The 57,671-nt window shown below is 35.4% G+C and carries 63 protein-coding genes, 1 tRNA gene and 1 pseudogene (2 of these 65 only partly in view); 11 read left to right on the forward strand and 54 right to left on the reverse strand.

What is annotated here, in order from left to right; all coding sequences use genetic code 11:
* The 13 genes from IGJ49_RS07400 to IGJ49_RS07460 all read right to left on the reverse strand — a co-directional run.
* Positions 1-829, reverse strand: partial view of an MBL fold metallo-hydrolase gene (locus tag IGJ49_RS07400; protein WP_349519494.1) — the 5' portion only. 452 nt of this gene lie to the left of the window's left edge; the window shows 829 of its 1,281 coding nt (coding positions 1-829); it begins with the start codon at positions 827-829; its stop codon lies beyond the left edge, outside the window.
* Positions 813-1,631 carry a carbohydrate ABC transporter permease gene (locus tag IGJ49_RS07405; protein ID WP_438722961.1) on the reverse strand — a complete coding sequence of 273 codons (819 nt, stop codon included), beginning with the start codon at positions 1,629-1,631 and terminating at the stop codon, positions 813-815. Before IGJ49_RS07405 ends, IGJ49_RS07400 begins: the two co-directional genes overlap by 17 nt.
* Positions 1,628-2,515, reverse strand: a complete 888-nt coding sequence (locus IGJ49_RS07410; protein WP_041684204.1) for a carbohydrate ABC transporter permease — start codon at positions 2,513-2,515, stop codon at positions 1,628-1,630. Before IGJ49_RS07410 ends, IGJ49_RS07405 begins: the two co-directional genes overlap by 4 nt.
* A complete protein-coding gene (locus IGJ49_RS07415; RefSeq protein ID WP_438722964.1) occupies positions 2,515-3,585 on the reverse strand; it encodes an ABC transporter ATP-binding protein in 1,071 nt (356 codons plus the stop codon). The genes IGJ49_RS07410 and IGJ49_RS07415 overlap by 1 nt, the downstream gene beginning before the upstream one ends.
* A gap of 553 nt (positions 3,586-4,138) precedes the next feature.
* Positions 4,139-4,381 (reverse strand): GlsB/YeaQ/YmgE family stress response membrane protein, encoded by a 243-nt coding sequence (locus tag IGJ49_RS07420; protein ID WP_010735387.1) that lies wholly within the window; start codon positions 4,379-4,381, stop codon positions 4,139-4,141.
* 33 nt (positions 4,382-4,414) lie between these two features.
* Positions 4,415-4,969: an Asp23/Gls24 family envelope stress response protein gene (locus IGJ49_RS07425; RefSeq protein ID WP_010735386.1), complete on the reverse strand. Its 555-nt coding sequence runs from the start codon at positions 4,967-4,969 to the stop codon at positions 4,415-4,417.
* A 12-nt stretch (positions 4,970-4,981) separates the two neighbouring features.
* Positions 4,982-5,170, reverse strand: coding sequence for a DUF2273 domain-containing protein (locus tag IGJ49_RS07430; RefSeq protein ID WP_010735385.1), 189 nt, complete (start codon positions 5,168-5,170; stop codon positions 4,982-4,984).
* Between the two features lie 12 nt (positions 5,171-5,182).
* Positions 5,183-5,749, reverse strand: coding sequence for an alkaline shock response membrane anchor protein AmaP (gene amaP, locus IGJ49_RS07435; protein WP_023519722.1), 567 nt, complete (start codon positions 5,747-5,749; stop codon positions 5,183-5,185).
* 686 nt (positions 5,750-6,435) lie between these two features.
* Positions 6,436-7,863: an IS1182 family transposase gene (locus IGJ49_RS07440; protein ID WP_438722968.1), complete on the reverse strand. Its 1,428-nt coding sequence runs from the start codon at positions 7,861-7,863 to the stop codon at positions 6,436-6,438.
* A 126-nt stretch (positions 7,864-7,989) separates the two neighbouring features.
* Positions 7,990-8,154, reverse strand: coding sequence for a cyclic lactone autoinducer peptide (locus IGJ49_RS07445; RefSeq protein ID WP_010735382.1), 165 nt, complete (start codon positions 8,152-8,154; stop codon positions 7,990-7,992).
* 2 nt (positions 8,155-8,156) lie between these two features.
* On the reverse strand, positions 8,157-8,723 hold the full coding sequence (locus IGJ49_RS07450; protein ID WP_137072478.1) for an accessory gene regulator B family protein: 567 nt from the start codon (positions 8,721-8,723) through the stop codon (positions 8,157-8,159).
* A gap of 102 nt (positions 8,724-8,825) precedes the next feature.
* Entirely contained in the window at positions 8,826-9,578 is a 753-nt protein-coding gene (locus IGJ49_RS07455; RefSeq protein ID WP_438722970.1) for a LytR/AlgR family response regulator transcription factor, read from the reverse strand.
* A 2-nt stretch (positions 9,579-9,580) separates the two neighbouring features.
* Positions 9,581-10,864 carry a GHKL domain-containing protein gene (locus IGJ49_RS07460; RefSeq protein ID WP_023519726.1) on the reverse strand — a complete coding sequence of 428 codons (1,284 nt, stop codon included), beginning with the start codon at positions 10,862-10,864 and terminating at the stop codon, positions 9,581-9,583.
* 586 nt (positions 10,865-11,450) lie between these two features.
* Here IGJ49_RS07460 and IGJ49_RS07465 point away from each other — a divergent pair.
* Together IGJ49_RS07465 and IGJ49_RS07470 are read left to right on the forward strand one after the other, a co-directional pair.
* Positions 11,451-11,924, forward strand: a complete 474-nt coding sequence (locus IGJ49_RS07465; RefSeq protein WP_349519500.1) for a DUF2975 domain-containing protein — start codon at positions 11,451-11,453, stop codon at positions 11,922-11,924.
* Positions 11,925-11,932: 8 nt separating this feature from the next.
* Positions 11,933-12,148 carry a helix-turn-helix domain-containing protein gene (locus IGJ49_RS07470; protein WP_010735376.1) on the forward strand — a complete coding sequence of 72 codons (216 nt, stop codon included), beginning with the start codon at positions 11,933-11,935 and terminating at the stop codon, positions 12,146-12,148.
* 73 nt (positions 12,149-12,221) lie between these two features.
* On the opposite strand, the gene IGJ49_RS07475 is transcribed toward IGJ49_RS07470, so the two are convergent.
* The 13 genes from IGJ49_RS07475 to IGJ49_RS07535 all read right to left on the reverse strand — a co-directional run bounded on the left by IGJ49_RS07475 (position 12,222) and on the right by IGJ49_RS07535 (position 21,881).
* Positions 12,222-13,658 carry a helix-turn-helix domain-containing protein gene (locus tag IGJ49_RS07475; RefSeq protein ID WP_349519502.1) on the reverse strand — a complete coding sequence of 479 codons (1,437 nt, stop codon included), beginning with the start codon at positions 13,656-13,658 and terminating at the stop codon, positions 12,222-12,224.
* Positions 13,659-13,810: 152 nt separating this feature from the next.
* Positions 13,811-14,173 carry an LPXTG cell wall anchor domain-containing protein gene (locus IGJ49_RS07480; RefSeq protein WP_010735374.1) on the reverse strand — a complete coding sequence of 121 codons (363 nt, stop codon included), beginning with the start codon at positions 14,171-14,173 and terminating at the stop codon, positions 13,811-13,813.
* A 198-nt stretch (positions 14,174-14,371) separates the two neighbouring features.
* On the reverse strand, positions 14,372-14,803 hold the full coding sequence (locus IGJ49_RS07485; protein WP_438722974.1) for a hypothetical protein: 432 nt from the start codon (positions 14,801-14,803) through the stop codon (positions 14,372-14,374).
* Between the two features lie 423 nt (positions 14,804-15,226).
* Positions 15,227-15,424 (reverse strand): hypothetical protein, encoded by a 198-nt coding sequence (locus tag IGJ49_RS07490; protein WP_224434747.1) that lies wholly within the window; start codon positions 15,422-15,424, stop codon positions 15,227-15,229.
* A 476-nt stretch (positions 15,425-15,900) separates the two neighbouring features.
* Positions 15,901-16,143 (reverse strand): GlsB/YeaQ/YmgE family stress response membrane protein, encoded by a 243-nt coding sequence (locus tag IGJ49_RS07495; RefSeq protein WP_010735371.1) that lies wholly within the window; start codon positions 16,141-16,143, stop codon positions 15,901-15,903.
* An 87-nt stretch (positions 16,144-16,230) separates the two neighbouring features.
* Positions 16,231-17,001, reverse strand: coding sequence for an Asp23/Gls24 family envelope stress response protein (locus IGJ49_RS07500; protein ID WP_409173368.1), 771 nt, complete (start codon positions 16,999-17,001; stop codon positions 16,231-16,233).
* A gap of 11 nt (positions 17,002-17,012) precedes the next feature.
* Entirely contained in the window at positions 17,013-17,201 is a 189-nt protein-coding gene (locus IGJ49_RS07505) for a DUF2273 domain-containing protein (protein ID WP_010735369.1), read from the reverse strand.
* Between the two features lie 12 nt (positions 17,202-17,213).
* A complete protein-coding gene (gene amaP / locus IGJ49_RS07510) occupies positions 17,214-17,777 on the reverse strand; it encodes an alkaline shock response membrane anchor protein AmaP (RefSeq protein ID WP_010735368.1) in 564 nt (187 codons plus the stop codon).
* 30 nt (positions 17,778-17,807) lie between these two features.
* Positions 17,808-18,701, reverse strand: a complete 894-nt coding sequence (locus tag IGJ49_RS07515; protein ID WP_438722978.1) for an SDR family oxidoreductase — start codon at positions 18,699-18,701, stop codon at positions 17,808-17,810.
* Positions 18,702-18,765: 64 nt separating this feature from the next.
* Entirely contained in the window at positions 18,766-19,707 is a 942-nt protein-coding gene (locus tag IGJ49_RS07520) for a magnesium transporter CorA family protein (RefSeq protein ID WP_438722980.1), read from the reverse strand.
* A gap of 26 nt (positions 19,708-19,733) precedes the next feature.
* The gene (locus IGJ49_RS07525) at positions 19,734-20,084 is read right to left on the reverse strand and encodes an iron-sulfur cluster biosynthesis family protein (RefSeq protein ID WP_023519736.1); all 351 of its coding nucleotides are present in this window, start codon (positions 20,082-20,084) and stop codon (positions 19,734-19,736) included.
* 44 nt (positions 20,085-20,128) lie between these two features.
* On the reverse strand, positions 20,129-21,031 hold the full coding sequence (locus IGJ49_RS07530; protein WP_010735364.1) for a glycosyltransferase family 8 protein: 903 nt from the start codon (positions 21,029-21,031) through the stop codon (positions 20,129-20,131).
* The gene (locus IGJ49_RS07535) at positions 21,024-21,881 is read right to left on the reverse strand and encodes a glycosyltransferase family 8 protein (protein ID WP_010735363.1); all 858 of its coding nucleotides are present in this window, start codon (positions 21,879-21,881) and stop codon (positions 21,024-21,026) included. Before IGJ49_RS07535 ends, IGJ49_RS07530 begins: the two co-directional genes overlap by 8 nt.
* 325 nt (positions 21,882-22,206) lie before the next feature.
* Between IGJ49_RS07535 and IGJ49_RS07540 the strand changes: the two genes are divergently transcribed.
* A complete protein-coding gene (locus tag IGJ49_RS07540; RefSeq protein WP_023519738.1) occupies positions 22,207-23,019 on the forward strand; it encodes a Cof-type HAD-IIB family hydrolase in 813 nt (270 codons plus the stop codon).
* A 13-nt stretch (positions 23,020-23,032) separates the two neighbouring features.
* On the forward strand, positions 23,033-23,524 hold the full coding sequence (locus IGJ49_RS07545; protein ID WP_010735361.1) for an isochorismatase family cysteine hydrolase: 492 nt from the start codon (positions 23,033-23,035) through the stop codon (positions 23,522-23,524).
* 52 nt (positions 23,525-23,576) lie between these two features.
* On the opposite strand, the gene IGJ49_RS07550 is transcribed toward IGJ49_RS07545, so the two are convergent.
* Entirely contained in the window at positions 23,577-25,004 is a 1,428-nt protein-coding gene (locus IGJ49_RS07550) for an IS1182 family transposase (protein ID WP_438722968.1), read from the reverse strand.
* 595 nt (positions 25,005-25,599) lie between these two features.
* On the opposite strand from IGJ49_RS07550, the gene IGJ49_RS07555 reads away from it, so the two are divergent.
* Positions 25,600-25,833 (forward strand): helix-turn-helix domain-containing protein, encoded by a 234-nt coding sequence (locus IGJ49_RS07555; RefSeq protein ID WP_010735359.1) that lies wholly within the window; start codon positions 25,600-25,602, stop codon positions 25,831-25,833.
* A 38-nt stretch (positions 25,834-25,871) separates the two neighbouring features.
* On the forward strand, positions 25,872-26,234 hold the full coding sequence (locus IGJ49_RS07560; protein ID WP_023519740.1) for a TIGR02328 family protein: 363 nt from the start codon (positions 25,872-25,874) through the stop codon (positions 26,232-26,234).
* Positions 26,235-26,357: 123 nt separating this feature from the next.
* Here the strand turns inward: IGJ49_RS07560 and IGJ49_RS07565 are convergent, their stop codons facing one another.
* Together IGJ49_RS07565 and IGJ49_RS07570 are read right to left on the reverse strand one after the other, a co-directional pair.
* Positions 26,358-26,558, reverse strand: a complete 201-nt coding sequence (locus IGJ49_RS07565; protein ID WP_010735357.1) for a cold-shock protein — start codon at positions 26,556-26,558, stop codon at positions 26,358-26,360.
* A gap of 184 nt (positions 26,559-26,742) precedes the next feature.
* Positions 26,743-27,219 carry a flavodoxin family protein gene (locus IGJ49_RS07570; RefSeq protein WP_023519741.1) on the reverse strand — a complete coding sequence of 159 codons (477 nt, stop codon included), beginning with the start codon at positions 27,217-27,219 and terminating at the stop codon, positions 26,743-26,745.
* A gap of 419 nt (positions 27,220-27,638) precedes the next feature.
* Between IGJ49_RS07570 and IGJ49_RS07575 the strand changes: the two genes are divergently transcribed.
* Positions 27,639-28,361 (forward strand): hypothetical protein, encoded by a 723-nt coding sequence (locus IGJ49_RS07575; protein ID WP_438722985.1) that lies wholly within the window; start codon positions 27,639-27,641, stop codon positions 28,359-28,361.
* Positions 28,362-28,632: 271 nt separating this feature from the next.
* On the forward strand, positions 28,633-28,782 hold the full coding sequence (locus IGJ49_RS07580) for a hypothetical protein (protein ID WP_010735353.1): 150 nt from the start codon (positions 28,633-28,635) through the stop codon (positions 28,780-28,782).
* 749 nt (positions 28,783-29,531) lie between these two features.
* Here IGJ49_RS07580 and IGJ49_RS07585 read toward each other — a convergent pair.
* The 10 genes and pseudogenes from IGJ49_RS07585 to IGJ49_RS07630 all read right to left on the reverse strand — a co-directional run bounded on the left by IGJ49_RS07585 (position 29,532) and on the right by IGJ49_RS07630 (position 39,881).
* Positions 29,532-32,375, reverse strand: coding sequence for an endo-beta-N-acetylglucosaminidase (locus IGJ49_RS07585; protein WP_349519516.1), 2,844 nt, complete (start codon positions 32,373-32,375; stop codon positions 29,532-29,534).
* 414 nt (positions 32,376-32,789) lie between these two features.
* Positions 32,790-33,485, reverse strand: coding sequence for a MerR family transcriptional regulator (locus IGJ49_RS07590; RefSeq protein WP_438722988.1), 696 nt, complete (start codon positions 33,483-33,485; stop codon positions 32,790-32,792).
* A 352-nt stretch (positions 33,486-33,837) separates the two neighbouring features.
* Positions 33,838-34,245 (reverse strand): NusG domain II-containing protein, encoded by a 408-nt coding sequence (locus IGJ49_RS07595; RefSeq protein ID WP_224434755.1) that lies wholly within the window; start codon positions 34,243-34,245, stop codon positions 33,838-33,840.
* A 36-nt stretch (positions 34,246-34,281) separates the two neighbouring features.
* The gene (locus IGJ49_RS07600) at positions 34,282-34,659 is read right to left on the reverse strand and encodes a hypothetical protein (protein ID WP_224434756.1); all 378 of its coding nucleotides are present in this window, start codon (positions 34,657-34,659) and stop codon (positions 34,282-34,284) included.
* A 30-nt stretch (positions 34,660-34,689) separates the two neighbouring features.
* Complete coding sequence (gene rpmF, locus IGJ49_RS07605) at positions 34,690-34,857, reverse strand: 50S ribosomal protein L32 (protein ID WP_010735347.1); 168 nt, start codon at positions 34,855-34,857, stop codon at positions 34,690-34,692.
* 17 nt (positions 34,858-34,874) lie between these two features.
* Positions 34,875-35,144, reverse strand: coding sequence for a 30S ribosomal protein S14 (rpsN, locus tag IGJ49_RS07610; protein WP_010735346.1), 270 nt, complete (start codon positions 35,142-35,144; stop codon positions 34,875-34,877).
* A gap of 429 nt (positions 35,145-35,573) precedes the next feature.
* Positions 35,574-35,756: a hypothetical protein gene (locus IGJ49_RS07615; RefSeq protein ID WP_023519747.1), complete on the reverse strand. Its 183-nt coding sequence runs from the start codon at positions 35,754-35,756 to the stop codon at positions 35,574-35,576.
* Positions 35,757-35,998: 242 nt separating this feature from the next.
* Positions 35,999-37,378 (reverse strand): C39 family peptidase, encoded by a 1,380-nt coding sequence (locus IGJ49_RS07620; RefSeq protein WP_438722992.1) that lies wholly within the window; start codon positions 37,376-37,378, stop codon positions 35,999-36,001.
* A 225-nt stretch (positions 37,379-37,603) separates the two neighbouring features.
* Positions 37,604-38,311 (reverse strand): annotated as a pseudogene (locus tag IGJ49_RS07625) (ABC transporter ATP-binding protein).
* A gap of 472 nt (positions 38,312-38,783) precedes the next feature.
* A complete protein-coding gene (locus tag IGJ49_RS07630; RefSeq protein WP_349519523.1) occupies positions 38,784-39,881 on the reverse strand; it encodes a hypothetical protein in 1,098 nt (365 codons plus the stop codon).
* 873 nt (positions 39,882-40,754) lie between these two features.
* On the opposite strand from IGJ49_RS07630, the gene IGJ49_RS07635 reads away from it, so the two are divergent.
* Positions 40,755-41,057, forward strand: a complete 303-nt coding sequence (locus IGJ49_RS07635; protein WP_024635286.1) for a DUF5960 family protein — start codon at positions 40,755-40,757, stop codon at positions 41,055-41,057.
* Between the two features lie 557 nt (positions 41,058-41,614).
* Here IGJ49_RS07635 and bsh read toward each other — a convergent pair.
* The gene (bsh, locus tag IGJ49_RS07640) at positions 41,615-42,589 is read right to left on the reverse strand and encodes a choloylglycine hydrolase (protein WP_002295271.1); all 975 of its coding nucleotides are present in this window, start codon (positions 42,587-42,589) and stop codon (positions 41,615-41,617) included.
* Between the two features lie 162 nt (positions 42,590-42,751).
* On the opposite strand from bsh, the gene IGJ49_RS07645 reads away from it, so the two are divergent.
* Positions 42,752-43,009 (forward strand): hypothetical protein, encoded by a 258-nt coding sequence (locus tag IGJ49_RS07645; RefSeq protein WP_002339958.1) that lies wholly within the window; start codon positions 42,752-42,754, stop codon positions 43,007-43,009.
* A gap of 370 nt (positions 43,010-43,379) precedes the next feature.
* Here IGJ49_RS07645 and IGJ49_RS07650 read toward each other — a convergent pair.
* The 3 genes from IGJ49_RS07650 to IGJ49_RS07660 form a co-directional block, all read right to left on the reverse strand.
* Positions 43,380-43,452 (reverse strand) — tRNA-Ile (locus IGJ49_RS07650).
* 421 nt (positions 43,453-43,873) lie between these two features.
* A complete protein-coding gene (locus IGJ49_RS07655) occupies positions 43,874-44,071 on the reverse strand; it encodes a cold-shock protein (protein ID WP_002293041.1) in 198 nt (65 codons plus the stop codon).
* Between the two features lie 420 nt (positions 44,072-44,491).
* Complete coding sequence (locus IGJ49_RS07660) at positions 44,492-45,184, reverse strand: DUF3800 domain-containing protein (RefSeq protein ID WP_002325016.1); 693 nt, start codon at positions 45,182-45,184, stop codon at positions 44,492-44,494.
* A gap of 167 nt (positions 45,185-45,351) precedes the next feature.
* Between IGJ49_RS07660 and IGJ49_RS07665 the strand changes: the two genes are divergently transcribed.
* Positions 45,352-46,691, forward strand: a protein-coding gene (locus IGJ49_RS07665) for an IS3-like element ISEnfa3 family transposase (protein ID WP_438722996.1) whose coding sequence is annotated in 2 segments (ribosomal slippage) — positions 45,352-45,793 and positions 45,793-46,691 — 1,341 coding nt in all. Because the reading frame shifts where the segments join, the coding sequence is not laid out codon by codon here.
* 40 nt (positions 46,692-46,731) lie between these two features.
* Here the strand turns inward: IGJ49_RS07665 and IGJ49_RS07670 are convergent.
* The 11 genes in view from IGJ49_RS07670 to IGJ49_RS07720 are tightly spaced (at most 36 nt apart) and all read right to left on the reverse strand, a layout consistent with a single transcriptional unit that may run on beyond the window.
* Positions 46,732-47,751, reverse strand: a complete 1,020-nt coding sequence (locus IGJ49_RS07670) for a peptidoglycan recognition protein family protein (RefSeq protein ID WP_192211727.1) — start codon at positions 47,749-47,751, stop codon at positions 46,732-46,734.
* A 10-nt stretch (positions 47,752-47,761) separates the two neighbouring features.
* The gene (locus tag IGJ49_RS07675; RefSeq protein ID WP_024635096.1) at positions 47,762-47,959 is read right to left on the reverse strand and encodes a phage holin; all 198 of its coding nucleotides are present in this window, start codon (positions 47,957-47,959) and stop codon (positions 47,762-47,764) included.
* A gap of 22 nt (positions 47,960-47,981) precedes the next feature.
* Positions 47,982-48,275, reverse strand: coding sequence for a hypothetical protein (locus IGJ49_RS07680; protein WP_086328168.1), 294 nt, complete (start codon positions 48,273-48,275; stop codon positions 47,982-47,984).
* Between the two features lie 36 nt (positions 48,276-48,311).
* Positions 48,312-48,449, reverse strand: a complete 138-nt coding sequence (locus tag IGJ49_RS07685) for an XkdX family protein (RefSeq protein WP_002327992.1) — start codon at positions 48,447-48,449, stop codon at positions 48,312-48,314.
* A gap of 1 nt (position 48,450) precedes the next feature.
* Positions 48,451-48,897 carry a hypothetical protein gene (locus IGJ49_RS07690; RefSeq protein WP_086328167.1) on the reverse strand — a complete coding sequence of 149 codons (447 nt, stop codon included), beginning with the start codon at positions 48,895-48,897 and terminating at the stop codon, positions 48,451-48,453.
* A gap of 18 nt (positions 48,898-48,915) precedes the next feature.
* A complete protein-coding gene (locus IGJ49_RS07695; RefSeq protein WP_192211728.1) occupies positions 48,916-51,210 on the reverse strand; it encodes a BppU family phage baseplate upper protein in 2,295 nt (764 codons plus the stop codon).
* Complete coding sequence (locus IGJ49_RS07700; protein WP_086328165.1) at positions 51,210-52,259, reverse strand: hypothetical protein; 1,050 nt, start codon at positions 52,257-52,259, stop codon at positions 51,210-51,212. Before IGJ49_RS07700 ends, IGJ49_RS07695 begins: the two co-directional genes overlap by 1 nt.
* Positions 52,259-53,302 (reverse strand): phage tail protein, encoded by a 1,044-nt coding sequence (locus IGJ49_RS07705; protein WP_086328164.1) that lies wholly within the window; start codon positions 53,300-53,302, stop codon positions 52,259-52,261. The genes IGJ49_RS07700 and IGJ49_RS07705 overlap by 1 nt, the downstream gene beginning before the upstream one ends.
* A gap of 8 nt (positions 53,303-53,310) precedes the next feature.
* Positions 53,311-54,144: a phage tail family protein gene (locus IGJ49_RS07710; protein WP_086328163.1), complete on the reverse strand. Its 834-nt coding sequence runs from the start codon at positions 54,142-54,144 to the stop codon at positions 53,311-53,313.
* Between the two features lie 4 nt (positions 54,145-54,148).
* Positions 54,149-57,631 (reverse strand): tape measure protein, encoded by a 3,483-nt coding sequence (locus IGJ49_RS07715; RefSeq protein ID WP_438723002.1) that lies wholly within the window; start codon positions 57,629-57,631, stop codon positions 54,149-54,151.
* Positions 57,624-57,671: the end of a Gp15 family bacteriophage protein gene (locus IGJ49_RS07720; protein WP_010706365.1), read on the reverse strand. It continues 534 nt past the right edge of the window; 48 of the gene's 582 nt are visible here — the last part of the coding sequence; the start codon falls outside the window, past its right edge — the gene reads right to left on this strand; it ends in the stop codon at positions 57,624-57,626. The genes IGJ49_RS07715 and IGJ49_RS07720 overlap by 8 nt, the downstream gene beginning before the upstream one ends.

The raw sequence follows: 57,671 nt of genomic DNA on the forward strand, positions 1-57,671 counted from the left end.
CAACTACTTGTCGTGGGGAGGCATCGATCAAAGCTTCCCAGCGTTTGATGTTCGCTGGATAAAAATTGAAGGTCAATTGACGATTCTCGTTTTCTTGGATCAACTTCACCAGTTGCTCCGTCAGTCCTCTTTCGCTATCTGGTGATGTCACATGTTTCTTTTCTTTCTCTGGGAAACTAATGCTCACTCCTTCCAGCATCAATACATCGACCTTCTGTGCCGCTTCACAAAACTCTTCTGTCAAATGTCGGTCAAATCCATGAAGACGAAGGTCACCTGAATAAGCAATCAAAGCAGTTGGTGTTTCGATAAGAAAGGCTGCTGCCCCATATGCATCATGATCCACAGGAAACAAACGTATCGTTATTTCGCCAATGTGAATATCTTGATCAGGCGCAATCGTTTTGATCATTCGTGTATTTCCTTCTATATAAGGTGAAGGCAACAAGAATGTCCCGTTACGATTTAAGCTTTCCAATAAATCTTTGGTCGGCTCTAATGTATATAAGGGGATTTTTGGATCAAGATAATTGATCATTTTTGTATGATCCAAGTGAACATGCGATAAAAATACTGCAGTATTTTTAAACTTAGTCTCTTGCTTTTGTGTGGTCAATCGAGGATCATAAATATCAATTGCTGGAATAAATCCTACATCTAGTAAAGTTGGTAGCTCTTCATTTGGTAAGTTGATCTCAGGGTGATATTCTGTCCCAAAGTCAAAAAAGATTCTATCGTCCCCGTAAGCAACTTCAATGACTGTTCCACCGATCGTCATGAGCCCACTATGAAAGGTAATACTTGTTTTTTGATTAGCCTTTGATCCCATTTTTTGCCACTCCTCGGATGATTTCTTTTCTAAAAATAAAGTAAATAAGCACAATTGGTAATACCGTTAAGGTGGCTGCTGCTAATTGTAAGTGGACATCACTGCCACTTTCGCTCGTAAATGCAGATAAGCCATTGTTCAATAATCGAAACCTTTTGTCATTTGTGACCAATAACGGCCATAAAAAGGAGTTCCAACTCGAAATGAAAGTCAAAATTCCTACTGTGACCAGCGCTGGCTTAGACATAGGAACAAGGATCTTTTTTATATATTCCATATCAGATGCGCCATCGATCTTAGCTGCTTGATAAAAGGAACGTGAAATACTTTTCAAGTAATTAGTCAAATAATAAATATAAAAAATACTCGTCAAAAACGGTAAAATCAAGGCAGTATAAGAGTTCAACAAGCCTAAACGTGCGATTGTATTATAATTCATAAATATGATCGACTCGTATGGAATCATCAACAGAGAAATCAATCCTACCATCACTACTTTCTTGTAGCGAAATTCCAAAGTTGCTAAAGCAAATGCTGCCAACAGTGAAGTGATAATGGTTGCCAATGTAGTTACTAACGATACAAATGACGTGTTGATGAAGTATTGAATAAATGGCGCTTTTTCAAATACCGCGAAATAATTCACCCATTGAAAGGAATCAGGTATAACAGTTGGTGGAATACTTGTCGCTTCCCGATACGTCATCAATCCACCGAGTATCATATAGATAAATGGAAAAACAGTAATGATTCCTAGGAGTGTCAAAAATAAGTGTGAGAGCAATGTAACGATTTTTTTCATCTTTGTCTCCCTACTTTCTTCAAAATCAACTGTTGGAAAAAAGTAATACTTAGAATAAGCAAGAATAAAACAAGTGTTGCTGCCATAGCTAGACCTGGTCTACCTGCAACGTGGAACTTATCATAAATGTAAAATACTGCGGTCATCGCACTTTTTGCAATTCCAGCTTGACCACCAAACAGTGCATAAACTTGCGTGTAGATTTTAAATGCGCCAATCAAATTGACTGTTAAGAGAAACGTCAATGTAGGAAGCAGTTGGGGCAAAGTGATTTGTAAAAAAATCTCCCATTCATTTGCGCCAAACATTTTCGCGATCTTGTAATGCTCTTTGTCAATGTTACGGAATCCGGCTAATAATATGATGATATTGAAAGCTAGACTTGTCCAAATACCAAAGAGGATCAAAGTCGGCATACTCATTGACACACTATCTAACCAATTCACGCGGGGAAGCCCAACAAACTCGAGTAAATAATTGATGAGTCCGTAAGATCCGTTGAAAAAATAGCGAAAAACAATACCGATCGCTATTGTACTCGTGACATAGGGCATAAAAAAAATCGCTTCAAAAAATGACTTATACTTTACTTTTTCAAAAATCACCCACGCAATTGCTAATGAAAGAATCAAAGCAATTGGTACGACTGTAAAACTGTAGAATGCAGTATTTTTCAATGCGCGAAAAAATACCGGATCACTAAACAACCGTTGATAATTCTCAACTCCTGCAAAGCGAGGATTGATCAATGTCCCTTTTTGAAAGCTCATAAAAAAAGCTCGAAAAAGCGGATAAATATTGAATACGAAAATTGCAAGTAATGCTGGAAGCAAAAAATACCAAGCCTTTAGCTGATTTTCAGAGTTATAATTCTTCTTTCCCATCAATAGATCCTCTCTCCATCAAGACTGAATAAGAACACTTTAGGATAAGCCAAATTAAACGTAACCTCAGTTCCTTCAGTAATCTCATTTTCCACTCGTACAATCGACTTTACTCGCTCTCCTGCAAGTTCAAAGTGTAAAATCCGTTCACGACCGATCAACTCAACACTTTGAATCTTCCCTTTCAAAGGTCCATTATCGCTTGGAAAGATATCTTCAGGACGCATGCCTAAGTAATATTTACCATTTGTGATTGATTTTTTGAAACGCTTTTCCATAAAATGAGTAAGTGGTAAATCAAATGACGCATGTTTGACCCGATCATCGATGACTTCAATCGGTAAAAAATTAATAATTGGATTACCAATGAATTTCGCCACGAATAAATTTTCTGGCTCTAAATAGAGATTTTGAGGGTCATCTTCTTGTTGTATCTTGCCATCTTCCAACAAGATGATTTTGTCACTGATCGATAGAGCTTCTTCTTGATCGTGGGTGACAAAAATCGTCGTGATCCCCACTTCTTTCACTAACCTGCGAATTTCTTCACGGATCTTCAAGCGTAGTCGAGCATCGAGATTACTTAAAGGTTCATCCAATAATAAGACTTCTGGTTCTTGTACTAAGGCTCTCGTGATGGCTACTCGTTGTTGTTGCCCACCAGATAAAGTCCCAGGTTTCTTGTTCTGCAACTCTTTGATATTGGTTAAATCCATATATTTTTCAGCAATCACTTTTGCTTCGCCTTTTTTCTTTTTATTATCCCCAACTAATAAAGGAAACATGATGTTTTCTAAGACAGTCATGTGTGGATACAACGCGTAATTTTGAAAAACAAAGCCAATATTACGATCTTTAGGTTCTGTTTTTATGACCGATTGCCCGTTAAAACGAATATCGCCATCTGTCGGTTGTAATAGTCCTGCGATGAGGTTCAACATCGTTGATTTACCACAGCCACTAGGGCCTAAAAGACAAACAAGTTCTCCTCTTTCAATCGCAAAATCTACTTGCTTAAATGCTTCAAAGCCATTATCAAAAGTTTTCTGTAATCCGATCACCTCAATCATAAGTGACCCTCCGCTCTTCCTTATATTTTTTATGACAGTTGTTTTCTTTCACATCTTCATCTTAACGTTCGAATATTTAGATTACATATATTATTTGTAAATATCTTGAAAATATTCTTAACTCCTAGTTTTTATGTTTGTTTTATTGTAAAAAATTGAAATCAATGTTATAAAATGATGCTTATAAAAACTCTTCATATAATATTTCAATAAAAGGATAACAAAGAAAAAATGCTCTATCTATAGCAATATTTAACGTCAATACGAGAAATAACAGTTATCTAGCAGTTAAACCTCGAAGATTGCTATGGAATAAGCATTTTGTTATTTTTTTAATATCAAAAAAATCGTAGTTTACATATTATTTTTATGATAAATACGGAATTCAAGTGACTTAACCGATTGATAAAAGACAAACAACGAATATTCGAAAATATGTACAAACAAACAGACCACAAAGAGTTAGAATAAAAACTACTCTTTGTGGTCTGTTAGAATATTTAGTCGATCTCTTTCTTGATCAGATCATTATATCTGAGTAAGCGATCTTTGCTTAAAGCTTACGTGCAAAGAATGAAACGATCAATACTAAAATGATTGCTCCGATAAGTGATGGTACGATTGCCATTCCACCGATCACTGGACCCCAAGTACCTAAAAGTGCTTGACCAATAGCTGATCCAACTAGACCTGCGATCACATTCGCAATGATTCCCATTGAAGAACCTTTATTTGTGATTGCTCCAGCAATTGCTCCGATAATACCACCAACGATTAATGACCAAATAAATCCCATGATTATTTCCTCCTAAAATTCTATAAAATAAGTTTATTGTACGCGTGGTTCATTGTTTTCTTTTACTTTTTGCGCACCTTTGCCAACAGCTGATTTTGCTTTGTCAGTTTGTTTTGAAGCAAATTGACCAGTTGATTTTGCTGCATCAGTTACTTTATCTTGTACTGTTTCTTGATCTTTTTCGTATTCTGCTTGTGTTTTGATGTCAACAACATTTACGTTAACTTCGATCACATCAAGATGAGTCATTTCATTTACTTCTGTGCTGATCAATTCTTTGATTTGATCGTAAATGTTTTCGATATCTTTTCCATATTCAACAACTACATCTAAATCAACAGCAACTTGTTTTTTACCAACTTCTGCGTTAATTCCAGCAGTCACGTTATCTGTATTGACTAATTTTTCAGCAATATTTGAGAAAAATCCGCCATCAAGAGTCAACAAACCATCAACGTCTTTCAATGCGTAACCAATGATTTTTTGAATGACTTTGTCTTCATAAGTCAATTCACCTTTTGCTGTAGTATCAGCAACTGGATTTGTACCTGTAGTAGTGTTCACGTTTTTGAAATCTTTGTTTTCCATATTAAATTCCTCCTATGATTTGAAATATTCATCTAACAATTTGGTTTCTTTTAAATAAAAACCAATACCCACACCAATAGCGGTCATGATCAATATTAAAAGAGTTTTGAAAAATCCAACTGTTAACCATAAAACGGCTAATAGTAAGCCAAGACCCCCAAAGATAATAGGGAGCTTATATAGTGAAAAAAATTCTTTCATTTGTGTGCCCTCCTATTCTACTCGTGAGTGCTGGTTGTCTTCATGATCTTTTTCTTCTTGATAACTACTATAATTGACAGCTACTTTGATCTCTTGTTCTGAACCAAGGACATTGGCAACTTGATCTCTCACTTCTTGCATCAACATTTCTGTTTTACCAATCAGAGAAGAAGTACGTTTTAAATCGCCTTTTACATGAATATTGATTTTCTGTTTTGTTGATCGTACTTTGACTTTTGGTGATTGGATGAACTCTTCTTCGTGTAGATACGAACGAGTCAGTCCTTCAATTGCTTTTTTATCCAACGTCAATTTTCCATCTTTGTGCTTTAATACGAAGGTTCCTTTCGATTTTGGATAGAAAAGAACAAATAATAAGATGAGAACGACAACAATTGCAAAAACGACTGCAACCCAGAAAATAAATTGTTGCATATAATAATTTGTTATCGTAAAAAAGCGAAAACGTTCCAATTGTTCAGGTAAGATATATGGTGCATTAACTAGAGCGATGATCAAAAGTACTGAAAGTAAAATTATGCTTACAATTACACCGATGATCTTTACCCCCTTATTCATTTTCCACCTCCTAAGTATCTTATTTTTTATTTTTCAACACATGACCAACAAGTATATCGCTTGAGGAACCCATAGAAATACCTACCTAAAGTAAGCGCTACCAAAAAGTGCAGGCTCAAAATAACTTTGGTAATCCCTCCTGAATAGAAATCTTAAATAACAGTAACAATTATTATATAACTTCTATTGTTTCTTGCTGGCTATACTACAAGGATAGTATTCAAGATTAAAAATTGCAAAGATAATGCTCATTTATATTACAAAATAAAAAATAAAAATGACAAAATGCAGCAAGAAACGATCATTCCCCACTTTCAAACCAAATGTTTTAATGTTTTATTATAAAGGATGATACCCTTTTCAAAAACCATTAAAATATTTTATAATAAGTAAAAGAAAAATGTTAGAATAATAGTTATTCAATTTAGTAAAACTATTACTCTTAGAAAGAGGTGTCATATGCTAAAAAAATCCATATATGCATTTATAATAACGATTATTTACTTGATTGTTTCCAATGCTGGTAATCTATTTTTTGGGGTGTCTAAAGAATTTAGTTGGACCACTACTCTGTGGGAATCATTGTTTTTCTTTTTATTCGTTCTCTTACTACAAAATTATCGAAAGAAATGAATGGGTATGAATATCAAAAAAATAAAAAGCGATTTAGATTTTTTCTAAATCGCTCAGACTGTAGACAAAAAGGAGTGGCTTAATTGCCAACTCCTTTTTATTAGTCTTTGTAGAAATTTGAAATAAAAAGCCATAGGCTTTTTTGCTTTCCATAGCCATGAGGCTAGTTTTTTTAAATTCATGGCAGCAAACGTAAGCATCGTGTGCGTGGCGACTTTTTCGAGACCTCGATATTTTGTCCAACGCATACCATGCTTTTCTTTTGCATCTGCAAATATTCGTTCAATAGTTTGTTTTCTCTTTTTATAAATTTCTCTATTCAACGCCGTATGGCGTTGGTGTTCAAGTTCATCCATAAGATCCGCCCAAACATGTCGAGTTACTATTTTTTGATGTTTTGTACTCAAAGTACAGTTTTTAAGTAATGGACAACTCCTACAGAATTTTGGATTTGATTTATAGGTTCGATAACCATCACGAGTGATAGTTGAAAATAACAACGGTTGATTATTGGGACATAAATAGCAGTCAAAATAGGCATCATAAACAAAGTCTTTTTTACGAAACATTCCTTTTACTCCATGAGGTACAGTATATGGAAGAATCGGGTAGAGTTTCAAGTGTGACAGAAAATGAACAAATTTAGGCGTCTTATATCCTGCATCAGCGACAACACGCTTTATATTTGGAAAAGCTCTTTTCGACTGTTTGACCAGATCGATTGCGACTTGGCTGTCATGTACATTTCCTGGTGTGATTAATGTAGATAAGATAAAACCATTATCTTCACAGGAAGTATGCGCGGAATAAGCAAATTGTTTTTCTCGTTCACCTTTAACATAGTAACCACTTTCTGGATCTGAATGACTTATTTTTTGAAGACTCAACTCACTTTCTGTGTCCCATGTAAAAGGACGTTTTCCTACAGCAATACGTTCTTTATTTATTTCATCTTCTAATTCATCTTGATAAGCTTTAGCTTGACCGTAGGTCATTTCTTTTGTGAACTTATGTTTATTGGCATTTGCCTTAATATGAGGAGAATCAATATAAAGGTTGTCTTCCGTAACGAAGCCAGCTTTTACAGCTTGTTCTAGAATATGAGAGAAAATGTCTTCAAATAAAGTTGTTTCTCTAAATCTTCGAACATAGTTTTTACCAAAAGTAGAGAAATGCGGGATAGGATCCTCGAATGAATAACCTAAAAACCAACGATAAGCAACATTTGTTTCAACGTCTTTAATGGTCTGTCTCATCGAACGGATACCAAATAAATATTGGATAAATACTAATTTAATTAAGACCACTGGATCAATACTGGGACGACCATGGGTCGAATACGTAGATTCTACAATGGGATAAATGAAATCAAACTGAATCGCAGCATCAATCTTTCGAACTAAGTGATCTTTAGGTACAAGATCATCAATTGTTAACATAGCAAATTGATTTCTACCTTCAATCGATTGTTTTCTCATCATTAGAATCACTCCCAGAATAGTTTATACAATGAGTATAAAACAAAAAAACTGCAAACAACACTCCAAATTTAGGAGTTTGTCTACAGTCTGAGCGATTTAGATTTTTTCTAAATCGCTTTTTTATTTTTATTTATTCATTTCATTTTTTAATGCTTCAGGCATTTTGGGTTCGTAGATAACGAATGTGCAATCTGCACCGATCGTTCCCATTGCGTAAGTTGCGATAGCAATCGCCATTGTTGAGATAACCTGCATCATTTGTAATTTCTTTGTTTTTAGACTTGTTAACATATTTACTCTACCCCTTTATTTTTAATAAACATCAACAATATAGCAATTGCTAGACCTAACAAAAGATATGTACGAATACTGTCACTAGGTAAAAGCAAGCCGATCGTTGTGATGAACAAAATAATAAGAACCGCTTTTCTTAATCGGAAAGGTCCTTTTGCTTGATTGATCGTCCGCTCTTTTACGAATATTCCTAAACCCACAAATAGAATTCCGAGAACAAACACAGGACGAGTCGATTCAAAACCAAGCGAAGCGGTGATCCATGGCAAAACAACCAAGAAAAGCACACTAAGTATTGTACAAACTGCACTGTTACTTGCATGAAATCCTTTCGTGGTAAAACGAACTGAGATGAATACAAGGTGTGTGATGAATACTGCTCCCACAATATGTAAGAGAAACGCAATACCATACATCACGATCATCTTGAACAGATCAACAAATAGGATCGATAACCCATATTCCACCTTTGCTTGTTCAATCGGTGAAAGTCCTAATTGTGAAGCGAAATGTCCACTTATTTTCTTTGATAATTTTTCCTCTATTGAAATGTACTCTTCAGTCATCTTTCACGCTCCTTCGCAGTTTATTATACCTATTTTATAAATCTATGGATTATTTTATCAAAAGTGTTTCTTTTTTTGTCAAAAGTGCAAAAAACGATGCGTCTATGCTTTGGGCGAAAACTCATTTTCAAAACGAGTAGCTAATTTTTTTAAGTATCTGGTAGATACTAAACATTCTTCCCCGTTCGTCATAATCACTTTTCGCTCTTTTTTATTGATTTCTGCTATATTTGCCAAATTGACGACAAACGATTGGTGACAGCGACACAAAGAATCACTTAATTTTTCGATTTCTTTAATTTTCCCCGCATACTCAATCATGCGATTGTCCAAGTGTACGATCAATTTATGTGGTGTTGAACTTGAACTAAAAAAGAGAATTTCATCCACATATAATTTTACATCGACGGCACCGCTTTTTAACCAGATCTGTTCCCTGGTAGACAACGCAGTATTCATATAGCATTCGATCGCAATATCAATACAACTGTTGATTTTTTGTTGCAATTGTTCTTCATTATCTTTGATTATATAATCCAACGCCTCTACCTTATAAAGAAAAGTAAGATAGACAAAATCGGTATAAGTCGTAACAAAAATGATTTTGGCTGTTGGATCATACTGTCGGATCTGCTTTCCTAGTTCCACACCATTGATATCTGAATTTAAATCGATATCTAAAAAATAGATACCCTCTGTTTTGTTAGTTGACACGTAGGATAAAATATCATACGGGTTATCTGCAGCTAGTTGGAACTCCACATCATAGTCCATCATCATCACGTAATTTTTAATAATATTGGTGATGCGGTTACGATGGATCTCTTCATCATCACAAATAAAAATTTTTAACATAGTTACCCCTCTACCTCACATATAGTTATGATTTGTATAAACTTTTCATCTTGGATCTTTGTATCTAAAAATACATTTGCATTCAACTGGACTAGCTCATCCAGATTTGTCAAACCTATCCCAGAATTACCGGGTTTTGTCGTAAAACTTGCTTTCTTTAAATCATGTAATTTAGGCAAATCATGTGGACAGTTATTGATCAACATAAATGTACAGTCTTTATGGTCTGCCACGATTGCTAGTTCAATTTCTGGATGTTCAATTTCTTCTGAGGCTTCAATTGCATTGTCCAAGATGATCCCCAGCATTCTTACGAGTACCATCGTAGACACTTCCACATGATTGACCACTTCAGGCACAGAAATGCTCACATGGATTCCTTTCTGGTGTGCCATATATAACTTACTCATGATCACACTTTTGATTTCTCGAATTTTTATATTTGAAATCGAAGACATCCTAAAAATTTCTTGGTCAAAAATCGATCCTGTCGCTTTGATACTATTTCTAAAATAATCCTTTAGACCTGTTAAATCTTCAGTTTCGATATACTCTTCCAATGAAATTAGAATATTTTTGTAATCGTGTTTAAATTTTAGAATCTCTAAATAATTTTTTTCAGCTTGTTCACTATATTCGATCAAGTAACTCATTTGACGTTTTTGCTCTCTATTTTCATATTCCGTTCTTTTTATGAAAATAAAAGAAAAACAAATGATCGCTGACAACAGCCCATACAATATCATGAATAGCTCATGTGCATCGATCAAATAAATTCGCAAATTTGGAAATCTTTCAATGACCACCAGACAAAAATAGACACAAATCGTCGCTGTTGCGATGATTCCGCTGATTTTCATCGTCAAGAGATCTTTGTAGCACTTTTCTAATAACCATGTTTTGAAAATATATGCAAAGAAGAAAAAAAGAAGGGTTCCTAGAATCACAGTTAATCTTATGTTTAGAACCAAATGAAGAATCGTATAACTAAAATTGATGATATAATCGGAAAAAATATATAAACAGAATGTGACAGAAGGGATAAATAGCGCAATATAAATATTTCTCCGGAAGTAATAGGTTACGGCACATAAACTAGCCCATAAAACTGCAGTTGCAAAAAAATTCATCAAAAAATAAAGTGCCATATAGCAAATGATTCCAATGATTGACAAAATGACGTAATACCGATTTTTTAAATGCGTTTCCAAATAGCTAGTCACCCAAAAGATGCAAGCCGTTTGAACGATGACAATCAACAAGCTTTCCAGCGTGTCTAAATTCACAAAATATCCCCCTAATTTAAGTAAGTCCTCACGTGCACAACAAACCAAAAACAACAAAGAATTGCTTCATTACCCATTTCTCTTAGACAAAGACTAATTTCTTCATTTTATGTACCTTTCGATAACAAAAACGTTTTAATCCTTTTCACCAAAAAAGATTGTAGCACATTTCACTAGTCTTTTGGATTACATGTTGATTAATAAACTGCGTAGAACTTTTCATTTTTTCGGTGCAGCCAAGGATTTTTTCTGGAAGTAATAGTCTATTTACATCAATTGTATGTTGTGCTATAATAGATATATTGCGAATCATATGTTATACGACATCTTAATTTGTTTTTATGAAATTTAATCCCACTGGCGTAACTAAAGGGTTACAAGGATGTATTAGTGGTTAGGGAATACATTGTTTAAATGAGAAAGAGTTAATATAGAGTAATCGCCTCTTTAGAGGTTTTAAGTAACACCAATGCTTCGTTAGATTGCCTTTTCTTCGGAAAAGGCAATCGTTCAACTATTTTTTTATCGAAAAACGATATATTATAGTTGAATATCAATATATACATTCTATTAGGAGGTTAAATAAATGAAAAATCATTCACGCTTTTTAAAAACAACGACTATCGGAATATGTGTTGTTTTCGGACTCTTTGGTCTGTTGTTGGGTACTCAGTTACTGACCAAAGAATCAAATGCCCCCTTAGATTGGCAAACCACCCTATTGAGTTTAGTCATTTTCACCACTCTACTATCAGGTATCATTATTGGCGGTATCATTTTTAAATTCTTAACAATCATCTCTAAAGACCAAACATTTTCTGATCATTCACATCGTTTAGTTAGCTATATCCGAAAAGTAATGATTTTCTTATCACTCAGTACTTTTGGTATTTTACCAAAATTCTATCAAATGGCAGATGCGGATGACGCGCCTGGATTGATGCTATTAGGTTTTGCACTGGTTTTCTTACCTTTTGCGGGGTTAGTATTAATGAATGTCTTGATCAAAATATTGGAAGAAGCAATTCGTTTGAAGAAAAATGACGAATTGACCGTGTGAGGTGTGAGATGGCGATCATTGTTAATTTAGACGTAATGTTAGCAAAGCGGAAAATGTCAGTAACAGAACTAAGTGAAAAAGTGGGTATTACCATGGCTAATCTTTCAATTTTAAAGACTGGAAAAGCGAAAGCGATTCGCTTCACCACATTAGATAAAATCTGTGAAGTTTTGAATTGTCAGCCAGGAGACCTTCTTGTCTTTGAAAAAGATCAAGAAATCTAAATAGTTTTGGTGTTATAAAAATGCAAGCTCCATAATCTCAAGATTTGGAGGACTTGCATTTTTTTATTCGTAATCAAGCCAGTAATTCTTGATAAAAGTTGATCAGATTATGGATCTCTCTCGCTTTTGGAAAGACGGATATACCGAATATAGGGATATTATAGGTTTTATCAATCGTAATATTTGAAATAATACAATCAAAATTTTCATAATTGATTAAATCTTGGGACAAGGTTTGATTATTTCTAGCAACAAATTCAAAATGATTACCCAATTGTTGGTCTAATTCACTGAGTAAATAGGCGTCATATTTTAGTGTAGAGTTGGTGATGACTAACGCGCGAACTTGCTTATTATCTTCGAATTTTTTTATTAAATCTGGCCAATACAATAATATTTCTGTAAACATAGTTGTCGCAAATTCTTCGAAATCATTTAGTAGGATATGATGTGTATGTACATAATGTTTTAACTTATTCCATAATCGAAGCTGGATTTTATTCATTTCTGAGTGACTATTTTTAAAACAAAGAGAATTTTTTTGATAACTTATAGAGAAAGGCACCGTGCTTTGTTGTAATAAAATAGTTGCTTTACGAAAGATCTTTTTTTTATCTTCGCACACAATTCCATATTTTTCTTCCACTTCTTTGATAAAACTATCAATTGCAAATAGAATTGGATTTTTTTGATTCAAAGAACCTCTGTCGAATAATTGAAAAATAAATGCTTGATCGAATATAAAACTTGCCAAGTGTTCATTAATCAATTCGTTGCTCTTTGGTAGACGCAAACGTTTATTTGATAGTATTTCGTACTTGAATTTTTTTTGTTTTTTACTAACCGAAACTACCCCATTATCATTTTGTAGCAATAATATCCGAGCAGCAATCCAAAAATGAAATATTTTTTCTTCTTGCGGTTCCAAACTAATCAGTGCTTGTTGCAAGTTGTTTTCTTCAACAAAATCCTGCGCAAGTTGAGTCACCATCAACCGAAAGGATGCAGGAAATGCATCTTCAAAATAATGATATTTTTCCATTAAGAACTGAACGGTCATTTCAGTAATGACTTGATCGTTTCCAACAAGTTTGATCAGTGCTTGTACTTTCAGATCATAACTCTGTAACATTGGATTGATTTTATCGACGATTCGCCGCAAGGTACTTTCAGAAATAAATAAATAGTCTGCTAATTCAAGATAATTCTTGAATTTATGTAATAAAATAGCTTCCAAGTAGCGATATTCAATCGACTCTTGCTTGATCACTTGATAGATATAATCTTCCGTGACATGAGGTAGAATTGTTGCTTTCACTCCCTCTTCTCGAGTCATTTGGATTTTGATATCGTTGGCATAAGAATGAATATCAAGCAAGTCATTTCTTAACGTTTTGGCTGAACAACCAAGTAAATTTTCTAAGTCGTTAAAGCGATAGGTATCACCTTCAAATAAGTATTCCAGTAACTTCAATTGTCTTTTTAATTTTTTTGACAAAATCTTCAACATTTCTATTCACCTCACAAACAAATAAAAAACACTCAAATTTGGGTTTCCCTTCCTTTGAGTGTTTCCCATATTTAATTTTAGAGGTCTTTTTTCTTCTCTAAAAACTATTTTTTCTACTATGAATAAAAAAGTGGATAAAAAATGTCTTAATTTTATTTATCGGACTCTTTTTCCAACTTTTCAGTCGATCGTTTTTTCCAGAAGAAAATACCGCCAACCAAGGCAAGTAACATAGTTCCTATTACTGAAAGAAGTGTGTTTCGAGTGGCATTTGTTTGTGGTAAGTTGCCTGTTGCTTCAAGATCACTTCTGTCATCTTGTCCACTTTCTCCATTTTCACAGCTTTCACTTCCAGCACCCTCTTCGCTAGCACCTGGTTTATCTTCTGCACCTTGTTCGTCCACTGAGTATCTTCCTTGAACACTCGCAGGACTCAATTCTAACTGCAATCCTTCATCTGGAACAATCGTCACATCCATACTTTCTATTGCTTCTCTGCCATCTTGGATACGCACTCTCGCATGCCAAATGAATTGCCTAAATTAGTGGTACTGATAGTATTTATCCACGTAAGTTGATAACTGCCATCATCCGCGATCGTAAATAGCTCTTGCGACATAGGATTCGAATCATTTTGACACATCGTAACTTGAGGATTGGTCGTGGAAATCAATGGTTTTATTTCGATTTCAATAGGAAGCGTGACAGCAGGTCTACGGTTTGATCACTAACTCTAATTTCAATGCTTTACTTACCTCTAATTGACTTGTATCAGATTGCGTTACCCATTCATACTCTACCGTTCCCCTCGTATTGTGGGCATCCACAAAATTTTCTGGATCAGGAATACCCTGTTGATGTTCCAGAATCAATGACTCAGATTTTGGAGTAAGGCGAATACTGCCAATGTCAGTTCCAGAGAAATCGACAATGAAACTAGTTGAGCTACTCTCCAATCTCCAACATCCATTATTTATTCCCTGGGAATGTCCCCAGTAAGAAAATGGGAATCTGCGGATTTCGAATTCTTCTTCTTGAGGTAGTGCTATTTTTAAACGGGTAAAGACCACATTCATTTCCCCGTCTGTTCGAGTATTATGTAAGGCGCTTAATGAAGGTGTGACTTGCATTGGCCAAGTTCCCACTCTTTGGATCAGAAATCACCGTATAAACTGCTCGTTGAGTATGATCATTTCGGAGCAAAGGGCTTAGATCTTCGACGATATATCGAATAAAATCATTATAACCAAAACCCGGTGTTCGGTAGTACATAGGTGTGACATTTCTTAAAATAACTTTATCACCTATGTTAAAATTATCTTGTGTTAGATCTAGGTTGCTTCTGATCCCAGCTCTTAAATGCCCCGTCAACATGTCCCCTAATTGCCTATCCCGTAGGTTACTTACATACGGAATCCATGAAGGTAAATCTAGTGCGTGGATGGGATTTAATAGTTGATCTAACGAATCACTCCGTTCTATTATCTCTTCTTTACTTAAATTCTTTAACTCCTCTTTGCTTAGTTCATTTATTTCCTTCGAGTCATTTTGCTCTTTCTCTGGTTGTTTCACTTTTTCATTTGTTTCTTTTTTACTTTTTCCACATTCTTTTTTTCCCTCTCATTAGTAGTCGTTCTTGCCTGTCTACTTTGAATCGGACCTAGTTCATGGAATGCGGTCACTGCTTGAACGACTATGTCATTGAGATTACCTAAAGTCAAACCTAGGATCAAAGCACTGTTCAACAGTTTTCTTCTTGTTCTCAAATTATCCCCCCTTTATCAAACAATCAGAGAAAAACTTTTTCGTCTGGTTCATTCTCTGTTGATAGTCGTTTCTTTTTTTATTAAAGGATGTTCGTAGTAATTCAAATGACTCTTTTATAAAAACGTTATGTATTTTGCGTTTCTTAATCGTATTTTTACTATTCACTCCTTTTTCAAATCATTTAGAAAAGCATTGAAAAGCTTTACTTCTTCAATTTTATCGGTCATCATCGTCTTGCGTAACGTCATTTTTCCCTTTTGATCAGGAGTAATTGAAAGAAGATTTTTTGTGAGAAAATAATTTACTAATCATCTACTTGCAAAAACGCCGAAAGGACAACAAAAAAGAAGGATCTTCACTTCGTTGAACAAGTCAACTTGTAAAGATCCTTCAATCAAATTCAAGATAATTGAATGTTACCGATTATTTCAAAGTAAAAGAATTTTTGCATCCATTGCAAATTTCTTCTTTATTCTTATAATTTACGCGCAAAGAATGACACGATCAAAACTAAAATGATCGCACCAATCAATGAAGGCACGATTGCCATACCACCAATGACTGGTCCCCATGATCCTAATATTGCTTGTCCGATTGCTGAACCAACAAGTCCTGCAATGACGTTCGCAATGATACCCATTGAAGAACCCTTATTTGTGATTGCTCCTGCAATTGCTCCGATAACTCCACCTACGATTAATGACCAAATAAAACCCATCTGTATTTCCTCCTATAGTGTCTAGCCGATTTTTTCAATGCGACATCTCATTTATTTTAATTAAAAGTTTTGACTCACCAAGATATTTTATTGTACTCTTGGCTCGTTATTTTCTTTTACTTTTTCCGTTCCTTTGCTTGCTGCATGTTTTACTTTGTCTGTTTGTTCTGACGCAAATTCTCCAGTTGCTTTTGCAGCATCCGTCACTTTATCTTGGACAGTGACTTGATCTTGTTCAAATTCTTCTTTTGATTTGATATCTGTTACATTGACATTCACTTCGATGACATCTAAGTGTGTCATATTCGCTACTTCTTCACTGATGATCTCTTTCATTTGTTTAAAGATATCTTCAATGTCTTTGCCGTATTCAACGACGATCGACATATCAACAGCAACTTGTTTCTTACCTACTTCTGTTTCGATCCCAGCTGTTTCATTGTCAGTATTGACTAATTTTCCAGCTACATTAGAGAAAAATCCTCCGTCTACTGTCAATAGTCCGTCGATACGTTCTAATGCGATCGCAATAATTTTTTGAATGACTTTGTCATCATAAGTTACTTCACCGTTCATCGATTCTTCACTGCCCTTCACTTCATTTGTCTGTTTGTTTGCCTCATGAGTTGGAGTATGCACACCAGGAGTTTTCGCTTCATGATGTGGATGATCGTGGTGTTCTTTTTGATCATGCGCTACTTTTTCTTCTACATGCGGCACCACTGGATCTGGATGTGCAGACACTGGCGCAGTTTTATTTTTTTCATCTTTGATCCCTTGTGCTTGATTCGGTGTTGTTGGATCTGGATGTGCTGATTTCGGTGTATTTCCGTTTTGATTTGAATGATTGTTTTCCATGGTAAAGCCTCCTAAGATTTAAAGTAATGTTCTAAAATTCCGGTTCTTTTTAAATACATGCCGATGGCTACACCAAGCGCAACCATAATCACGATCAGCAATGTTTTAAAAAATCCGACAGCTACTAGTAAAATAGCTAATATCAATCCAAGCGCACCACAAATAATTGGGAGCTTGTATGTCGAAAAGATCTCGTTCATTTTCTCTCCCCCTTACTGTACTCGTGAGTGTTCGACTCTTTTTGATTGTGGTGAGTCAAAACCGGTATAATTGATCAGGACATTCACTGGTTCATCTGTACCGATGATTTGTTTTACATCACGCTCAATGTCTGTCATCAGTGCTCCTGTTTTACCGATTAATGATGACGTACGTTTCAACTCGCCTTTTACTTTTACGTCAATTTTATTTTTTGTTGCTTTGATCGTTACTTTTGGGGAAGAAACAAACTCTTCTTTCGTCAATCGTGAACGAACCATTCCTTCGATTGCTTTTTTGTCTAATGTTAACTCGCCATCACCTTTTTTTAGTAAGAATGAACGGTAAGTTTTTGGGTAGAATAATAAGACTAGAATCAATATAAGTGTCAACACAGCAAAAGCTGCGGTTACCCAAAAGACATATTGTTGTACGTAAAAGTTAGTTAATGATAAAAAGCGAAATTCTTCTAACTTAAACGGCAATGGATAAACTGAGCTTAGCAACATTGCAAATATTAAAACAGACAGCAGAAGGATCAGTAAGATCGCTCCTATCGTTTTGGCTCCTTTGTTCATTGTCTCGCCCTCCTAGCTTCTTGTCACTGATTATAGATTAATGGCTTCTCCACCAGTGATACCGTAAATCTGTGCTGTGACATAGCTTGCTTTGTTGGATGCAAGAAAGACATAAACAGGCGCTAATTCAGCTGGTTGTCCTGCACGTTCCAACAATGCTTGTTGACCAAACTCAGGTAGATCTTCTTTTGGTTGACCTGCATCTAGTTGTAATGGTGTCCAAATTGGTCCTGGTGCTACGCCGTTGACACGAATTCCTTTTGGTGCTAATTGTTTTGCTAAACCAATGGTGAAGTTTGCAATCGAAGCTTTAGTCGCTGCATAATCTAACAAGTGTTCACTTGGATTGAATGCTTGGACTGAAGTCGTTGTAAGGATTGCTCCTCCTGCTGGAATATGTGGAATTGCTTCCTTCACAAGTGCAAACATTGCGATGATATTTACAGCAAAAGTATCTTTTACTTGTTCCAATGGGATTTCTGCAATTGAAGGGGACGAAATTTGTTGCGCCGCATTAAGAACAAGTGTGTCTAATCCACCAAAATCATCCACTGTTTTTTGGATGATTTCTTTTGGTGCAGCTTCATCTCGCAAATCATAAGGTAATAGTAATGCTTTACGTCCAGCTTCTTCGATATAATGGGCCACTTGTTGCGCGTCTTCTTCTTCACCTGGGAAAAATTGAATGGCTACATCTGCACCTTCTCGTGCAAAGGCAATAGCCGCGGCACGTCCAATACCAGAGTCTGCACCTGTGATCAAGACACGGCGATTTGCTAATTGCTCTGTGCCTTTATAGCTTTCTTCTCCACAATCAGGTACAGGTTTCATATCCTTTTGCAAAGCCGGAGTTTCTTGATCCTGTTTTGGAAATTCTTCTGTGTGATATAGTTTTCTTGGGTCGATTAAATTTGGTTCTGTCATGTTGATCCTCCTAGTTTTTAGTCATAACTGACGTTATAAATTTGGGCGTTTAAGCCCATATTGGTTATTTCGTGTAATCTTTTCTAAATAAGTGATACCCTAAAGCAGCAGCAGCAACGATTGAGCCCCCTAATACTAAGAGGAAACCAGTTGCTGAATCTTCTCCTGGTAAACCGCCTGTGTTCATTCCCCAAATACCTGCGATCATCGCAGGCACAGAGATGATCAATGCGGTAGAATCCAGATATTTCATCAGATGATTCAAATTGTTGTCCATCATGCCATTGAACAGATCACCGATACTTTCTAACAGATCGCGATAAATCAAAATCATCTTCTCTGTTTGACGTTGTCTCAAACGAACGTCATAAAGCAACTGTTCATCATTGACACGTTCTTTGAATTCAGGAGTCTCCCAGAGGAGGTCCATTGTCTCTTTTTGATCCCGCAACGTATGATCGATGTAAACAATATCTCTTTCTAAATCAGCCTGCTTATACAATTCTTCATTTTCTGTCGTTTTTCGTGCTTCTTGATCTAGCGAATCAATACGCGTTTTCATTTCACGAAGTTCTTTGACAAAATGGGTATAAATATCTAATGCCGCATAAACAATCACTTTTTCGAAAGAATCGATTTTATTACCATGATGTTCAATCAGCTGATCGATAAAATTGGTTTTTTCGTCTCGACAAGTAATCAATAAGTCATTTGATATGACGAAAGATAATGGTGTCAGACGACGTTCGATTTTTTCTTTTTCACTTGAAAGGTTGAGCAGTACTAAGGAAATCGGGTTGTTCAAACTTGTTCCTGATAGATGTTCTAAGCGGGAGACCTCTTCTGGATAAGTCATACCGACAAATATATCTTCAGGGAGTTGATAGGTTCGAGTTACCTGTTCGATTTCCTTAGTATCGCTCGTATCAATAACAAGCCAATTAAAATGTTCTTCATCTGCGGCTATTACTTTCTTGTTTTCATCAATCAAGTAATATTCCAGCATGGTGAATCGTCCTTTCTAGTGTGCACTCAGCTAAAGAAACAATTAGTTAGTTTGATGTTATGATCTAGTACAGCAATCTCGTTTTCCAATGAGAAACTATTTAATACATGATCATAATCCATCGTCAAATGTTTGCCTAAATAGCATTGTTCACTTTGTGATGTATAGATTTCTAGCGAAGGATGATTGATTTTTGTGACGTATAGTCCAAACTCAGTAACAAAAGGGATAATTTGAAAAAAGCTACCTTTCGCACACGCTCCTTTGTCTCTAAGGAAAGGATCTTTACTATTGATCAATGCAAGCGCTAATTTTGATTGTTCGCCTGCTTTTTCCTTTAAGATGTCCATCGCATTTCTTGTCAGCGTAATTTCCATATCGATCATCTCCTCTATTAATAGTAAGTTTTTTCTATTATCGATCAATGACTCAATTCAGTATTTCGTTGAACACGAGCGTACAATGGATATTTAGGGAATGATTTAACACAACGAAAAGCGGTCATATTTGCATACTTTTCATAGTATTTTTTACTAGCACCTTTAAACTCTTCACTCCATGGTTTGATATGCCCAGAGTAATGGATGATATAAGGCTTACGACGTGCTTCTTCGTACTCTTTTTCTCCTTGAGCCGTTGGATGTTGTTTTGCTTTCGCCATGATGTAACCTTGTGCATTCCATTTTGGATGCAAAGCAATCCAACGATCGTGTAAGATAGCATTCAAAGCATCTTGGTCATGGAATCGAAGTTTTTCTGGGTTTTCTTCGATGAATTTTAGAACGTTTTTCGTGATGTTTTGTTCTAACCATTTTTCAACATTGATCAGCATCAAGCCGGAGTTAAAGTAACGCATTGAATCTGCTTCAATCTCCATTTTTTCAAGACGTTGGTGGAAACCAGCATCTTCAACTGCTGCCATCACTGCGCCATTAAACTCTAGATCCCATAGTTTACTGATATCATTCAACGCGATCATGTCACAGTCCATATAAAGGATACGTTCGACATTTTTTCCTCTAAATAACTCAGGGATCGCAATACGATAGTATGCTGTTTCAGGGATACGATCACTTGTCACTAAGTTTTTGAAGAATTTTTTGTTGATTTTCAAAAATTCAACATCTGTATTCATTCGTGAATTTTTCACTGAGTAACGTAAAAGATTTTTACTTTCTAATTCAATATCATCATCAATCACGTAGAAACGTACAAACACTTTCGGGTCACTATTTTCTAAAATCGACACAAACAGTGCTGCTAGATGAGGCACAAATTTTGTATTACAACTAGAGACAACTGCTACTTCTTTTCTTCTATTCATTTACCTCGCCTACTTTCATTAATACGCTATGCGCTAGATTTTTTAGATAGATTTGTGTATAAGGATGATCCTCTAATGTATTCCAAGGTTTATCATGCCCTGTGAAATGGACGATTGAAGGTGCTTCATTCCCGCTCTTATATAATTCTTCATATTTCTTATCTGGAGCTGGATGGCGTTCAAAAATCAATGAACATTGCATGTTCCATTTTGGATGAAGTTGTTCCCAATCTCCATATAAGACACCATTCAATGCGTCTTGGTCATGATAGATAATCTGTTCACCATTTTCTTTTAGGAATTGGATCGTTTTATCTGTAATGTCTTTTTCATTCCATTGATCAATATCGATCACCATGACACCTGAGTTAAAATAGTATTCTTCTGAATCGATCCCTAGGCGCTTCAACGCTTTCGTTTGTCCTGGATCAATTACTGCCCCAATTGTTTTACCGTTCAATGATTCGTCATATAATGCAACGATATCATCTAACACTAAAACGTCTGCATCTAGATACAACACTTTTTTATAATTGTATTTTGCTAAGATCTTAGGTAGAGAAATTCTTAAATACGCCGTTGTTGTAATGTGGTCACTGACTAAGAAATCTTCATATACATCTTTCTCCACTGTCAAGAATTGGATGCTTGCATGTTCTGAGTGTTGTGCAACTGTCTGACGCAATCCTTCTTTACTATATTCTGATAGGCCATCATCAATCACATAAAAATATATATGTCTCATCTTATTCGCATTTTCCAGTGCCGTTGCAATCATTACGCTTAGATAAGGAGCATAATTTTCATCTGAAGCAGTCACAACCGGTACAGTCCCATACTTAATCTCCATCAAAATCACTCCTTTTTTTAATCTTTTTCTAACCTTTTCTACATCTACAATATGCCTACTTTTTCCTGAAAGCAAAAGATATGCTTTGTTTTTTATGAATATTACCCAAAATTTGCCCTTTTTTATGAAAATGAAAACGAAAACATTAAGATTGTTATGCTTTTTTATACAGCGGTCTTAACCATTTTCTTACTAATATTCTTTTCTCCATTTATGAAAAATCTTTTTTGAAAAAGTTCAAAGAGTTAAAGCATTTTATTTTTATTTTAGAAGTTTCTCATTTAAGCTATTGGTGAAAGAAAAAAGACTAAGGGAGCGTAAAAAGATGAAATTAGCAGCTATTGATCTAGACGGGACCTTGCTTGATTCCCAAGGAGTTGTCCCACAAGAAAATATACGCGCATTAAAAGCTTTCTCCTCTAATGGAGGAATCGTAACGATTGCAACAGGAAGAAATAGTATTTCTGCCAAGGATGTCTTTGCACAATTAGGCGTCAGCGGCTATTTGATTTCTTCTAACGGTGCATTGATTTCCGAAATGAAAGATGGCAAGATCGATTATGTATTAAGACGCTCAAAAATCGAAGTACCTATACTTAAAAAGGCCTTTTATTTAGCAAAAGAAGCAAAAATATCGATCATCGCAAGTCGAGAAACACAAGATGATCAAATCACTTTTGATGAAACTGCCTTAGTAAAAGACGATCCTTATTATCAACACTTCAACTTGCAAAATCATTCCTTTGATGAGATCACAAAACAGTTGGACGATCCTTCCTTAAGCTATTTGAAATTAGCTCTGACGGATAAAAATGAGGAAAAACTACAAAAAATCCAAGCAGAGTTGAAGAAAGAAGGAATTGATTCTGTTTTTTCAGACCCACATTTCCTAGAAATCACTCCTAAAAATATTACAAAGGCCCACTCACTCTTATTTCTAACTGAGTACTTAGGGTTATCTTCAGAAGACGTCATGGCGTTTGGTGATCAAGAAAATGATTTGGCAATGCTTGAATTCAGCGGATTAAGCGTGGCTATGGGCAATGCGCAAGAACATGTGAAGGATTTAGCAGATGAGGTGACAGAAACCAATGATGAAGCCGGTGTCGCAAACTTTTTGAATGATCACTTTTTATAAGGAGAGATGATAGATGTTAGTTGTTATCGATATGCAAAATCATATTTTAGATCCAACTAGTGAATTTTATATCGAAGATGCTGAAGCATTAGTTGAGCGAGTAAACACACGTTTAAACCAAGCACGTGCAGCGAATGAATACGTACTATTCACTCGTGATATCCCTATTGAACGGAAAGATGAGGCAGAAAGTGAAGATCTTAAAATCATTCCCACGCTCTCTCCTCTACCAAATGAGCGGGAAATCAAAAAATACTACTTTACTCTGCCGCCAGAAACATTAACAGAGATCAAGCATTCCCTTTTTGAACGTAAAGAAGAACAAAAAACGATTGAAGTGGTTGGGATCGAAACTAATTTGTGTGTCTTATCCAACACAATCGCTTTACAAAGCGCCTTTCCAGAAGCGGACTTTATCATTGATTCGTCACTAGTCAGCAGCCGTGTTCACGAGCCACAAGCACTTAAACTTCTAAAAGACTTTAATGTCTATGTCAAAGATTAAATGGTCGAAACGAATCTAAAAACATAAAAAAAGGTGGAATGAAAGTTCCACCTCAGACTGTAGACAAAAAGGAGTGGCTTAATTGCCAACTCCTTTTTATTAGTCTTTGTAGAAATTTGAAATAAAAAGCCATAGGCTTTTTTGCTTTCCATAGCCATGAGGCTAGTTTTTTTAAATTCATGGCAGCAAACGTAAGCATCGTGTGCGTGGCGACTTTTTCGAGACCTCGATATTTTGTCCAACGCATACCATGCTTTTCTTTTGCATCTGCAAATATTCGTTCAATAGTTTGTTTTCTCTTTTTATAAATTTCTCTATTCAACGCCGTATGGCGTTGGTGTTCAAGTTCATCCATAAGATCCGCCCAAACATGTCGAGTTACTATTTTTTGATGTTTTGTACTCAAAGTACAGTTTTTAAGTAATGGACAACTCCTACAGAATTTTGGATTTGATTTATAGGTTCGATAACCATCACGAGTGATAGTTGAAAATAACAACGGTTGATTATTGGGACATAAATAGCAGTCAAAATAGGCATCATAAACAAAGTCTTTTTTACGAAACATTCCTTTTACTCCATGAGGTACAGTATATGGAAGAATCGGGTAGAGTTTCAAGTGTGACAGAAAATGAACAAATTTAGGCGTCTTATATCCTGCATCAGCGACAACACGCTTTATATTTGGAAAAGCTCTTTTCGACTGTTTGACCAGATCGATTGCGACTTGGCTGTCATGTACATTTCCTGGTGTGATTAATGTAGATAAGATAAAACCATTATCTTCACAGGAAGTATGCGCGGAATAAGCAAATTGTTTTTCTCGTTCACCTTTAACATAGTAACCACTTTCTGGATCTGAATGACTTATTTTTTGAAGACTCAACTCACTTTCTGTGTCCCATGTAAAAGGACGTTTTCCTACAGCAATACGTTCTTTATTTATTTCATCTTCTAATTCATCTTGATAAGCTTTAGCTTGACCGTAGGTCATTTCTTTTGTGAACTTATGTTTATTGGCATTTGCCTTAATATGAGGAGAATCAATATAAAGGTTGTCTTCCGTAACGAAGCCAGCTTTTACAGCTTGTTCTAGAATATGAGAGAAAATGTCTTCAAATAAAGTTGTTTCTCTAAATCTTCGAACATAGTTTTTACCAAAAGTAGAGAAATGCGGGATAGGATCCTCGAATGAATAACCTAAAAACCAACGATAAGCAACATTTGTTTCAACGTCTTTAATGGTCTGTCTCATCGAACGGATACCAAATAAATATTGGATAAATACTAATTTAATTAAGACCACTGGATCAATACTGGGACGACCATGGGTCGAATACGTAGATTCTACAATGGGATAAATGAAATCAAACTGAATCGCAGCATCAATCTTTCGAACTAAGTGATCTTTAGGTACAAGATCATCAATTGTTAACATAGCAAATTGATTTCTACCTTCAATCGATTGTTTTCTCATCATTAGAATCACTCCCAGAATAGTTTATACAATGAGTATAAAACAAAAAAACTGCAAACAACACTCCAAATTTAGGAGTTTGTCTACAGTCTGAGGTGGAATGAAAGTTCCACCTTTTTTTATGTTTTTTTCAAATTATACGTCTACAGAAGAATCATGTTTTTTATCGAAATATTTGTTCAGAATCGCATAACATGCTATCTTTTATCTAGTGAATATAAATCTAGTATATTCTCAAATAGAATAACTCAAAATACAATTTATGCACGAATAAAATATAGCTATGGGAGTTTATTTATTATGCTGGAATTGAGCCGACTTGCTTTTATTTTTCCTGTTTTTATATTTGTACCGATTGTCTTTTCGTTTATCAAATGGACGAAAGAACGAAAAAAAATCGCTTTAAGTAGTTTGCCTGCGATCTATTTTATGTATAAAATATTAAACTATCAGTTTTTCGAACCCTTCCAGATCTTCACATTTAATTTAGTTGGGTTCATTTTCTCCATACTCTTTGTCATTGGGTATTTATTTTATCTAAACAGAAAAAATAAACGTTAACTCTCATAGATGATTATTTAGAGAAAGGTGAGGTAAAATGACGATTGAAGAAGCGATTTTACTGGATACACTGCATTGCCGTTTAAACTTCCTCAAAGATAAAAAGCATTTAACTACACCACAGGTTGCTGAAAAAGTGAACTTACCGATTGAGACATATAAAAACTATGAAGATGGAAAAAATATACCTAGTATCATCGAATTGATCTTTATCGCAGATTTTTACGACACGACCATCGATTATTTGATTGGTCGAACGGAAGCATCCTAAACACTTAATTCACTGTTTTAGAAAGAAGGAAATATTATATGCGCTTATGGCATCAAAGCCTCTTGCAATCACTTCCGCGCCAACAATTATTAGGACAACATCGCGAATGTTGTGCTCTGAGAGGCAATGGTTGGGGACGAAAACATGCGACTGTCGATTACGTTTTTACACATTCGCCTTACAAATTATTTCAGTATCATTTGTTAGTAATGGAAGAAATGAAGAAACAAAATTATAAACCTGGTGAGGAATGGTTTGATCCCTTGTATCGTGGAAAAATTTGTGAACCTTATTCTACCCTTTCCCCTATTGAATGGACCTCACCACTTTATCCAGAACATGATCAAATCTACTTAGCCGAATGTGTGGCAAACTTAGAACAGAAAGGGATCATCTTGTAAACAAGCAATAATACATTGCTCTATCAAACCTCTCGATTGCTGAATCGAGAGGCTTTTATTGAAATTAGACATAAAAAAAACTGCTCTTTCATAAGAAAGAGCAGTAAGATATCAATCGTTTGATTATGCTTTAACGATGTTGATTGCTTGAGGGCCACGTTGTCCATCTTCAACATCAAAAGTCACAGCTTGACCTTCGTCTAATGTTTTGAAACCGTCACCTTGGATAGCTGAAAAATGAGCGAATACGTCATTTCCATCTTCACCAGTGATAAATCCAAAACCTTTGTCTGCGTTAAACCATTTTACTGTACCGTTATTCATGTATATTTCCTCCTGATACGTATCAACGTACGTTTATAGTGCAATAAATATTTGATAGGCAAAAGGAGTCTTATAATGTTTAACTTATAGCTCAAATTACGTTTCAAAATAGATTACTTTTACACTATAGCATGCCCTTTTAGAAAACACAACTATAAACCCTCGGTACTTTCAATTTCTCTATTCATCTCATTTGTTTGATTTGTTCATTAGATGAAGCAATGTCTTTCTTCTGATAAATCATTCCTAACTTCTGCATCAAAAACCGGTCACTCACATTAGACAGCATTCGTCTAATTCCGCTGATAGCTTCCTCTGGCGCAGATCCTTGAACAAACCAGAAAACCGATTTTTGATACAAAGGAGCATCTGGTGTGTCTAACCCATACTCAAATAGATCCGTCCAGCGATCAATAAATGTTTTTAACAAACCGGTCACATCCCACCAGTAGATGGGCGTACCAATCACCAAGACGTCAGCTTGTTTGATTACTCCCATGACTTTGTCAAATTCATCCTTTTCGGTCATCTGTCCTAACTGATTGATCGAATAATCAACTAAATGCAGGACCGTATAGTCGATATCCTTTAAGATTTTTTCTCCCCATTTAACGGTCATCCCTTCTTTGTTCGGGCTTGCATTAATAAACAAAATGCGCATATTAACTCCTCCTCTACCCAGTTTTTCATCCTGACTCTCTTTTTCATGTAAACTCTTGGTTTATTTTTATATTCGAACGATTATGATATCAAAACGATACTTTTCTTCATCAAATATAACATTTTTTTCATTAAAAAAACAAATATTAAAAAAATCATCATCCATTAAAACTCTCTGTTATTATGTTCATCTTAATGATAAAATAAAGTTTGTTTGTTATTATTTCTTTATATAATTATAACGTTGTGCTTTCTTCTACTACTTTTCTTTTTTGATTTATCTACACTCTCTAACTGGCTTTCGTCGGTTCGATTCCGACATAGAGAATACGGTCAATCACCGTAAATAAAACCAATCGCTTTTATTAGGGGGAGCTTTGCATGAAAGCGATCTATTTTTCGTAGAAACAGGAGGAAAAAATGAATTTATTGTTGTTATTGTTAGGATTAATCAGTTTGATGCTTGGTGTAGATCTATTTAGTCGATCAAGTAAAAGAAATGGAAAAGCTTGGCAGCGCCATCTCATTTTATTTAGTGCTTTATTCGGTTTACTACTGATCAGTAGCGCTTGCGGATCTGGTACCAATCAAGCGTCAAAAGCAGATACCGCTACTTCGGAAACAACTTCAACATCTAGTGAAGAAAAAGCCCAACGAGAAGCGGCGGAAAAGAAAGAATTAGAAGAGAAAAAGAAAGAAGAAAAATTAGCAGCTGAGAAAAAAGCACAAGAAGAACAAGCGAAACGTGAAGCAGATAAGAAAGCGCAAGAAGAACAAGCAAAACGTAAAGCAGATAAGAAAGCGCAAGAAGAACAAGCAAGACTTGAAGCGGAAAAGAAAGCTCAGGAAGAACAAGCTCGTCTCGAAGCAGAACAGGCAGCACAGGCAGCACAGGCAGCGGAACAAGCGCGTATCGCTGAAGAAGCTCGTGTAGCTGCTGAACAAGCAGAAGCCCAGCGCGTGGCACAAGAACAAGCAGCCGCAGCTCAAGCGCAACAGGCACAAGCAAATGAAGCACAAGTCTTAGTTACCAGAACTGGAGCAAAGTACCATACGCATAAGTGTGGTAACGGTGACTACTATCCTGCGACAATGAGTGAAGCATTGGCACGCGGATTGACCCCTTGCGAAAAATGTTACTAAAATAATTTATGCAGTATACGAAATGATCACTCTGATCTCGTATACTGCTTTTTTCTTATCAATTTCATAATCTAGTCTACATCTTCTTATCCCTCCTTTTCACTTATGTAATCCAATTTTTTTGTGTCAATGATCCACTTCAAATAATAATAATTATTATTTAATAAAAATACAGTTGATTCAATTCACCTATCTGTGCTATAATAGTTATGGAATTTCGTTATCAACGTATCGTTGCCTTTCAACAGAACAATAAGAAAGGAGAATGACTATGACATTCTATAACAAAGAATTACAATATCGTGTCACTCTTAATACCGATTTAAATCTTTTCGTTGTATTCGACAAAGAAGATAGCAATCGTGTAGCGACTGGTGTAACGATCGAACAAGCAGTGCAAGAACTAAAAAAATCCGCATAGGAGTGAAAACCTCGAATGGACGATTGCAACTCTAGTTCACAATAAGACACCTACTTGAAAGGTCAAAGTAGGTGTCTTAAATTTTATATGCGTGATGTAACTCCACTCTTATCTTACATATGACGATCGAATGATTCTAGCTTGTTCTTAGGAATATTCTCTTTTTCAATTATTTGATCCTATTTTTTAGCAATTTGAATAAGTACCTGATTTGCACTAATCTTCAACTAATCCTTACAATCTTTTTTACTTTGTGCTAAAATTTCTTTTTCATGATGAAAATATTTTTGTCTTTATAAGCCGTTGACAAGGAGGTTTGGAAGTGAAATCAGCGATAGCTCATTCTTTATGTGACACCAGAAATTGACGCTTCGATGTTTTCAATATGCTATGGAAAAGAATCTAACCGTATGGACTTTACTATTATGTTTGATCATTGGACTAGCTTTATTACTTTTTAATGTGATCAGTTGGACAACATACTTTGTTGTAGTATTAATTATTGCTGGATTGACGTTCTTTGAAAAAAAGCGACGCTCAAACCTTAATAAGTAAAACTCTTTTGATTATATAAAGGCAACGAAATCTGCATTAGAAATGCATTGCTAAATAAGCGCCACTACTCGAAAATCATTTTCATGGTTTCGAAAAGGGTGACGCTTATTTATAATGATGTGAATTTTAAACATTTCAATTATATTAAATGATAGAACTGATGAGATGACAAATACACTTTTTATCCCACTAAGTTAGTGTAATAATTCTGGCAGTCCAAATACTTCAAATCCATAGATTCTTGCTGCAGTGTCTGATCCTTGTGTTGGTTTGTCAATACGTAATCGGACATATCGTGCAGATTGTACTGCAAAAGTCTCGCCGGAGCTACTCGCCGTATTATTGGTAGTTTTGGCAACTTCTTTATATATCGCTCCATCTTCACTTATTTCGATCGCATATGCTTTTGTATTCATGTCAGGACTTTCTCCACCTGCTTGCGCATGGTCTATGCGAACTTCACTAATGGTTTGAACATTCCCTAAATCAAGTGTCAATTCGTGTGGTGGCATACCCGTTGCACACCATTTAGTCGTCAAGTCGCCATCGATTGCAAAATGAGGGGCTTCCGCTTCGTTGGTATAAGAGGAAGCGGTCGCTTTCGCGTTTCGTGATAACAGCGGTAACTCCATTGGTACTTTATTAGAAATTGTAATCAAACCATTTTTTTCAGCAGGTGTCTCCCCTGCTTGATTGCTTGCCGTTAATTTGACTTTATAAACACCTTCTTTGTGGTAAGTGACAACTGGCGAATGTTCATGACTTGTCATAATATCCCCACCTTCAAATTCCCAAGTAACCGTTTCAGTGTTTAAGGATGACGTGTTTGTAAAAGTAATCGCTGATCCTGGAGCAGCTAACGTTCTTGAAGCAGTAAAATCAGCTCTCGGCACTTTATTATCCGGCCAATCAAAAGAAACGGCCTCTGAAGGTTCACCTTGATTACCCAGCGCATCAACAGGCACGACAATCAATTTGGTTTGCGCGGTGTCTAAGGTTCGTTCAAGGGCATTGATATAATGATTCGTAGCTGGTGTTGCTCCTAAGAAAGATTTTGAGTTATCAGGATTCAACCGGTAGATCTCATAGTAGCATGCTTTACTCTCCGTCTCATCCCAAGCCAATCGTATGCCAGCGTATCGCCCTTCCTCTTCATCAAATGCAACATCTTCAAGCCTCAGTCCCGAAACTTTTGTGGTTGGAAGTTCCTTTCCATCTGTCAGTGCTAATTGACCCAAGTGTAGCGCGTAATCGGACTGAGTCTCTGAAGAAGCAAGCTGATAAGAGAGTGTGTTGATTTTTTCTCCTGCCAACCGACTGACATCATAGCTGACAGTCGTCCAATCACGACCGATTGGCTCACTTGCCGAGATGATTTCTTTTCGTCCGTCAGCCATTTCTAAAACTAAGTCAAGTTGGCTCATGCTCGTTGCTTTTGCCGTTGTTGTGATAGAAGTTTTATCGGAAATGATTCCATCCATTCGATACAGTTTGATTGTGCTTGTTGCCTCGTTCACCATACTCCCTTTAAGAAGCAAAGAATTTCCGCCACGAAACGCCTCATCGTAATCCATCTCAACGGCTAATTGATTTTCTCCTTGATGATCAAAGATCCAACGATACGTTGGCATCACGTCTTGCATACTGCGATTATTCCACTCTAGATCAGATACTTTTTTTCCATTGATAAAGTATCCATACCCATTCCCCATACTAAAATTCGTCACAAAAGGCATGCTGGTAATAGCGCTCTGCTCTACTGCATACGTAGAGATCCCAGGCCATTCTTTTTCTACCGGTGCCTTCCCTTTCGTTGGATCACCTTGTTCATTTACCCAAAAACGCAATTCACGACGTTGAAAATCAGCAGGATCACTAGCTGATGAGTATGTCCAACTTGGCACATATAGACCTAACGAAGTATACGGAGTGCCCGTTTCATCTGTGAACAACCGCCAATTCACTGGTGTATCATAGCCATTTTGTTGGACATCGATGCCCGCATATAATTGATAAGGATCAATGCCTAATTCATTTGCTTTCTTTTTAGAAGCTTTCAATAGCTCTTGACTAGCTAAACGATCGGTGTTCCACCAGAAATTCAAAAACATGCTATCTGCTAAAGGATTCATCTCCGCATCGACTAAAAAAGCTTGGTTTTTATCCGTCAGTGCATTTTGCCAATCCATCTTCCCTTCCGAAGTCATTGAATCATACCACATGATTTCTAATGCTGCTTCTTTTTGCTTGAATTGTTTGATGAATTCTTGCATCAAATCCGCATGTTTTTTACTCAATCCTTCTGTCGTATTCGCCCCTTCTACCTTTTTATGATTGTTTGCATCGTCAAAACTTGTGACTAATGTGTCCGTTTCCTGATTGATAAACCAGCCATCAAACCCATATCGAGTAGCTACTTCGATCAATTGATCGACTAAAGGAAAAGTACCATCCTCATCTTTTTGCAAGAATGTATCCAACCATTCGATTTTACCGCCATGAGCAGACTGCGGAAAGAAAACTGTCCCTAATACTGGCACGCCATTTTTATGGGCTGCATCAATGACATCAGGACTTGGCGGTACAATGATCCCTTCACCAGACGAACCACCCCAATACACAAGTTGATCGATATATTGCCAATTGGAAAATACATTGGCATCAAAAGTATTGATCCCTCTAGGCGCATTCCCACTTGTACTGCTATTCATGATCGACAAAGCGACAACTTTCATTTCTGGTGTCTGCGTGTCATTTGAAGTTGCCAGTGAGTTTTTATCGATCCGTTTTGCCAAAGGTACTTGGCTAACATTATAAGGTGCATCTGGATCTTTAGAAAATTCCCATTCTAGCAAGTCTTTAGGAAACCAGTAAGACGATTCTGGCTGATTATCCATTCCTCGTTGGTAAGTTGCTGCTTCTGTTTCTTTGTAATCAAACGTTTTAGTCTCTGCGTGATACGTTGTCCCACTACCAATTGCACTTGCTATTACTACTGCACAAAAGAGTCCGACCGCCATTTTTTTCTTATCCTTCATCTCCGCTCCTCCTAAATTTAATTGATTCACAAAAATGATAACGTTTCCTTTGTTTTAGGTATATGAACAAATCATAGAACTTTCACAACAAATTATAGGTAACATGAACAAAAAAACTGATTTTGATCGTCGATCGAAATCAGTTTTTGTATTGTTGATTCGCTATTATGCCCTTTTACGATAGATTTTATTTGAAACCCTCATGAAACCAATCAACTATAATAAAACTTGAATTGTCTGTCAGCATGATTAGTTACTTCAACATTTTGACTTTTCGTCGTTTGTTCAGTGATGACGGATTTTTCAATCATTCATTCCCTCGCTGAAAACTCGAATCTCATAAACGATTTCTTCTAATGTTCCAGTGGAAGCTTCTGCTTCGATCGCAAGAACAGTCGACTTTTTTTTAAATATTTATGGAAACAACTCTGGAAGGCGCTCACCGTAACTTTTAGGACTAAATCGGCATGCGTATTCTCCACTAGGTAAAATCTTGATATTGTTACCGACATTTTTTGTAGGCTTGATTTCTATATACATATACTGGTACACGTTTTTATCAATAAATTCATAGAGAATACCAAAATCATATAAAGGCTCATACCCTGCTTCCATCGAGCGATCAAACAAATTGGCTGCTTCTGTATAAAGTGTCTTTTTGTTATCAGTCTGTTGATAAGGAAAAACATATAAGTACTTTTCTGACAATTGCCGAATATGTTGCTTTTTAGAATGTCGATATGTTTTTAACAAATTAATTTCTTCTTTTACCTCTTGCATTCCTTTTAAATTTTGTTGGAGCGAATCGATTTTTTGTTTCATTAATTCTTCGCTATATGATAAAAAAGATAGGTAATCGATGGAATTATTCGGATCACTGAAGCGATGTAATTCCTTTAAAGGCAACCCAATCTCTACACATGCTTGAATCAGCTCGACCGCACTCACTTGCGCTAAGGAATAATAGCGATAGCCAGAATCTGGATTGATGTATACCGGCAATAATACCCCGACTTGTTCACAATATCTTAACGATTTAATATTGACACCGGTTATTTTCGCCAATTCTCCGATACTCAACAATTCACTTCTTTTGTCCATTTCTCTCATTATAATTCTCCTACATGATAATAATCTTTAATATCAAGCGTTCAGACACTGATTATATCATAAACTATTTTTACATATTATATTTTATCGTTATTTTTTAATCTAAAACCATTCACATAGATTGCTTTATTTAATATTTTTCATCCATAAATTTTGATAAACAGCTATATTTATAACGTTTTAAATTTATCTTTATTTTAGTTATATATAAAAAACAAATGAACCATTAACACAATTTCAATGATTCATTAGATAAAGATATAATAATTCCGAATCTTCTCTATTTTTGAGACAACTAAAAAAACTACCACCATCAACTTTATCTAAGCTGATAGTAGCAGTTTTCTCTTACTTAATAGATATGATAATCCGACTGTCCTTCTTGTTCAATTGTAATGACTAGTCGATGCGGCAAACAGATGCTTGTTTGTCCAGGTTCCGAGATCCAGCCAGTTCTGACAGCGATTTGATCGGGACTATTATCTTCTTTAACTCTGATCTTGCCTTCATGGATTTCGACAATATTGTATTGGGTATCAGATGGATAGTAAGTCACCATCTTGCTACTGATTTCATCTAAATCAAATCGTTCGACTTCTTTTCCGTCGATTTTGACTACTGCATACTTCACACTATTACCGCTTTCTGCGTTATCAAATGACAAAGCAAAGACAATTGTCGGAACGAAAGAAGCAACTACCAGAATACTAATAATGATGATATCCCAAGGTTTTATACCTGATTTACGAAAGTTGTGCATATTGATTGTCCTTTTGGATTTTCTTATTCTATCCTTTTATCGATCTTCTAAATAGATGTTGATTTGTTGTTCGTCATCATAATCCAGTTGATCAGTTTCAAGCATTTCCATTAATTCTATTTTCAAGTCTACAGGAATCTCCCAGAAGCCGTCAATAGATTTGAACAAATCGGCGTCATACTTTTGAAAAATAGGATAAATGTCCAAAAATTCTTCAAAGGACAAGTTTTGTTTTTCGTAATAGTCTTTGACAAAGCCTTGCTCTAGCGCATGTTCTGTAGGAAGGCCAGTTTCTGTGATCAGTTTCTTATCGACCATCGCACGATAGAATTCCCCTTTATCTACAGGTTCTTTCACCGTTTCCGAATAATATTTGATTCCTTGTTCGACTAATGGCGGATAAATAATTTCCATTTCTTGAACCCCCTTGCAGCTTCCAATCGGTTATTCTGTCACTTTGCGTCCTTTATAGTAGCCTTTTAAAGAGACATGATGGCTTCGACGATAATCACCAGTCAACTCGTCAAAAGAAATCTCTGGTTTCGTCAAACTTTGGTGTGTTCGTCGCAAACGTTTTTTTGCTTTCGATGTTTTTCTTGCTGGTACTGCCATAACTTTTTCCTCCTATTTTACCAACTTGCTTTTTTAACTCCTGGGATCAATCCTTGATGTGCCAGTTCTCTAAAAGTGATTCGAGACATGCCAAATTTTCTCATGTAGCCTCGAGGACGTCCATCTGTTTGATCTCTAAGTTTTAAACGATTAGGATTAGACTCTTTGGGCAACTTAGCTAGTCCTTCATAATCATTTGCTGCTTTCAACTCTTGACGTTGTTCACTATATTTATTGATCAAAGCTACTTGCTTATTCATTTTTGCAATTTTTGATTTTTTTGCCACTAATAATCTGCTCCTTTATTTCACTTTATATTGTACAAATCGTAATAATTACGTTTTGAGTAGAGCAACAATACCATTTATTTGTTTGTTTGTCAAAAAAGAAACACTAATAAAAAATACGGGTGAGTGGCCTTGGACTGAGCGTGTGTTTTTGAGAACATTGAAAAAGCTCCCATGACATGTATCACATCCATCACGGTGAGCTTTTTTTATTATTAACTACCTCAAATGTAATTAAACATTTCAGCCATTATATATTGATTTTTTGCAATGCTTTCGTAGGCACTTCGTTTTCTGATACTTCACTCCAGCGCTTTCCTTGTAAACCTTTTGCATCGATTTTACAAGTATCGACCTTACTTTAATTTGTGATCCGCTAATTTTATTTACTGTTTGTTGAGTGTCATCTTCATCGTATCCTTCAAACGTCTAGAGATAATCCTTCCCTTTTTTATCCCCACTACTTGTTTTGACATAGTATTCTTTCACTTCTTTATCAGATAAAAAATTATCCGTTAATGCTTGAAAGCCTTCTGTCTTTGATTCAATAAAAAATGCACCAATTCCTAAAATAAGCGCAATTACTAATAATCCTTTTACTAGTTTTCCCATTATCATTTCCACTTCCCTATTCTTTTTCACTTCCTGTCTAAATTATAAAATAAGGCAATGATCCGAAATCTATTCTTCCTATGTTTAACTTACATTAATGTAATAGAATTTGTTTCTAACCATTGATTTTGAACTAGATAGAATAATGCAATAAAAAAAACCCATAAAATCCAAACTATTCTCGGATTTTACAGGTTATGGGAAAAGAATTACTGCAACCATTGTTTTTGTTAAGCTTTAGTCTATCTTACAACTACCGCATATTTACGTGCATTATAAATATTCTCAAATGTTGCCCGATTTATCCAATAAGAACCACTGATAGGATCAGATACATGGACTTGATTACTTCCTTTATTATATCCATCAAGAGTGACCGCATGATTATTATTCGCTGCGATACCAAAATTCCAATTTCCCCAACGGATTGGCTGAAAGTTGATCGTCACCCAAGCAACAACCGGATGGCCATTTTTGACTTCGTTTAACAACGTACTCATCGAGCTACCTGAAATATTTTGGACATTTCCGTACTTCTTGCCCCACGCCGTCAAAGGTGTAGGATAAATTGCAGAATAAGTCCATGAGTTTTCGACAAATGGGCTGCCGACAAAACCGCTGTTTGGATTACCATTCGGAGATTTAGGAATTGTATTCAAAAATTGAGTCAAACTCCAGTTGGTGATCTTTCCTTTATATTGAAGTGCCTGTAATAAAGAAGCCCCTTCACATCCACTTGGCGCACCCAACGCATATTGGTTGTAATTTTTCACACCCAATAACTTATAGTCCTCTTGATTTTGTTGACCACTGCCAACTGCGTACCAACCAACACCTTCATAGACCCAGCCTTGTTTCGTGATTACTTTTTTCTCGTTTTCATCTAATGTGTAATGGTGCCAGTTCACTCGTTTACTATATAAACGACTGACAGGAATGGCATTCGCTCCTTTATAGGAATACCAACCGATTCCTTCATACTTCCAGCCTTGTTTCGTGATACTATCTCTTTCTTTTGCGTTCAACGTATAAAAATGTTCTCCATTGTAGCGATTGTACAAACGATAGACTGGATCACCACTTGTCGGTGCCTGCCAACCAACACCTTCGTAATTCCAACCAATCCTTCTTAAATGATCTCGTTCACCAGTATCTCTCGTGTAAAAATGCTCCCCACTATGTGGATTGAATAAACGATACATTGGAATCGTTTGCACAGCTGCTCGAAATAATCTTGGAGAACCTTCGATCAATTCCTCTTTTGGCGCTTGCGTGATATCAGCTTCGTTTTTACCAGCTTTTTCCGGCGCTTGCAAAACTACTTCTACTCCATCGACGATTGCAGTTTGTGGTTGCTCTGGTTGAGCTTCTTTTGCTTCACTCGCTTGTACTGGTGGTGTTTGTTGTGTCTCTTGCGCGGGTATCTCTGTTTCTTTCTCTTGACTGACTTCATTCGTTTCTGTACTTTTTATCTGTGGAGCTGCTGACGTTTGAGTCGATTCAGTCGAGGGTTCCATTGTAGACGAATCCTCTGCAAAAACTTGACTCATACCAAACGAACTCGCTAAAATCGCAAGTATCGTGAACCCACAAATCCCCTTAGAAATAAATCCCCTTTTCATCTTTTTCCTCCTCATAAATGAACAAAAAATAGCAATAGATTTTACATAAGATGTTTCCTAAAAATATTATAACGATAGTAATATAAACTCTGATTAAATTATACATGAATCTATTTTTTTGTCCGAATGATTTGTTTAATCTATTTGAGAACCAAAGGAAGCATACGCTAATTTCATTTAGTAAAAGTAGATGGAGCTAAGGTAGAAATGAATGAATCGTATCATTTAGAATATGAGGGTTTCCAATGTTGGCGAACTTATATTATTATGAATGCGCCCATCCTTTATAACAATTGCTCTGGAAGATTGACTGGCAAGCTCTAGATCATGAGTCAACATAACGATTGTCTTTCCTTTGCTTACTAATTCTTTAAGTACTTCCATAATAAGGATACGTGAGTGAGTATCTAATGCGCTAGTAGGTTCATCTAAAAACAATATTTCTGGATCTGCTAATATTGTGCGCCCAATTGCAACTTTTTGTTGTTCACCACCCGAAAGAGCATCAATAGGCTGGTGTAAATCCGCTTTTAATTCCAATCGTTCTGCCAAAGTATCGACATTTCCTCTTTTTATTTTGTGCCCATTCAATGTTCCTGGGAGTACCATATTATCGTAGGCTGACAATGAAGGTATGAGTTGAAAATCTTGAAAAATAAAACCAATTTTTTTACGACGAAACTTTGCTAATTTCGCTGCACTCCATCCATATGGTGATTAACCATCAATTAACACCTCTCCTTTTGTAGGAGGTAATAAGCTAGAAATACAATGAAGCAACGTTGTTTTTCCTGAACCAGAAGGTCCTACGATCGATACAAACTCTTGTTGCTTTACTTCAAAAGAAATATCAGTCAGCACTTGTAAAAGATTTCCTTTCGCAAGCTGTATCTCTTTTTTTAATTCGTTTATTGAAATAACTATCTCTCTCATCGATATTAACCTCCATAAAATCATTCTAGTTTATAAATCAAACTCTCATACAAAACTGTAGGACGCAAACTACTCATTGATAGTAGAAGGATCTCCCAATTCAGCAATTTCTTTCCTTCTTTCAATCTGAATTAATTACTTTCTTATGTTTGATTCAATTAAAACAATCTATTCTTTTAGTATATTAATAAATCTACTCGACATACTTTTTTAACGTATAGTGCTCAAACCAATAAATTGCAATAAAACATAAACCGAATATTAGAAAAGCGCCTAACGATAATAGGAGATTAACCGACCAATTTGCCTTAAAAATATTGCCACCACCCAGATAGGTCACTCTTAGCAGTGGAATCGCAAACAATATTGTTCCAATGAAGGTAATTATTATTGAAATGAATGAAACTGAACTGATTTCAATGATTCTCATTTTAAAAATCCAATCTGGTGTACATCCAGTATAAAAATAATTTTAAGGTTCAACTTTTGTTTTTATTCTAAAAAGGCAAATTGACACAATTACATTTGCTAAACTAATGAGTATTGGCGCCCCGAATACAAAAATAAGGTTGATGATCAAATCTGAGATATAAGAACTATCATTTGTTCCATCAATTAGTAGTTTAGTGTTGAGAAACAAAGCTATAAAATTCCTAACTAGCACAGTAATGATGCTGACTGGACGAATTAATTTTATTAATTCTTCTATATTGTATTGTATATTGTAAAGTGCAGTGCGGATCATCGGATTCTTTGTCATTTTTGGTACCCCAACAATTCTATGTACTATCCCTCGAAATATGGGACGAATCAAAAAATTCATAGTAATCAGTACAGACAACCACAGAAGAAGCAATAAATTCATCGAGTTACTCATACTTCGAGTATATTCTTTTATTAAAGTTGGATCAGGAACATTTTTTAAATATAAATATATTGTTGCCCCTACGCTCACTAGTGATGCAAGTATTCCCAAAAATTTGCCGCTATTCTTAATTTTAATAAACGCTCTGTTGGAAGAAAGGCTCCCCTTTCTTTTCTTATAATTTTTAAGACAATAACGCATACATGTATATAGAATAATTGCTAGTTGGATCAATATCACAACAAAAACAACATTCCATGAGAATTGAAGCGGGATATGTACAAGAGAATCTTTAGCAGAACTCGAAGGTAAGGTGGTCAAAAAAAGCTGTGAAGCTTTTAAGGAAAAGCCGCTCCCAATAACAGCTCCAATCATACCAATTACTAACATTTGTCCAGTCATCACCAAACTGATTTGAGCAGGAGAAGCTCCTAAAAGAAGCAATATGTCATTTGTTCCATCAAAAAAGTCTATACACTGTTTCATTGCATTGATAGTCAATAAAAAAAACATTACTATCCCTATTACTATTGGTAACTGCATAAAAACACCATAATCAACTGAACTGTTAAGATCAGCCCTACTTAAAGCATTTAATATCACAAAAGCAGTGCTAAATATTAATCCAGAAACAATAAAAATAGGTAGGATGGATAGCCAAATTTTCCAATGCTGTAAAAATTGCTTTAAAATCAACTTAAACATTTATCTGTTGCCTCCTCATTTAACATATCTAAATTTAAGGTAGCATAAGAAAATTGTAGTAACAATTAGACTTTAGCCTTATTATGTATAAAAATTAAGTAATCAATCTAAAAAATACGCATCAAGAACCTACTATGTTTTAGCTATTCTAATAGAATGCTTGGATAGCTAACAATTATCTTAAGATATTAAAGCGAAACCCTTAAAGTGATAGAAGTCATTACCTTTTCAAATGAAGGATCTTGCTTCAACATGGAAAAACGTTGTTTTCCAGAAAAAAAGACAGAAAGAAATTCTCCACTTCTTTCTGTCATAATTATTCTAATATTCCTCTTAACCAACATCATTTGACAAAGAACTAAGTTTTTTTGCAATAGCCTATTAGGCTATTTCTTCGGTTCATCCTCGTCCATCTTCAGAACAGCCATGAAGGCTTCTTTTCGCAATAATCTAACTGTACTATTCTCTATTAATCTAAGATAGTCTCTAAGCTTCTAGTATTAAAGGTTATAAAGGAACTAAATAATCTCTTCTATCTTTAGGTCATTTCAAAACACCTGAGAAAACCTCAGTCATCGGTGGCAAAATGGTGGCAATATTTTTTTGCTGCATTATTAAAAATAGTAACAAAAACTTTATCACGATCTTTCCATTTCCATCATTATCTTACCAATTTCATTTTCAATTCTATCTAGAACTCTTTGTATTTCAGATCTAACATTGTAAATATCTTCAATATACTGTTGCGCTGTATAATTATCTGGTATTTTATTATCAATAGGACTAGGATCTTTAATTTCTAACAACCCTAATATTTGGTCGGGATACATATCAATTACCTTAAATTTCAAAGAAGATGCGTATAACCAAGATATTTTAATAGAAGGAAAGACACAATTATGGTTTAAATTTGATCCTTCGAATAGATTTATCAAAGATTTTTATAAAGTATGGGATTCAGAAGTTTTCTTTTTAGCAATCGAAGAAAGCTTATTAATCAATCTCTACTATTCTAATAAGAACTACTTTAAAATTCCGGCAGCAAAAACCAGAATGAACCTAGATGCCTATTTTTTATTTGATGTAGTGACAAATGTTCCAGATGTTAGAGCAAAACATAAACGATTTGACTATGTAAAGTATACTTTTGTTGATCCTGAAAAATACAAAGATTAAAGTAGGCTACCTAAAAAGGTAGCCCGGAACGGATTTTATCACCATACTTATGAAAGGAGATATTTTTTAAGTTAGTATTAAGATTGTGTAATATGATGATATCTATATTTTATAGTATCAGTGCTATAAAATCAAAAATAAGTCACTAATTAACTATCACTCCAATTATAAGCCTTTTTTCTCACTTTTTTTCAAAAATATGGTATGCTTTTTAATGGCTTCAAATATAAAAGAGTTTAAAGCGTAACACACTTATGGGGGAGTGGTTTTTGGGGAACGCTTTAAACTCTTCTTTATTATTATCTCACAGCAGGCTTAAAAGGTCTATGGATTAAGTTATGTAAAAAAGTGCCTCTTTAAACGTCCTAAAATCCAAACAAGGATAGCATAATATACACTATCGTTGATCCAGAAAACAGGTAAATAAATTTTGCAAAAGCAATAAGTTAAAAACATTACAAAAAAGACAAGGATATCACATCAAGAAAAAATGTTTTGAAAATATCTTTGCCTTTTTGTATTATATCTATATTAAATAATCAATCACAACACACTAACTAATTTATATATTTAATTTGTTGTTTTTCTATAATTGGATAACTAATTAACTTATGACTATCTAAGTCTTCTTTATTCATATCAATTGCAGTAATTTGACTGTCTTCATATGTTCGATAATAATAGATTCCTTTATCAACATTGCAACAAGAAGAATAAATTGTATATTCATATTTTCCATCACCAACATCACACAAACCTTTTTGTTGTTCTACTGAACCTAAGATATGGAAAAATTGACTAATACTTTCTGACTCTGAATCTCCAGATACAGAATTCAGCTTCGTAAAAGTCGCTTTAACAAAACGAGATACTGAGGATAAATCTCCAGGCAAGCCTATCCCTCCCATACCGCGGCTATAGGCATTCAAACTTATTTGATTTGAAAAATTATTTTTAGGAGTTTCACTCGATAAGACACGATAATTGTTTAAATTAAATAATTGATAGTCAAATGAAGGATTATTGGTAAGAACGCCCACAGGGTTATCATATATATGAAGTCCATCTTTCATACTTTCAATGACAATTGATTTTTCTTTATCAGCTAATAGCCAATGTAAAGGGGATAAAGGAAGTTCGTCACTATAATTTATATTTGCTAAATTGATATTTTTTAACAATTTTTTAGCTTCTCCTACTGTTGAGCATTGTCCTAAAATCCAAGGAATAAATTCAAAAGGAGATACATTGTCTTTCCCTTCTTGTATTTCTTTATAATCAGCATACCCAGAAAAATTTAGTCCAGCCATACTCAATCCTTTTTCATTTGTCGCATCGTAATAAAGAGGGTAGTCAGCTATACCAGCGGCAATACCAATCATTGCATAATGAGTATCCAAATCATTTACCTTTCGAAAATTCAACTTATAATTTCTTGGAGTAATAGTGACTACTTCATTGTAAGATATTTCATAATCAAAATTTCTTCCAAAATAATGATCACTTGTTACATAAGTAATAGACGTACACATAGTTTATTCCTCCTAAATATTTTTCTGTCCACGTTCATATTACTCCAAAGTTTTCCTCATTCCAAAAGAAAAGCACAGAATACACAAAGAAGCGTTTTTATTTGTATAAACTATATCAAAGTTCTATACTTAAATTATCAAATAAAAAGGACGTGAAGATAAATGTCAAATTTAGAAAAAAAAGAAGAAAAAGTTGTAAACAAAATTGTTTCTGTTGTCAATAAACTGGATAAAGAGTTAGACGAACTTGATACATTATCTGAAAATCCAGAAAAAAAACATAACCTAAAAAAATGGTTAGTTGAACGAAAGGCTATTCATGAAATTAAAAAAGTTCTTCATGAAGCTGATAAATATGAAAAATATGATGAAAAAGAACTTGATAAAGAATTTAAAGAAATCAATGACTTATTACTCTGATCTATTAAACGACTCATTATGAGTCGTTTTTTTATACAAAGAAACTATCTGGAGGTAATCCAAATATAAATATTGATTGTAGTACAAAAAAGAAGCGTCCGAAGACGCTTCGCTGTTTAAATGCGTAAAAAGATTGGGAAATTGATTCATCAGCTATTACGACTATTATTATAATCTCATCCTATAAAAAATCAATACTAAAAAACTATTCTTTCGAGTAGCTCTGAACAGATGTCATCATAACTTATGAAGGAAATAGACATAAGATTGTGTATAAAAAAATAACCACCCGAAGGTGGCTGAAGAAAGCTTTTATTTACATAAATACTCTTCTAAATAATTTTAACACAGAACTAACTTAATTACTATATGTACCCTGTAGGACTCAACCTACGACCGGACGGTTATGAGCCGTCTGCTCTAACCAATTGAGCTAAAGGTACGAGAAGCCATCACAACTACTGCAAACAAAAAGAATGGACATAGACTAGATAATAATGGTTTTCATTCTTTGTTGTGATGGCACATTAATTATTACACATTTAATAGCAAAAAACTAGATTGTACTTATTCTTTGTAAAATATATTATTTTATGCTATTATTTCCAAGTCATAAAAAGAAAAAAGCTTCAGATACTTATCTTTTTGGGGAAAGACTCTAGGGTGAGGGAGTATCTGAAGCTTTTTTCTATGTTTATTATCTCACATAGTTATTTTTTAGTCTATTATTTGCTTAATTTTTTATATTATAATAATTTTATTTGCTCCTTAATTAGTAACAAACTACTCTAAATTGCTAGCAATAATTACGGTATCTAGCTTAAAATAAAAAAACACCTCAAATGAGGTGTTTAAAGTTCAACATTATTTTACAATATTTACTGCTTGAGGGCCACGTTGACCTTCTTCAATATCATAAGTAACTGCTTGGCCTTCATCTAAGGACTTGAAGCCTTCTCCCTGGATCGCTGAGAAATGTGCAAATACGTCATTTCCATCTTCTCCAGTGATAAATCCAAAACCTTTGTCTGAGTTAAACCATTTTACTGTACCGTTATTCATATATATTTCCTCCTGATACGTATATAATACGTGTTTTGTTGCAATTAATATTACTTTGTAAAAGGAGTTTTTATAGTGTGAATATATCGCTCAGATTACGTTTCAAATTAGATTACTTGTTTAGTATAACACGAATGTAATGGTAACACAAGGCTAACACGATTTAATATAAAGAACTATATTTAAGCATTTAGAAGAGTTAATTGCAGAACGAAAATACAAATACAATACTGATTAAAATTAAATAAAAAAACCACCTTTTGGAGGTGGCCCACAAGGGACGGCGTACTTACATTACGCTTAATAATTATTATCGTATTCCTTGTGTCGGCAGTGCGAAATTAATTCGCCTGTAAGTTAATCATAAAGTAACTATCTGCTAAATGCAATAGTTATGCTTAAAAAAATTTAGCTTATTTTTTAAGGCAACCTCATACAAGAATGTTCCGGTATATTTCTCATTTCTCTGTTATCAATCTTGAACGATGTCCATAATCTGTTTGCCAATATATCACTAGCTTGTATCAAATAATTATGTTTAGAATCGCAATAAGACACATTTATTTCTAACTTACCTTTCCAAATAGGTTCATAAAATACACCATAATTAAAATTATGAACACCATTTTTTAGTTCTTCATATACTGATTCCTCAAAATTATAATAGCCATTACTTGCAGTGGCTTGCTCATCCACACAGATACATAGCTTTAAGTCGTCCTCTGGATTCAATAATCCTCTATTTATCAGCAACTTAATTTTTTCTTTGACCAGTCTTTTTAATACATAATCTTTATATCTGTGTATTGATTTTTTATGATCTAAAATATTTGACTGTACCCTTTTGATATCAACTGTTAATCCCATACTATGTTCGTTTTTTAAAACCCTGTATAATTCGTATTTTTCACTTTTATCTAAATAACAAGCTTTTAATTCTTCTCTGTTACCTCGTTTGGTTTGGATTCGTTGAACCACTTTTTTATATTTTCTTTTTGCAATTTCTTTATTATCCTTGCCAATGAATGCGTATCCAGCGTAGACAAAAAATCTATTAGGTGCATTCCTATGCAAGACGCCTGAATCATCAAAAAATAAATGTAATTCTTCCAACAGCCGCTTCTCCGATCATTTGTTATAAATATATGTTAATTTTACATCTTAGCCGTCTTTATAACAATAACTAAAATTGCAGATGTAGCCTAATTATATGTACTGCCCCTCAACTGATGTGCACCCCAAAAGTTAGACTAGAAATCTAATTAAAAGGGGTGCTTTTTTTGCGGAAATATACATTTGATTTTAAGAAAAAAGTAGTTTCAGACTATTTAAATAACGAAGGCGGCTACAAATATCTTGCACATAAATATCAAATAAATCGTACACTGGTTAGACATTGGGTAAGGATTTATAACTATCATGGTTGGGAAGGCTTGGTTGGAGGTGGCAAAAGCTACACTACAAAATTTAAACTTGATGTTATAGAATATATGGAAACAAATGGTCTTTCTATCCAAGAAACTGCTAAAAAATTTAATATCGGTTCAAATAGAACTCTAAGTAAATGGATAGAGCAATATGAAGAAGACGGTTCTTCTTCACTTGAGAGCCAAAAAAGGGGCAGAAAAATTAGTATGAATTCCAAGCTAAACATTCCTAAAAAACTTAAAGATGAGTCTCTTGAAGAAGAAGTTATTCGTTTAAGAGCAGAGAACGCATATTTAAAAAAGTTAGAAACCTTGATTCAAGAACAAGATTTGAGCAAGAAGAAATCAAGGTTAAAACAATCCTTCAGCTCAAAAAAGAATTTAAATTGAATCTATTACTTTCAATTGCACAATTAGCGAAGTCAACTTATTATTACTGGGTAAAAAAATTAGATAAGCCAGATAAATATAGCAAGATTAAGCAAGAAATTACAGCGATTGTAAAAGAATCAAGAAACTCTTATGGTTATCGTAGAGTCACTTTAGCGTTAAAGATGAAAGGATATACAATCAATCATAAAACAGTTAGAAAATTAATGTCCCAAATGGGACTTACCTGTCAAATCCGAATAAAGCGATATAAATCTTATAAAGGAACAGTAGGAAAAATTGCCAAGAATGTGTTAAAACGAAATTTTTCAGTAGATACACCCAATAAAAAATGGGTGACAGACGTCACTGAATTCAAGATAAAAGGAAGAAAAATCTATCTATCTCCTATACTTGATTTATTTAACGGAGAAATAATTAGTTATAGTATATCAACTAGTCCAACATATAAACTGATTGAAGAAATGCTTCAACAAGCAATTAAAAAAAAGGGAACTGAGGGTTCACTGATTCTACATTCAGATCAAGGATGGCAGTATCAGATGCCACAATATCAAAAAAAATTAAAAGAGAATAACATTATTCAAAGCATGTCTAGAAAAGGAAATTGCTTAGATAATTCTGTAATAGAAAATTTTTTTGGTGTGCTTAAATCAGAGTTTTTTTATCGAGAAAAATTCCGATCAATTGAGACATTTCAAAGTAAATTAAATGAGTATATTAGATGGTATAATAACAAAAGAATAAAACTAAAGTTAAATGGACTATCTCCAGTAGAATATCGGAAACAGTCCATTAAATAGTTCAACTTTTGGGGTTCAGTTCACAACGAGGGGCCATTTTTTATCGTTGCGGAATATTTAAATACCAGCGTTTATCATGAAAATCTTGTGCTCCGCCTTTAGTGTTCCCTTCTGGATCATTCGTTGCCCGCATCATTACATAGACTTTCTTATTAGGAAAATTACGCATATTGAAAGATACATGATAACCAACATTTCCAGAAGTATTATAAGCTTGGTTTACATCTGGTCTATAAATTCCATCAGCTCTTACTCGAGCTAATTCTTTCCCAGTATTGTAATCCATAATGAAGATATACTCGTATTTATAGTTAGCAATATGCCATCCAGCTACATGCAAGTTTGCGTTTTCGATTTCTCCGAACTGATCAATGTGGGCGTAATTTGTTCCATCTGTCAGCGTAGAATTTGCAGCACCTGCTCGAGTTGGATCAATTACTGGTTTATCATCTGAAGTAGTTGGATTTTCATCGGTAAATCCATGAGCTAAATCATATGCTAATTTTTCTTTACTTACGCCCATTTCAGAAAGATAACCGTAAGGATCTGTATGATCGCCCCAAATATTTTGCGTTACCCATAAATGCGATTTGATTCCTGGTTGGTTATAAGGCGTGTCCAATGTTAGTGGAATACCATATTTTATTGCTGAATCTCTAGCCAATTCAACGTATGCCTTGTAGTTTTTCTCAAACGTCGCTTTATCATGTGTGTGTTGTAACTCAATCTGCACGGGACTGTTAGCATTAGCATACGAACCAGCACCGTACTGTACATAACCAGGTTGTCCAACTTGGTAAACAATTCCACCGTCTCCCACAATATAAGCAGTATAAGCACTAGTCCATGAACGTTGCATATACTGCGCTTCATTGCGCCCTGTTGCTGTTTCATTAGCCGTTTCATGCAGTAAAATGTACTGATTATTTGCTACTTGTGAGCTACCTTCGTTTGGGCCCAAATTAAATTCATTGTTAATCGTATAGGCAAACCCATTAATTGGCAATAAAAAAAGAGCCGTTAATAGGCTCATCACAGTAATAGTAATTTTCTTTTTCATTTGTTTCCTCCTATTTTTTCAAATTATAAGCCGACACACCAGTGATAACGCCTAAAAATGTTGCTGCTGCATTGATAGTCAGCACTGTCATATCTGTTCCATTCCATCCATACGCTTTGCCTAGTGTTGCAACTAATACAGATGTAGCTGGTAAAACTGTTAAAACTGTCCATTTAATGACTTGATAATACTTATCGGGTAAAATCATTTCTTCTTAACTCCTTTCTTTTTTACCGAGATCTTTCTCTAAATAAAGTTTTAATTTGTTGTGTGTGTTCTACCAATTTTTCTGCATGTGTATCTAATCTTTCATCGTGTTTCTTTAGTTCTTCATGAATCATCAATCGATCTGATTTGCTCGATTCTAAATCTTTAGTCAGCAAATCTAAATTGTGACTTACTTTTGAAAGAGTTTCAGTAATCTTCGAGAAAGATGCAGTAATTGGTTTTATTACTAATAAAATCAAAGAAACAATCGCAGTAATTGATCCTGCGATTGTTCCCCATTCTCCTAAATTAATCATGTGACAACTCCTTTACCTTAAATAAAAACGCATCACTTAAGATGCGCTCTTATCTTTATTAATGATTTTATCTGCTTCTTCGTCTGTAATGCATAGTGGAACGAATAGTCGAACTTGATCGTCAGTAAAACAGCCCCAATCATACATCATTTTCACATCGCTAAAACTAAACATACTACTCACCTCCCTTTGAAGCTGGATTTAGTTGCTCTTTAATTTCTGAAATGTCTTTGCTATTTTGGAACGAAGCAAGCATCATTTTTGAATTGATTTGTGCTAAACTATCCGCTTTTTCTTTCAATGCAGTATTTTCCTGTTTAATTGCTACATTGTTTAGCATGAGTTTGGCGTTGAGCTGTTTTAGATTGTCGTTCTCGTGTTCCAGAGCCTCGTACATCACTTTGAGATTGTTTAAATCGTTGTGATCTAGTGCGTTCGCTAAAACAATCCATTGGTTCAGTTTAGGATCAAACATCTGATCAGCGATTGTTAACGGTTCACCATCAGCTCGAACCCCTTCAAGTGGAGGCTGATCTGTGTAAGGAACGGATACAAGCATATCGTCCAATACTTTTCCTGCGTACTCTCCGCCAGTACGTCCGTATTTCCAAATGTTTTTCATTCGTTTCACTCCTTTAATCTAAGATTCTATTTCCATAATGTGCAGCGTGTTTATTTGAGAAAAATCTAACTTCTTACCATCCTGAGTTTCAAAAGTGATATTGAAGTACTCTCCTTTTTTCAACGCGAAAATTCTACTAAAGTGAAGCCCATGCTTCCATTGCAATGCAGTTCCATTTATACCAACACCACCTGCGAAACCAATAGAACTAGTTTGAGCATCGTCTTTATAAAAAGTAATATAACCATACTGACCAGCTGTTGATCCGCCAAACTGATATCTAACTAACCCTTCTACTAACAAAGTACAATCTCGATTAGCTGTTGCTTGCCAATTTCCAGAATTCCAAGTCAACGGATTCTCCTTCATAGATCGATTCAACTTTGCTCCAATGGTGGTTGCTACTGGTCCAATAATTAACCGAGCTTTATTAGAAATACCAGTTTGTTCAGTTCCTGTTGAATGCCACGCTTCATAAGGCAACAGCTTTTCTTCGACCAGTACATTTTTTCCATTAACTAGAGGGGTTTCTAAAAAGTTCTTAGTTCCATCTACAGATTGTGGTTCGGTTAAGCTCACCGAATCATTCAAGCCTTTTTCAGTATATTCAGGTGTGATGTCCCAGCTGTAGTCGTTCGGATTGTTACTGTCTTTCAATCCTTCACCGAAGTATTTAAACTGACTAATATTCGGGGTTCGTGTGTCGCCTTCCTCTAGTTTTAACCACTTAATTGTACATTGTCCTACACTTGTGTTTGGTACCTGATAAATCTGCACTTGTGGGCTAGTAGGGTGTGAATCAGTACTTGCGGTAAATGTTGCAGACCAAATATCAGTTAACCCTTCTACTGGCTTCAAATCACCAAACCCCCATGGACTTCCTGTAGCTTGCGTAAAAAATGGTCTAAAAACCTGTGTTGTTGGCTTAGTTCCTTCCAGTGTGATGGTATACTTCTTGCCTTTTACCATTGGTTTGGTGTTATAGGTTTTAATAAGATAGTTACTATTAGTAACTGGTTGTTGTGATTCTGGTTTAATTAGATTTTCACCCAAAGCCACCTTGCTCAAGTAATACGGCATACCAAGTAAATTCGGCTGGTATGCTGTGGCGGGTGAGGATGTCGATGCCACCTTTTCTATTTTTATATCATAACCAATGAAGAGTTTACCTACCTCATTTGCCTTCTGATATACTTGCAAAAACGGCGCAAAATTACCATCCATCATATCGTTTGGTACTGTGAATGCTTTTTTGATAAATTGCCATTGACCACGACAACTTTCATTTGGGTTCATATACACTGGTCTTTGTGTAGTATTGCTATCGGTTGCACTATAAGGATAAATAGGAGTCCCACCAAAATCAGTACTAAAATCTTCTGAAACCATCATAGGAACGGTAGCGATATATGTTGCACCTTTTTCTAACCGCGCAATAAATGGGACAAATACATTTCTAGAAATCCCTGCTGCAGACGGATCACTTCCGTCTATCTCAAAATATGTGCCATGATCTTTAATATATGCATAGGGCGTTTGTATAGATGAGTTTGTTCTACTTAATTTTGAAAAATCCAGATTAAGAAATAAATTAGGATTCCCCGAATAGTCATAGTCCCCGAAGTCTAATGAATTAGAGTACATTTTTTTCAGCTTACCGAGATCGCCGATTTGCTGATTTGTTTGATCGATACGATCATTCGCTTTATCAATATTAGTATTGAGAGTTGCGACATCTTGATTGGCTTTCGTGATTTTGTCGTTTGTGTCTTTCAGTTTCGCATCAATCTGCGTTTCAGATTCCGCAATTTTCTGATCAATCTCTTGCTTTCCATCAGCTAGAATTTTTTCGATTTTATCGATTGTCTGGCTAAACCCATTGAAATAATAATCTTCTAGTTCTGGCGTACTATCATCAATTGGACTGCGTTTGATGTCAAAAGTAAAACGACCAGCTGTATCCAACGATCGGTCGTCTGGGAAATCAATATATACGCTACCTTCTACTTTTCCGACATATCCTAAAATATTATCTTCTAATACGATAGATACAATACCATTCACACGATCTTCAATGGTGGCAAGATAGTCATGTTTTCCATATCCGTCTTCTGCTGTTGCAGATTTAAATATCAAGCGAATCGGAACAGTCGTCCCTTCGGGTAAGCTTTGAGGGATGCCGTTTTTCCGAACTAACTTCATTCGAAGCTTAGCTGTTCCTCGATCATGCGACCAAAAAACAACATTCGTATCATTGGGCTTAATTGCTTCTGCTTGGATCACAATGATCGATTCATTCATTTTATAAACCATCAGCTTAACACCTGCCCATTGTTGATAATCAAACCTCTGCCGATAATTTTATTTTCAGTTGTTGCAAATCCTGCAGCTGGCTTGGCATATCTAGCAGTTGCTGCATCAACGTACACCCCAATGTTATTGCCTGAACCCTTCAAGTCGCCCACACTAAACTCTGATAACAAACGAACTTGCACAGCTATGTCTTGATTAATGAATGTTGTTGAACCATACATATTCATCTTAGAAGTCCCACCTACATATACAGCGTTATATGCCAAGGATTTAGTATTCTCCGCAAATTTACATTGACTAATAGCCATATAGCCACTCTGTTCATTGACAATTCCATACTGTCTTCCTTGAAAAAGTGGAGAATTTGCAGTGTCAACGATCTGCATTCCGACGATTTGACAATAGCCAGTGCACGTTGCGAACATAATACTTCTAACTTTTACTGGACAATCAGACACTTGAGGGTCTAATGTGCTGGTATCATTTAAAGGACGTATGACAAATGTTCTAAATGTTAAACCATTGACATATACATCTTCCAAATACACCCCATCGCTAATCCAGATGGTGACAGATGATGTAGTAATTAGCGGAACTGAATTGACTGCAGTTTGGATCGTGAGAAATGGTTTCTCTTGGGATCCATCTCCAGTCTGGTCGTTTCCATCCTTTGAAACATAGATACTGATAGGTTCGTTATACCCTCCAATGATTTGTTGGACTGCTTTGTTTAATTGCTCCACTTGTGCTTTTTGACTAGCGGTATTTGTAATTAATTCACTAATTTGTTCATCTGTCAGGTTTTCATGTTCTACCAATCTGCCGTGTAACGTAGGAAAGGTTTCTCCTCTATTGTTTACCCGTGCATCCACTACTTCGTTTGGTGAATCACCGCCCGAGTTGATTACGAGATTATCAATACGACTGTTCGTTGATTTGTCTTGATCAGATAGTTTCTTTTCAAGATCATTGAGATAGTCAATATTTTTATTAAATTTCTCTTTCCATTCCGTAGAGATACGGTTACTGATTAATTTTAATAACCCCATCAAATCACTCCTTTCTGTGCCATTTCAGCGAGTATCGATGTCATTGTTTTCTTTGTGTTGCTCAATGTGATTTCTGGCGGCTTATTTGGTATCGCTGGATACGTCTTGATTCCTACCACTTGAATGTACGTATTAATATTCAAAGGTTCATAAATGAATGGGACGTGATCGCCTTTGTTGGGACTGATTTTCCATTTCAAGGTTACGGATCCCGAAATACTTGGATAGTCTTGCAAGTCTGTCTTTAACCGCTCGAGCATGTTCCCTGATACGGTATACCGTTCGTCTTTAACAGGATCTTGTATCCTGATTCCCCACTTTTGTGATTCAGGGCTTGTGTAAGTGATGGGAGTAAATACATAGTCACTATCTTTAGGATCCTCAGTATTTGCACCATCCTTCAATTTTCCATAGCCTTTGATTTGCGTCTTCAAGGAATACGTATCAATATCGAACGATACTTCATCTGTATTGTATTTATAGCGAATCTGTTCTTCCGTCTGCTGGCCGTACTCACTGGCAGGATAGAACGTTAGATGTTTATTATTCGGAATCACGACTGCATTATAGTCAGACAGAATCTCATTGACCAGCTTCAAATAATTCGCATTACCGAAGTTTTCTTGTTCGACTGTAAGGAATTTCTTGTTTGGATCAATGACTTCCCATGTAAAGCCGCGACTACCTGCACTAAATATATGTGTGAGTAACTGGCTAATAGATCTCGCACCAGTTACTGTATTGTACTGATAGCCATCTTGAACCGTGTAATAGATATGTGTCGCAACCACTTGTTTCGTCAACAACTGTCCAAGTGCTTTGCGAGTCATTTCTTTGATCACAAATTCCTGTCCGTTGTAGAAAACAGAAGACTCGTATTCAACTAAATCAAATACTTCCTGATTCAACGAATTGTTGGTAACGGTAAAGCCGATCTCCCACGTTTCATTTTGTTGCCAGTTTTCATAAAAAGAACCCTTGTCATAACCGACAAGTATTTCTTCTTTGGTTTGTTCATAATTTCGAATAATTAAATCAGTCACTCAATCACCTACTTATATAAGAAACGGAAATCCCATGAAGATTTCACGCGAGTAATATTTTGGATCTCGATTTCATTGACTCCCTCAACCAAATTGATCAGACCATGATTCGTATTAATACCACAACTCACGCCGTTCAATTTTGGAATCACACCATCCAAGACTAATGTCTGTCCGAGATTCGTAGAAAGTGATGGATAGTAAATAAAACGATCGCCAGTTGTTTTATTGAAAATCGTCACATTTCCTTCTGATTCTCCTTCTAATGCGATCCGCAGATAATGTTCACGTGGATCAATTTCAAAGCTTCCAGCATTGTAAATAATGAAGTGACTCGTCTGATGCGTGTACTTGTAATCTTCCGCCACTAGACCTTGCGAGAACTGCCATTCTTCCTCTAGATTGAAATCCGTTAAAGTAGTTGCGATGGATTCAGAATATCCTCTGATAGTTTCCAGATTTACAGTATATCTTGTGTAAATTACGCCTTTTCTTTCATCGTCAATAGAATCATAAACTACTCGATATTTTTTACCTGGCTCTTTGCTGTAAATTAGATAAAATTCCGGTTCTCTAGTAAACAATTCGCAGAGTTCCGTCTTTTGCAAAACTAAGTCAAACATCGATTGCTCTCTACTTCGAATGTCAAATGAGAGTGTAATAGGAAAAGCGTCAAACGAGCTGTTCGAAAGACGCTTTCCATTCGTTCCAGAAAACTCAACAAACTCATTTTTTGCCACTGGCATACCTATATTAATCTCAATCAATCTCAGATAAGAATTATTTGTCAATTCGACAACTTCATCAGAAAATTCAAGATATACACGAGTTTTCTCATTCATTAACCTATTCTCCTCTCATGTACGATCTACGATTCAATACTTTTCCAAAACGTTGATCCATATTATCCCCTACTAAAGTCCCATCTAAATAACTTGAGACCCGTACTGGCTGTTTTGCAATTACTTGTGCAAGCTTTTCAACATCAAATTGTTTATGATTGTTATAGGTATTATTAACTATTTGTGATCCAACAGATGCCATCCCCATCCTCGAAGTACCGAGTGCTGATTCTGGCGTGATAGAATTCATCAAACCATTAGAAAGCTTATTCATTGCTGAATATGCAGATTTCGCATCTGCTTCGATACCTACAGATATTCCTTGAGGGATGAACTTACCAACATAATCTCTCATCCAACGTGATGGAGAATGAATTCCAAGCGCGCCAGTTATTTTGTCTTTAATGTTTCCCGCTACTTCAGAAATTTTAGAAGCAACTGCTCCAACCATTGAACCGATACCGTTAATTAATCCTTGTATGATGTTTGAACCAATTTCAAATAAATCAATTCCACTCAAAGTATCTATTATAGAGTTTCCTATATTAGATACTGCACTGGTTACTGTTCCTATCACACTAAGAATCCCAGAAACTAAGTTTCTAATTAAATTGGCTCCAGCATTCACCATTTGTCCAAGAAACTGAGCTATGGTACTCAATAATCCAGTAATTAATCTCGCTCCAGCTGATAATAATTGTCCCAATAAGCTCAAGATTCCTCTAATAAGTGCGTTGATCAATTGAACACCAGCTGATAAAAGTTGTGGTATAGCACCTACTAAAGCTTTGAACAAAGCAGCCATTAATTGAATAGCAGCTGATACTAATTGAGGAAGTACTGAGATCACTCCATCTACCAACGCAACAATCAATTTAATACCCGCTGATATCAATTGAGGCAAAGCACTAATCAACGCATTAACTAGGGCAATAGTTATTTGAATTGCCGCTGCAACCAACTGTGGTAATATCGAGATTATTCCTTGTATTAATGCTAATAACAGCTGAATGCCAGCAGCAATAATTTGCGGAAGTGCACTGATTAATGCACTAATCAAAGCCATTGTGATTTGGATAGCAGCATTTATTAACAACGGAAGAATAGAAATTATACCTCCGATAAGCGCCATTAACATTTGTATTCCTGCAGAAATTAATGTCGGTAAAGCTTCAATAATTGTTGTTAGCATAGTAGTAACGATAACGGTAGATGCTTCAACAAGTTGAGGCAATGCAGTTATTATCGCATTCACGAGAGAAGTAATGATTTGTAATCCAACTTCTAACAGCATAGGTAGTACCGTTAAGAACCCATCAATCAATGTATTAATAATCTGAATGACAACTTCAATTATCGTAGGTAGTGCTGCTACGATCCCTTGAATAAGCATAGTTAACAAATTTGTGCCAACTTCAATAATTTTGGGTAGAAGCTCAGCAAAAGCAGAAATGAGTTTTGTAATTATCTCTGTTGCAGCCAACAGCAGTGCGGGAAGAGCTAATGAAATGCCTTGTACAATAGTAGTTATTATTTTCGTGGCTATTTCAATCAATTTAGGCAAATAAGTAACAATTGCATCCGTCAATGTTTGAATAAGCTGTATAGCTATCTCTGTTAGTTGCGGTAACATTTCAACTATTTTGTCGACAATACTTGTAATCACAGAAGTAATACTTTCGATAATTTGCGGGAGATATTGAGAGATAGAACCTGCCACATTACTAATTGTTTCACTTAATTGATCAAACACTTTTGTGATTCCATCTGCACTAAAATCGCCAGTTTTAGCCCACGCTGATATAAATGAAATAATTAAAGAAACTGCCAATCCGAATGGACCAGTAAGCCCTAGTGCTGCTATTGCTACTTTAGTCAAAATGCCGATAACTAGAGAAACTGCTCCGCCGACTTTACCAAAAACTCCTCCAAATTTTTCCAGCAGATTACCTGCCAATTCTATACCAGAAGAAAAAATCCCTGACAATACAGAGCCTATTTGCGAAAGAGTAGAGCCAAATCTTTCTATGCCAGAAGAAACAATTCTTTTTACTGCATCAACAAAATTAAAAAAAGCTGGTACCGCTACTGAAGCAATTGCTGATCCGACTTCGACAACTTTTTGAAATCCTTTAACAAGATAGTTTCCTACTGTATCAGCTACTTTTTGAAGTGTAGGTAATATAGAAATAAAGACTTCTTTTAGATATTCAAATGACTTAATCAGTCCAGATTTTACAACTTCAATAATTTTATTTATACCATTTCGAAACGTTTCACTTGTTTTATAAAAATAGATGAAAGCTGCAACTGCTGCTCCTATAACACCTGAAAGTAGTTGAAATACCGTCAGACCAGCTGGAATAATAGCAGATAACAATGCGTAAGCTGTTCCAGATACTCCAAACATGCTGACCATACTACCTAGGGCCGTTATCACTCCATAGATTTTTCCTACAAAACTTATTAATGTACCTAGAGCTAATGCTGTTTTGAAGCCTACATACGCTCCAGTGGCTGCAATAAAAGCTGGAGCTAACAATTCCACAATGTCTAATAGGCCTTTAAAAGCAGAAATCATATCATCAGTATTATCTATCAATATGTCCATTACTTTTGACATTTCTTCAAATGATTTATTAATAATAGATTTCATACTATCAATATTTTGAGCAATCGTTTTACCAGTAAGTTTCTGCACCAGTTCATCAAACTTAGTAATAAGATTAGCTACACCTTTAGAAACAGCATTACTTAGATTTCCGAATGAAGTAGCGATCCCCAGGGAATTCTCCTTTGCCAAGGTTGCCAATATTCCTGTTCCAGTTCCTAGCTCAATCAGTTTATCTTGGAATTGATCAAATGTTACTGTTCCTTCTTTAAGCGCATTATAGAGATCTCTTTGAGCTGATTTCCCAACAAATCCCATTGCTTCAGCTGTTTTTTGCAAAGCAAGGGGCATGGTTTCTTGTAAAGTTTTCCAGCTCTCTAAGTCGACTTGCCCAGTCGAAAGCATCTGGTTATACTGTTGCATACCTCGACTGGCATCTTCTGTTGAAGCGCCAGACGCAAGAAATGCATTGTTTAATGCTAAAACAGTGTCTGTGGATCTATCTAAATCTCCAGTGATTGCTGTCATTTGCTGTGTACTTGCTACAACATCATCTAATTTAGTTGGCAAACCATCAATTCCATCGGATAATTTGTTAATGGATCTCTGAGAGTCCTCTGCACTAAAACCTAAAGCTTTCATTACTTTAGGAAATTTTTGCATAGTATCGAAACGGCTAATTGCGGAATCTAGCGAATTCTTTAAAACATTAAAAGCAGCCGCCGCAACTTTAACGAGGCCTAGGGAAACAACTAAATTTTTAATTGAGGCTCCTGCTTTATTACTCTTACCTTCTAACTGATCAAGACCCTTGTTAAGTATGGTGACGCCTTTGCCATCCACATCAACTTCTATCTCTACTCTTCCATCAGCCATCGTCTTCACCTACCTCCGAATCAGGCAATGCATATTTTTG

This window comes from Enterococcus sp. AZ171, assembly GCF_051714005.1.
GTDB classification, from domain to species: domain Bacteria; phylum Bacillota; class Bacilli; order Lactobacillales; family Enterococcaceae; genus Enterococcus_B; species Enterococcus_B pernyi.

Coding starts and splice junctions, on each gene's coding strand:
- IGJ49_RS07505 (WP_010735369.1), bottom strand. CDS start 17,201: ATGAACGAGATCTTTTCGACATACAAGCTCCCAATTATTTGTGGTGCG.
- IGJ49_RS07465 (WP_349519500.1), top strand. CDS start 11,451: ATGAAAAATCATTCACGCTTTTTAAAAACAACGACTATCGGAATATGT.
- bsh (WP_002295271.1), bottom strand. CDS start 42,589: ATGTGTACGTCTATTACTTATGTAACAAGTGATCATTATTTTGGAAGA.
- IGJ49_RS07425 (WP_010735386.1), bottom strand. CDS start 4,969: ATGGAAAACAAAGATTTCAAAAACGTGAACACTACTACAGGTACAAAT.
- IGJ49_RS07405 (WP_438722961.1), bottom strand. CDS start 1,631: ATGAAAAAAATCGTTACATTGCTCTCACACTTATTTTTGACACTCCTA.
- IGJ49_RS07645 (WP_002339958.1), top strand. CDS start 42,752: ATGTCAAATTTAGAAAAAAAAGAAGAAAAAGTTGTAAACAAAATTGTT.
- IGJ49_RS07555 (WP_010735359.1), top strand. CDS start 25,600: ATGACGATTGAAGAAGCGATTTTACTGGATACACTGCATTGCCGTTTA.
- IGJ49_RS07595 (WP_224434755.1), bottom strand. CDS start 34,245: ATGCACAACTTTCGTAAATCAGGTATAAAACCTTGGGATATCATCATT.
- rpmF (WP_010735347.1), bottom strand. CDS start 34,857: ATGGCAGTACCAGCAAGAAAAACATCGAAAGCAAAAAAACGTTTGCGA.
- IGJ49_RS07495 (WP_010735371.1), bottom strand. CDS start 16,143: ATGGGTTTTATTTGGTCATTAATCGTAGGTGGAGTTATCGGAGCAATT.
- IGJ49_RS07415 (WP_438722964.1), bottom strand. CDS start 3,585: ATGATTGAGGTGATCGGATTACAGAAAACTTTTGATAATGGCTTTGAA.
- IGJ49_RS07420 (WP_010735387.1), bottom strand. CDS start 4,381: ATGGGATTTATTTGGTCATTAATCGTTGGTGGTATTATCGGAGCAATT.
- IGJ49_RS07545 (WP_010735361.1), top strand. CDS start 23,033: ATGTTAGTTGTTATCGATATGCAAAATCATATTTTAGATCCAACTAGT.
- IGJ49_RS07700 (WP_086328165.1), bottom strand. CDS start 52,259: ATGGGGTTATTAAAATTAATCAGTAACCGTATCTCTACGGAATGGAAA.
- IGJ49_RS07675 (WP_024635096.1), bottom strand. CDS start 47,959: ATGATTTTACCCGATAAGTATTATCAAGTCATTAAATGGACAGTTTTA.
- IGJ49_RS07670 (WP_192211727.1), bottom strand. CDS start 47,751: ATGAAAAAGAAAATTACTATTACTGTGATGAGCCTATTAACGGCTCTT.
- IGJ49_RS07655 (WP_002293041.1), bottom strand. CDS start 44,071: ATGAATAACGGTACAGTAAAATGGTTTAACTCAGACAAAGGTTTTGGA.
- IGJ49_RS07620 (WP_438722992.1), bottom strand. CDS start 37,378: ATGAAAAGGGGATTTATTTCTAAGGGGATTTGTGGGTTCACGATACTT.
- IGJ49_RS07565 (WP_010735357.1), bottom strand. CDS start 26,558: ATGAATAACGGTACAGTAAAATGGTTTAACGCAGACAAAGGTTTTGGA.
- IGJ49_RS07575 (WP_438722985.1), top strand. CDS start 27,639: ATGAATTTATTGTTGTTATTGTTAGGATTAATCAGTTTGATGCTTGGT.
- IGJ49_RS07475 (WP_349519502.1), bottom strand. CDS start 13,658: ATGTTGAAGATTTTGTCAAAAAAATTAAAAAGACAATTGAAGTTACTG.
- IGJ49_RS07550 (WP_438722968.1), bottom strand. CDS start 25,004: ATGATGAGAAAACAATCGATTGAAGGTAGAAATCAATTTGCTATGTTA.
- IGJ49_RS07600 (WP_224434756.1), bottom strand. CDS start 34,659: ATGGAAATTATTTATCCGCCATTAGTCGAACAAGGAATCAAATATTAT.
- amaP (WP_010735368.1), bottom strand. CDS start 17,777: ATGAACAAAGGAGCCAAAACGATAGGAGCGATCTTACTGATCCTTCTG.
- IGJ49_RS07680 (WP_086328168.1), bottom strand. CDS start 48,275: ATGATTAATTTAGGAGAATGGGGAACAATCGCAGGATCAATTACTGCG.
- IGJ49_RS07520 (WP_438722980.1), bottom strand. CDS start 19,707: ATGCTGGAATATTACTTGATTGATGAAAACAAGAAAGTAATAGCCGCA.
- IGJ49_RS07470 (WP_010735376.1), top strand. CDS start 11,933: ATGGCGATCATTGTTAATTTAGACGTAATGTTAGCAAAGCGGAAAATG.
- IGJ49_RS07695 (WP_192211728.1), bottom strand. CDS start 51,210: ATGGTTTATAAAATGAATGAATCGATCATTGTGATCCAAGCAGAAGCA.
- IGJ49_RS07540 (WP_023519738.1), top strand. CDS start 22,207: ATGAAATTAGCAGCTATTGATCTAGACGGGACCTTGCTTGATTCCCAA.
- IGJ49_RS07585 (WP_349519516.1), bottom strand. CDS start 32,375: ATGAAGGATAAGAAAAAAATGGCGGTCGGACTCTTTTGTGCAGTAGTA.
- IGJ49_RS07590 (WP_438722988.1), bottom strand. CDS start 33,485: ATGAGAGAAATGGACAAAAGAAGTGAATTGTTGAGTATCGGAGAATTG.
- IGJ49_RS07570 (WP_023519741.1), bottom strand. CDS start 27,219: ATGCGCATTTTGTTTATTAATGCAAGCCCGAACAAAGAAGGGATGACC.
- IGJ49_RS07715 (WP_438723002.1), bottom strand. CDS start 57,631: ATGGCTGATGGAAGAGTAGAGATAGAAGTTGATGTGGATGGCAAAGGC.
- IGJ49_RS07560 (WP_023519740.1), top strand. CDS start 25,872: ATGCGCTTATGGCATCAAAGCCTCTTGCAATCACTTCCGCGCCAACAA.
- IGJ49_RS07440 (WP_438722968.1), bottom strand. CDS start 7,863: ATGATGAGAAAACAATCGATTGAAGGTAGAAATCAATTTGCTATGTTA.
- IGJ49_RS07535 (WP_010735363.1), bottom strand. CDS start 21,881: ATGGAGATTAAGTATGGGACTGTACCGGTTGTGACTGCTTCAGATGAA.
- IGJ49_RS07515 (WP_438722978.1), bottom strand. CDS start 18,701: ATGACAGAACCAAATTTAATCGACCCAAGAAAACTATATCACACAGAA.
- IGJ49_RS07500 (WP_409173368.1), bottom strand. CDS start 17,001: ATGGAAAACAATCATTCAAATCAAAACGGAAATACACCGAAATCAGCA.
- amaP (WP_023519722.1), bottom strand. CDS start 5,749: ATGAATAAGGGGGTAAAGATCATCGGTGTAATTGTAAGCATAATTTTA.
- IGJ49_RS07615 (WP_023519747.1), bottom strand. CDS start 35,756: ATGGGAAAACTAGTAAAAGGATTATTAGTAATTGCGCTTATTTTAGGA.
- IGJ49_RS07630 (WP_349519523.1), bottom strand. CDS start 39,881: ATGTTTAAGTTGATTTTAAAGCAATTTTTACAGCATTGGAAAATTTGG.
- IGJ49_RS07445 (WP_010735382.1), bottom strand. CDS start 8,154: ATGTTAACAAGTCTAAAAACAAAGAAATTACAAATGATGCAGGTTATC.
- IGJ49_RS07525 (WP_023519736.1), bottom strand. CDS start 20,084: ATGGAAATTACGCTGACAAGAAATGCGATGGACATCTTAAAGGAAAAA.
- IGJ49_RS07710 (WP_086328163.1), bottom strand. CDS start 54,144: ATGAATGAGAAAACTCGTGTATATCTTGAATTTTCTGATGAAGTTGTC.
- IGJ49_RS07690 (WP_086328167.1), bottom strand. CDS start 48,897: ATGAAAAACATTTGGAAATACGGACGTACTGGCGGAGAGTACGCAGGA.
- IGJ49_RS07430 (WP_010735385.1), bottom strand. CDS start 5,170: ATGAAAGAATTTTTTTCACTATATAAGCTCCCTATTATCTTTGGGGGT.
- IGJ49_RS07530 (WP_010735364.1), bottom strand. CDS start 21,031: ATGAATAGAAGAAAAGAAGTAGCAGTTGTCTCTAGTTGTAATACAAAA.
- IGJ49_RS07580 (WP_010735353.1), top strand. CDS start 28,633: ATGACATTCTATAACAAAGAATTACAATATCGTGTCACTCTTAATACC.
- IGJ49_RS07410 (WP_041684204.1), bottom strand. CDS start 2,515: ATGGGAAAGAAGAATTATAACTCTGAAAATCAGCTAAAGGCTTGGTAT.
- IGJ49_RS07685 (WP_002327992.1), bottom strand. CDS start 48,449: ATGTTTAGTTTTAGCGATGTGAAAATGATGTATGATTGGGGCTGTTTT.
- IGJ49_RS07450 (WP_137072478.1), bottom strand. CDS start 8,723: ATGACTGAAGAGTACATTTCAATAGAGGAAAAATTATCAAAGAAAATA.
- IGJ49_RS07455 (WP_438722970.1), bottom strand. CDS start 9,578: ATGTTAAAAATTTTTATTTGTGATGATGAAGAGATCCATCGTAACCGC.